The sequence below is a fragment of the Thioalkalivibrio sp. ALMg11 genome (genome assembly GCF_000377905.1).
GTDB lineage: Bacteria > Pseudomonadota > Gammaproteobacteria > Ectothiorhodospirales > Ectothiorhodospiraceae > Thioalkalivibrio.
In genome coordinates this window covers 115344-172843 of sequence record NZ_KB898874.1, presented here as the reverse complement: position 1 = coordinate 172843, position 57500 = coordinate 115344, and the positions used below count along the sequence as shown (strand labels likewise).

Sequence of the window (57500 nt, the reverse complement as noted above, 5' to 3'; positions counted from 1 at the left end):
TGGCCCTCCGATCTGCAGGCTCAGCACATATTGCCGAGCCAGGAGTTCAACCTCCTCGGTGAGCCACAGGGCGCGCGCCAGATCCGCGCCGGTGGCAATCATCCCGTGATTTGCGAGCAGGCAAGCCGTGCGGTCCTGCAAGGCCGCCACCGCGAGCTGCGAGAGGGTCTCCGTTCCAAACGTGGCGTACGGGGCGCAACGGATGGAGTTCCCGCCGGCGGCGGCGATCATGTAGTGCAGCGCGGGGATGTCGCGGCCCTGGATCGCCACGACACTGGCATGGACGGAATGGACATGGACGACGGCTCCCAGCTCCGGTCGCGCCTGCAGAATGGCGCGATGGAAGTGCCACTCGCTGGAAGGCTTGCGGCCCGACGCCCATTGTCCGCCCGCATCGACATATACCAGGTCGTCCGGCTGCAGCGCCTCGTACGCGATGCCCGAGGGCGTAATCAGCATGCCGTCGCCGCAGCGCACGCTGATATTGCCCGAGGTGCCCTGGTTGAGCCCGCGCCGATTGGTCTCCATGCCGGTGTAGATGATGGCCTCGCGGAGGGCCGTCTCGTCGGTGGGGTCATCGGAGTTTGCGATCATCTTTTTAGCGCGTAGTGGGGGTCGTTCGATTGTACCGGCTTTGTCCGTGGACCCCGCGCAGGGAATGTGGTCAATCGGAAAAACCCGCGTCCGTTAACGGTGATCATTTTCGCTCATGGAAATTGGGCCATTCGTCCGTCTATAGTGACCTTGAATATCCGATTCGCCCGATATCGGCGAATTCTTGTTTGTTACAGGGAGGAAGCACCATGAAGAACGTCGCACGCCTGATTACCGCCACCTCCGTGGCCGCCGCACTCACCCTCGGGCTGGGTGCCGGCAGTACCGTTCACGCCTTCGATGAACACGAGGCCACCATCGATTACCGCCAGGGTGTGATGCGCGCCATTGGTGGCAACGTGGGCGCGATTGCCGCCGTGGTCGTGGACGGCGCCGAGTTCGGCGACAACCTCGAGATGCATACCAGTCAGCTGGTGGCGCTCAGTCAGGACATCCCGGGCCTCTTCCCCGAGGGAAGCGACTTCCCGGACACCGATGCCAAGGAAGAGATCTGGGGCGACTGGGAGCGCTTCGAGGAGCTCTCCAATGACACCGTGGAGGCCGCCGAGGCCCTGCACGCAGCCGTGGAAGCCGGTGACGAAGGCGAATACGCCATTCGTTTTCGCAACCTCGGACAGTCCTGCCAGGCCTGCCACGACGACTTCCGCCGCGAGTGATCCATGGCGGCAGTTCGCAACAAGGGGCTGACAGCCTGTCTGTCAGCCCTTTTTCTGGTTGGATCGGCGGCCACGGTGCAGGCAGGGGTGCAGATTGGCGAGCACGACCCGTCCGCGGGTACCGACGAGCAGATCGCCTACGGTGAGTACGTCTTGCGAGCCGGTGGCTGCGTGACCTGCCACACGGCCGAAGACAAGGAATTCCTGGCCGGCGGGCGTGCGATCGAGAGCCCGTTTGGTGCGTTCTATGGTCCGAACATCACCCCGGATGCGGAACACGGCATCGGGGACTGGTCGGAAGAGGACTTCAAGCGCGCGCTGCTCGAAGGCCGCAGCCCGGACGGACGCCACTACTATCCGGCCTTTCCGTATACGTCGTACACAAAGATGCAGCCGCGAGACGTGGAAGCCCTGTGGGCCTTCCTGCAGTCCGAGGTGGAGCCCGTCGCTCGAGAAAACACCCCGCATGACCTGGTCTGGTATGCCCAGTTCCGCTCATCCCTGATGGGCTGGAAGTGGCTGCATTTCGAACCGGGCACCTTCGAGGCTGACCCCGACCAGTCGGACGAATGGAACCGTGGGGCCTACCTCGCCAACGCCCTTGGACACTGCATGGAGTGCCATACCCCGCGGACGCGGACCGGTGGTCTGGACCTCAAGCGCATTGGGGCCGGCGCCCGACTGCCCGACGGGGACGTTGCCTCCAATATCACCCCGGATCGCGAAACCGGCATCGGACGCTGGGGGGAGCGGCATATCGCGCGCTATCTGGAGATGGGCCTGACCCGCGACGGCGATTTTGCAGGCGGCGGCATGGCCGACGTGATCGACCACGGCACTGCCCACCTGACCGATGCCGATCGCCGCGCCATCGCGATCTATATCGGTTCTCTGGAGCCCATCGAACACGATCCCGAGTAATCGGCTCCGCAATACGCACCACGAAAAAGGGCCAGGTCGCAATGACCTGGCCCTTTTTCTGTATCTGGCTCCCCGGGACGGGCTCGAACCGCCGACCTAGTGATTAACAGTGACCTTCCGCGCTGCTTCAGGCCGTTTCTCCCGCTCTCGACCATTTCCCAAAAACTAACTCGCCACCAAACACTTACACTCTCTTTCCGTTGCCTTCCTGGTCAGCCTGTAGCACAATTAGGCACTACGGAAAGGCACTACAAAAGGCACTACGGCACCCAAGTTAGGCACTACGGGAGCCACTACGGGAGAGAGCCATGCTGACGGTTAAGCAGTTAAATGGAATCAAGCCAACGGGCCGGCCCTACCGCCTCTTTGACGGGGACCGCTCAGGCTTCGGGGTACAGGTGACGGCCAAGGGGCGCATTTCATTCTTCCAGCAGTACACCTCTCCCGAAGGTAAGCGCCGCTTCATTCACCTGGGGCACTACCCAAAACTCGCCTTAGAGAAGGCACGGCGTGAAGAGGCTTTCAAAGCCCGCGAGATTGTGAAGGAAGGGCGCGACCCTCAGCAGGTACGGGAAGAGCGCGAAAAGGAGAGGGACGAAGCCCGCAGGAAGAAAAAGGACGAGCCCACCGTAGCGGATGCCGTCCCTGACTATCTGCGCCTCTACCGGGGGAGACCCAGCGAGAAGGCAATAGCCCGATACTTCGAGAACGACGTAGTGCCTGCTATTGGTGGCCTGAACGTTAAGGACGTGAGGCGTCGGGACGTGCTGGATATGGTGGAGAAGAAAGCCACCAACACCCCAACGGCTGCGCGGCATCTTCTGGTGTACACCAAGGGCTTCTTTGATTGGTGTCTAGACCGGGAATACCTGGACCAGAGCCCGGCAGCTGGCATCAAGCCGAAGAACATCCGGGCAGAGGGCAAGAAGAACGTCCTAGCCAACGTGCAACGCGCTCGCGTCCTCTCTGACGCTGAAATGCGGGCCTTCTGGTACTCGGTAGAAGGCTGCGGGATGCGTAGGCTTACGGCTTTGGCCTTGAAGCTAACGCTTGTGACCGGGCAAAGGCCGGGGGAAGTGGCCGGGATGCGTTGGGACGAAGTGGAAGAGGGCGTCTGGACCATTCCGGCAAGCCGTAGAGGCAAGACAGACTCTAGCCACACTGTCCCGCTCTCTCCGCTGGCCCTCTCCCTTCTGGAAGAGGCACGGGAGGAGGCTGAAAGGCTACAGGCAAGGAGAGCCACAGAGGCCACGGGCTATGTGTTCGAGGCCGTACCGGGCAAGCCTCTAACGGTTAATGCTCTCAGTAAGGCCGTAGGCCGTTATACGGATGCGTTAGGGATGAAGGGAGAGGCATGGAGGCCGCACGACTTGCGCCGCACCATGCGGACGGGGCTCGCTATGCTCGGCTTCTTGGATGAAGTGAGCGAAGCCACCATAGGCCATGTGAAGCAAGGCATTCTCGCGGTGTACAACCAGCACGGCTACGACGCGGACAAGCGCAAGGCGCTGGACGCTTGGGCTGCGCACCTGGAAGGTGCTTGTAGCGTGAGAGTGGACGGGCGAGCCCTCAGCGCTACGGTGAGCGTATCTGAGGGATTTTCTCTTCCAATCCTTTGGGGGAGGGCCGCTGCGTGTCTCGAAAACGCAGAAAGCGTGCCTGATACCCGCAGGGCGCCATAAGACCTTTGGTGATGCTTATGGCTTTTCTATTCTTCTTCGGCTTGTTAGATTACGAAAAGAGCAATAGGCGTCGTTCTCGAAGAACGAGGCATCTTTTGACCTATCACTTAGGGGCACTAATGAAGCTTTTATCTGGCGCAGCATTCTATCTGGCTTTATTATTCTTTCTAGTTGGGTGTAACGCTACGAGCCCCAAGTCAAGCGCACCAACATATAGTTATTACGAGATTATTGATAAATCCGAATTTCTTTCAGGAAGTTCTTCGGATTACATGATGCACTGGGAGCGCATAAACGAATATTGTAATGCAACGGTGAGGCAGCAAGCGCAGAATCGAGGCTACCATATCAGCTCACGGGAGATGCGCGGAACATACAATAATTGCAAGGCTGTAAATAATTTTCGACTTATTCCAAGCTCTCAGGTAAGAGATATCGCGGATAGGAATAAAGAAAAGTATGGCGAAACGTTCGTAATTGAAAGAACGTGGCCTGCCGAATGAAAGCCTGAGAGGTTTTAAGGTAGGTTTTACGTCCCTTTGAGTGCCGAATTTGTCTCTTATTTATTTCTTATAATCAGCATCTTGCGAATCTATGGTGACACCTTCCTCTTCAATTCCGAGAAGATTAGCTAGCTTCACCTTCGCTGAATTCTCCACTTTAATCGAGTGGTCGATAACCTGATATTGCTTATCCGAGTAGCGTTCCGGCATGTTAGCCTTTGCCATAGCCAACAATAACTTGTCGCTGTACTCCTTCTGCTCCCCGATAATCTCTCCCTGATAGTACACAGGGCGAGAAATGCCTTCGAGTCCGCGCCGTCTAATCTCACGTTCGACTTCATACGAGGCTTTGTCCCGCGCCTGTGCAATGCGGGTTGCAAACTCTTCATCCCGTTGCATAGCGCGATAAATGGTGTCTCGGCTCAAACCCACTTCGGCAGCACAAGCACTCAAGTTACCTGTCTGCGATAGCAACTCAACAACCTTCTGTTTCTTCTCCGGGGTGAGCTTCCCTGACACCCTAGGCTTACTCGCCATTTTTCTCGTTCCGCGCTCGAAAAATTCGGCTTCTAACTGTGCCTATCGGCAAATCTAACAGCTTGGCAATTTGCCTATATTTTAGGCCCTGCTCTCGAAGCGCCAACACTGTAGCCCGCTCTTGTTTTGCTGTAGTAGTCATAGCGGTAGCTGATTATAGGCTTCAATTCCGTGCTGTGTAATTACAGCTTCCTTTTCTTGGTTTGTCATTTGGCTGCGTGGCTTTGTTGGAATCTTTGGGCCATGTGAAGGCGTTGTACTTTTCAGTCCACCACCACTCATTCCCCGGCCCATGAAGGCACCAGAGAACGTTGGGTTCTCTTTCATCGAAGCAACATACTCTTCAACCGGCTGGCCCTTAATAACAACCGCGCCATCTTCAACGCTCGCCATTTGCTCCAAGGCAGGGCGGAGCAATTCAGGCACGCCCCGATGCTGAGCGATGGCTGTGGCAATCTCCGCTGACTTTAGGTGTTGTTTGGATTCCTGGTCTAGCTTGCCCACTTTGTCTTGATATTGGGCCAACTCTTTCTGATATTCAGACACGGCAGCTTCACTATCGGCAAGGCTTTGCTCGCGCTCCCTAAGTTTGAGGCGCTTGGTTTTCGCCTCCTCATTTGAATTATGCAAAGCATCCCGGACCTTCTCTAGCTCAGCTTCGCGGTCTGCCAACATGTCCCGCAATTCTTCTAGGGAGGGCTGTTGTTCTTCTTCGTTGTTAAATTCTTCTTGTGCGTACTCTTCCATTTTCTCTCCTGTTACAGTGGCAACTCGTTGTAAACATCAATGCCGAATTCGTGGATAATGCGTTTCTTATCACATTGACTGAGTTTAGAGCGCCGCACGCCGGTGAGCTTCGGCGGCTCTTCCTTCTTCGCTCGGAATTTTTCTAGCTGTTCCTGCTTTTGTTTTTCATAAATAGAAAATGCTAGCTCTTCCTCTTTCCGTTGGATTTGCTCTTGTAATTCCTCGCGCTCGTTATTTTCATCAAGCATTTACTTCTCCTGTTGCTTCTCGGTAAATCGAAAGGGCCTCATCATACTTGTCTGTTTCTCCAAACCACTCAGACACATACCGGAAAACCAAACCTTTGTAGGCTTTCAGTGTGCGGGTGTTTAGGCCGATGGCGCGGGCCGTCGATAGCGTTTCTATGCAATCCGGCCATTCGGGCGTGCTGTACATCTCAAACAAAAGGACATCCGTTACATGCCAGCCGTAAGGATGATTTGGCTGAGGCAAAGAGCCTTCGGCCGCAAAATGTACAATCGCCTCGGGTGTGGTTTCCCACCGCTCCGCTAGCTCGTTGAGTGTCATATACCAACGTGTTGGCTTGTTGTTAGGTTCCAATTTTGTTCCTCCTATACTATTTATTTGGCTGTATATTAGGCTTGTTTTTAGTTTCAGAGTTCCGAAAAATATCCCGAATAATGCTCAAACGTCGCCTGTATTGGCGCACCTGAAATAGGCACCAACAATCCCCGCGTCTCGTAGAAGTCTGCATTGTTTATATGTGTCTGGGTGGACACTTCCCGAAAGACGTTATCTTCTATATGGGAGCGCATATCGGCGGGAGTGAACAAGTACGCTGTGTCTTGTTCGACTTTGTAATACTGCCACCAATCGGCCTTGGTGGAGAAAATGCAACCCGGCTTTTCTGTTGTTGTGTTGCTGAGGGTTTCGATGAACAGGTTTGAAGACGGGTTGTAATCCGTTTTTACGTCCATCAACCCAGCCTTGTTGTCCTTCTCAAAAACGATATCAACACCGTTCACTTGGAAGAACCGGTGCGAGCTAGTGTCCACCACCACACAGCCCCTAGCCTCTAGGAATTGCTTTGTTACGGCTTCGCCATACTTTCCTTTTTTATTCGCTTCGTGAAAACCCATAATCGGCCTTTGTTATTTTTAGTGTATAGCCGGTCTTTTCGTTTATTTGGCTTTCGAGCCATTCGGGCTCTAAGTCTTGCGGCGTGGCAAAGCCGTCGAAGAGGGGAACACTAATCGGGACACCCTCCGTTGCCGCCACAAGGCAGCGGTGCTCCTCCCGCATCAAGCGATTACCCAGAACCGAACACCCCAAGTCCTTGCGCAGCGCCTTAGCGTCCTGGCGGAGGCGGCGCACGAAAGCATGGTTGTAGAAAGCCCAAACAGACGCCCCCAAGGTGTCGCGCAGGGCAGGGCCGTAGGGCGTGGCTCCGTTCATCAAGGCAAGAAGAGCTTGTTTCACGGACTTGGGGGTACAACCAAGCTCACGGGCCAGAGATTCCCGGACTGCCTGGGGCGCTTCGGCGTATTCCGCGAAGGCGGGGTAGTGGCCTAGCTGGGCAGCGATAGAGAAAAAAGCATTTTGAAAGTCGTAATTGAATTGACCAGCGAGAAGGGCGCTGCGTAGCTCCTTCTTTTGATTCTGGATATTGAGGCCAACACCAAAGACGCGGCCATGTTGGCCCTGGCGGTACTTGGTGGGCAGGTGTCCCGGTTTTGTGGTATTGGCCGAAACCCGGTGAATTTTATTAGCTTGGCTGCGCCAGAAGGCGTTATTGGCTTCGAGAGATTTCCACCCGTCATAAATGAACAACGCAGGGGTGCTAATAGCCACAGCAGGGGGAAGCGAGAGCCCACCAACACGCTGCGGCTTCAATACGGCCCTTCGGTTGTTCTCCCAAAGCGGGGCGGGGGGATATTCCTCCCGAAGGCGCTCCGCGTTTTCCGTCTCACACCAAGGGAAAGCACCTGCATAGGAGCCACCACACGGCTCGAACAGGTTTAACCTGTCGTTGATTCGATAGAACGTGTCCTTTGAATGGCCTTCAGCCTTGAAAAAAGAGCGAGGGAAAGCGTAGCGCCCTGGAATGTCGTAGTGCAGGGGAGCACCAAACAAGATTTTGGATAGTAGGTGTTTCGCTTCCTGCTTAAATCCTGGCAGGCAGTCGGAAGCATATTCCGGGTCGTGTATGTAGTACATGTTTCCTCCTTTCGTTTCGGCTCCCTCCGGGGCCTGTGGCATCTTCACCAGCCTCCTTAGTAGGGACCGGACTGGCTTCCCGCCAGCCCAATCTCCGAACACACAGGACAAAGAAAGGAGGTATCTTGCGTCCTATATATAAGAACAAACTACTGGAACAAAGTTCCCAACATCAATGACTTAAAGAGCAGGAGATTGAATCAAGAAGAAAAACGTCGGAGTAGTGAAATAGAACAATGGTGCTAGCACTAACTCAGTGCCAGAGAAAACCACGGCCTTCTCCAGTGAAGAATTCTCCGAATTTCTCTCCCTTCCTTCCATAGTGACTAGATAGGAACGTAAGTGTTGGAAAATAAAGAGAAACACGAATTCTCTCGCTCTTTGTTTTTTTCCGGATACATCTCCTTTTTTCTTGGTCCTATTGGTGTCACCTAACTACTCTAGAGAGGTTTCCATGTTTACCGCGAAGCAATCCGCTTACATCTTCAGCCAAGCCATGAAGGGCCATTCTCGGGTGGTTGTCCCGGCTTCGGTGTCTGACTCTTTTTCCGCTCCTTGTGACGGACAATCCCCAAGCCCGAAACGTCCTGGACGGCCCCGGCCTGGGGTTTTTCCTGTAGGTGTATTCCAGCCAAGCTAGCGCAAAGAATTTCCAAGAAAAAGGGCTTTATTATATTTTTAATTAGCGAACGCGAATCATTCGCATTGTGCGTGTACGCTCGCGGAACCTAGGGCGGGATGCAAAAGATGCACGATGCAGAAGGGGAGGTTTGGTACTACATTCGGAAACACGCGTTAGGCAGAAAAGAGCTGGACAACCCGGACGGGACGCGAGCGTGTCTAGTTCGATGAGATAGGGAGAGACGATGAAAAAGCTACTTGCCGTGGTGCTGATGCCGTGGATGCTGGCCGCATGTGGTGACCCACCAGAACGGAATTACTTGGTGGAGAGAATGACGGAAAGCACCGTTTGCTCTACCAGCAATTTAATCGTGAAGAATCGGCTAGAGGCTGCGTACGGGGGTAGCTACCGCAGTGCGCACATTGACTGCTCGGCCCGTGCCCTGGGTGGGAACCGAGTCGAGATTTCGGGAGGTTATGAGCCCAGAGGGGCGGGAAATAATCCGGGGCTGTCCGCGCGTAACTACGTTGCTCGGGGTGTCGTGAACGGCTCAAGTCTTCGGCTGGAAGAGATTAGGGTGAGGGGTGTGGATGACGACTTTATGCCGATCCACCAATTTCCTTGAGCACGACTTGGTTATTCGGATTCCTCCTTCAGGCGTTGCCAAGCGGCTTCGAACCCATCCGTGTCGAATGTTAGGGTCTTGTACCCTTCGGAGCGGTCCGTAACCCGCACATTAATGGTCTCACCCTCGATGATTTCCTTCACTAGGCCTTTTGCATAAGGGTGCCCAAAACTGGCGAATATAGTAGGGCTGACTGTATACATATAAGAAGAATCGTCGTGTATGTCGCGATGTGGTAGGTCGTCAATTCGAAATTGGAGAAAATTGAAGTCTTCTAACGTAGAGTCAGGGATGGAGAGTCTGAGTATGCTGCCATAGAGGCCGTCGGGTCCGTGTACTTATTGAAAGCGTAGCTCGGCGCCGGCGTCTGAGTAATTACTCATCCGGCAGGTCTGTTCCTCAGTAAAGTCATCGACGGAACATGAGACCTCCCATGCGTTAGCGACCGGACTTAGTGTAATGAGAGTAACCGCCGTCAAGGCTGTCAGGCCGTACCTTGCTCGCATGGGTGTTTCCCGGTATGGAGTGGGTTTTAGGCTAAACGACTTTCCTATATGTCGGAAGGGGCTAACCACGGAATGAGAATCGTTCATGGGGGATGGTGGGGCCGTCTGAGAGTGCGCCTAAGGCGGTTTCTCGGGGAGAGATAGGGAAACGTACCAACAAGAACAGAAAGCCGCTGAGAATGGCTCTCAGTGGCTCATGCTAGAGGGGGAGGGTTGTCACGACCTGGAAGCGGCAAGGCTTGGCGTTACTGCGTAACGGGCTAGGGTGACCTCTTAGGCACTACGCTAGGCACTACAGAACGCTATAAACGAAAAAGGCCAACCCGAAGGCTGGCCTAAGTCGTTGATAATATGGCTCCCCGGGACGGGCTCGAACCGCCGACCTAGTGATTAACAGTCACCCGCTCTACCAACTGAGCTACCGGGGAATTGGGCGCAAATCCTAATGGGGCGGGGCGGGGGCGTCAAGGGAAATCTGGCCGCCCTTCGCGTTTTACCGCCGTTCGCGGCCTCAGCTGTGGTTGGCCACGAACTGGCGCAGGCGTTCCAGGGCCTTGTCGAGTTGATCGACGCTGGTGGCGAACGAGACGCGAACATGGCCCGGATCCCCGAAGGCGCTGCCCGGAACCAGGGCTACGCCCACCTCGTCCAGCAGCTGCTTGGTCAAGGCCACATCGGTATCGATGTCCGCGGCCTGCATCAGTCCGGTGACGCGCGGGAAGCAGTAGAAAGTACCGTCCGGCATCAGGCACTCGATGCCGTCGATGGCATTGAGGCCGTCCACCACACGACGCGCCCGCTCGGCAAAGGCGGAGCACATGGCGACCACGCAGCCCTGATCACCGTCGAGTGCGGCCTCGGCCCCGGCCTGGGCAATGGAAGTCGGGTTGGAGGTGCTTTGCGACTGGATTTTCTTCATCGCCGCGATCAGGTTCTGGGGTCCACCGGCGTAGCCGATGCGCCAGCCGGTCATCGCGTACGCCTTGGAAACGCCGTTCAGGACCACGGTGCGTTCCAGCAGGTCGGGGGCCACGTTAACGATGTTCACGAACGGCGTGGAGCCGAACAGGATGTGCTCGTACATGTCGTCGGTGGCGATGACCACGCGCGGATGGCGCCGCAGGACTTCGGCCAGTTCCGTCAGTTGCTCGGCCGAATAGGCGGCACCCGTGGGGTTCGACGGGCTGTTCAAGAACACGAGGCGGGTGTTCGGGGTGATCGCGGCTTCCAGCTGTTCGCCGGTGATGCGGAAGCCGGCTTCCTGCTCGGCGCTGACGACCACCGGGCGGGCGCCGGCGAGCAGGGCGATATCCGGGTAGGAGACCCAGTAGGGGGCCGGGATCACCACCTCATCGCCCGGGTTCAGCAGCGCCTGGCAGAGGTTGAAGATGCTCTGCTTGCCGCCGGAGGAGACCAGGATCTGGTCGGGGGTGAACGTCAGTCCGTTGTCACGATCGAATTTACGAATGATCGCGGCCTTGAGGCTGACCGTGCCGTCCACCGGAGTGTACTTGGTTTCTCCGCGGGCAAGCGCGTCGACCGCGGCCTGCTTGATATGCTCGGGGGTATCGAAATCCGGTTCTCCGGCCCCCAGCCCGACAATGTCCCGTCCCTCGGCTCGCAGCTGGGCGGCCAGGGCGCTGACGGCGAGAGTGGGGGAGGGCTGGATGCGCTGGACGCGGTCGGAGAGCTCGATTTCCAAGGTGGGGCCTCTGTGTGATCGGGGCGAAGGGCCGCGCGGGCGGTCGGGTGCGAAATGATACTGAAATCAGGCGCGGAGGATAAGGTGCAGCCAGGCGAAGGCGAACAATTCCAGGTGGTGTCCGAATACCAGGCGGCGGGCGACCAGCCCGCGGCGATCGCGGCATTGACCGAGGGCCTGGAGGCTGGCCTGGCGCATCAGGTGCTGCTCGGGGTCACCGGGTCGGGCAAGACCTTCACGATCGCCAACGTGATCGAGAACATCCAGCGACCCACCATCATCCTGGCGCCGAACAAGACCCTGGCCGCCCAATTGTACGGGGAATTCAAGGCGTTTTTCCCGAACAACACGGTGGAGTATTTCGTTTCCTACTACGATTACTACCAGCCGGAGGCCTACGTCCCGTCCTCGGATACCTACATCGAGAAGGACGCCTCGATCAACGATCACATCGAGCAGATGCGTCTGTCGGCCACCCGCGCGCTCCTGGAGCGCCGCGATGCGATCATTGTGGCCTCGGTTTCCGCGATTTACGGCCTGGGTGATCCGCGCAAGTATCTCTCCATGGTGCTGCATCTGGAGCGGGGCGAACGCATTGACCAGCGCGACCTGCTGCGCCGTCTGGCGGAGTTGCAGTACACCCGCAACGATGCCGAGCTGCGCCGTGCGACCTACCGCGTCCGCGGCGAAGTCATCGACATCCACCCGGCGGAGTCGGACATCGAGGCGGTGCGCATCGAGCTGTTCGACGACGAGGTGGAGCGCCTGTCGTACTTCGACCCCCTGACCGGCGAACAGCTGCGTACCGTCCCGCGCCTGACGATCTACCCGAAGACCCACTACGTGACGCCGCGCGAGACCCTGCTGGGGGCGGTGGACCACATCCGCGACGAACTGAAGGACCGCCTGGATTTTCTGCGCCAGGAAGACCGTCTGGTCGAGGCGCAGCGTCTGGAGCAACGCACGCTGTTCGATCTGGAGATGATCCTCGAGATCGGCTACTGCAACGGCATCGAGAACTACTCACGCTATCTTTCCGGCCGTGCCCCGGGCGAGCCGCCACCGACCTTTTTCGACTACCTGCCCAAGGATGCGCTGCTGGTAATCGACGAGTCGCATGTGTCGGTCCCGCAGGTGGGCGGGATGTACAAGGGCGACCGTTCGCGCAAGGAGACGCTGGTGGAATACGGCTTCCGCCTGCCATCGGCGCTGGACAACCGGCCGCTGCGCTTCGAGGAGTTCGAGGCCTTGCAGCCGCAGACGATCTACGTCTCCGCCACGCCGGGGCCCTACGAGCGCGAGCACGCCGACGCGATCGTGGACCAGGTGGTGCGCCCGACAGGGCTGCTGGACCCGGTCCTGGAGGTCCGCCCGGCCGGTACCCAGGTGGACGACGCACTCTCCGAGATTCGCGATCGGGTCGAACGCAACGAGCGTGTCCTGATCACCACGCTGACCAAGCGCATGGCCGAGGACCTGACGGATTACATGTCCGAGCACGGGGTGCGCGTGCGCTACCTGCACTCGGATATCGATACCGTCGAGCGCATGGAGATCATCCGCGACCTGCGCCTGGGCGAGTTCGACGTGCTGGTGGGGATCAACCTGCTGCGCGAGGGCCTGGACATGCCGGAGGTCTCGCTGGTGGCCATCCTCGATGCCGACAAGGAGGGCTTCCTGCGCTCCGAGCGATCGCTGATCCAGACCATCGGCCGCGCCGCGCGCAACGTGAACGGCAAGGCGATTCTGTATGCCGACAAGGTGACCGGATCGATGCGGCGCGCGATCGACGAGACCGAGCGCCGGAGGGCGAAGCAGATCGAGCACAACGAGGCCCATGGGATCACGCCCAAGGGCATTCGCAAGAACGTTGCGGACATCCTGGAAGCGCGCAATGCGATGCCCGGCGCCGGCGGGCGGCGAGGCCGGAAGATCGCGGAAGAGGGCGCGGAGTACGCGGGCGCGCCGGAAAACGCGACCAAGGAGATCGCGCGCCTGGAACAGGAGATGTTTGCCAAGGCCCGCGATCTCGAATTCGAGGAGGCCGCGCGGATTCGCAACCGCATCGAGAAGCTCAAGGCACTCGCCTTTCTCCCCGAAGCCTCGCTATCCTGAAAAGATGGCTCCCGCGGGAGCGCCGAATCGAGCCCCTGAGTGATGTCCAAGAACGACCCCTTGCCCCTGGGCCCGGTGATGCTCGATGTCGCCGGTACCGAACTGACTCCCGAAGACCGTGAACGTCTGCGTCATCCCGCTACCGGCGGCGTAATCCTGTTCGCCCGCAACGTCGGTGCGCCGGAGCAGGTGGGTGCGCTGGTCGCCGCCATTCGCGCGGAGCGCCCCGGCATCCTGATTGCGGTGGACCAGGAGGGCGGGCGGGTGCAACGGCTGCGAGAAGGTTTCACTGCCATCCCGCCGATGCGTCAGCTGGGCCACGTCCACGATTACAACCGCAACAAGGCCTGCGAACTCGCGCATGCGACCGGCGAACTGCTCGGGCGCGAGCTACGCTCGGTGGACATCGACTTCAGCTTTACACCGGTGCTGGATCGCGACCTCGACATCAGCGAGGTCATCGGCGATCGCGCCTTCCATTACGACCCGGACTTAATCGCGCGCCTGGCCGGCGAGTTGATTCGGGGCCTGTCCGCGGCCGGCATGGCGGCGGTGGGCAAGCATTTCCCGGGTCACGGGGCGGTTGCCGCGGATTCGCACGTGGCCTTGCCGGTCGACGACCGTCCACTCTCCGAGATCGAGCATCAGGACCTGGAGGCGTTTCGCCCGGTGCTTGGGGAGCTCGAGGCCATCATGCCGGCGCACGTCGTATACCCGCAGGTGGATGAGCGCCCCGCGGGATTCTCGCGCGTCTGGCTGCAGGACATCCTGCGCCGCGAACTGCGCTACCGCGGGGCGATCCTCAGCGACGACCTCGCCATGGCGGGGGCGGAGGGCATTGGCGGGCCCGCCGAGCGCGCGGCGGCCGCTCGTGCGGCCGGTTGCGACATGGTGCTGATTTGCAACCAGCCGGAACAGGCCGACATGATCCTTGCCGCTCAGGCGGATCAGCCGCTGTCACCCGAGTCGAAGCGCCGACTGGAACGCTTGCGGGCGCGCCCAGTGGAGTGCGATCCACAGCGTCTCGTCGCATTGCGCGCGCAGTTGGCGCACTGGATTCAGGCCAGCCAGATCGCCACTGCATAACCCCATGGAAAGGGCGCATTGGCACCCGCGTGCCGAGCCGCCTATAATGCGCCACCGGTTTGCAGTTGAGCAGCTAGTAATATTCACACTCACCACTGAAGTTGGAGATCCAAAATGGCCGACAAGCTCCTGATCGTCATGGTCAACACCGACCCGAGCAACGCTTCCGAGTTGGGTGCCCCGTTCTTCCAGGCCACCGTGGCGGCCGCCATGGAATACGACGTTGAAGTCATCATGACCGGCCGTGCCGGCGAGCTCGCCAAGAAAGGCGTTGCCGAAAACCTGTTTGTGCAGGAAGGCTCCAGCAAGAGCGTCTACGACTTCATGAAGGACGCCGTGGAAGCGGGCGTGGTGATGAAGGTCTGCACCCCGACCCTGGATCTGTGGGGCAACGACCTGATTCCGGAGATCGAAGAAACCGTGGGCGGCGCCTACGTGATCTCCGAAGCGATGGACGACGACACGGTCACCTTTACCTACTAAGGGTACCGACGTTCGTTTGCCAGCCGGCCGGCCCTTGTGCCGGCCGGTTGCGTTTCCGGGGTCCGAAAAGGCGAGGGTTGCCTTGCCGATTCGTGGATGCTCGGACATGATTTCCCGCACTGACACCCTCAGGACATGCCATGAGCCCGGAACAGGCCCGAGCCACATTGCGCGACGCCGACTGCCTCTTCAGCCGTGATGCCGTCGAGACGGCGATCGATCGCCTGGCCGAACGTACAGCCGCCGCGCTGAAAGAACGTAATCCGCTGGTCATGGGCGTGATGAACGGGGGTGTGGTGCTGATGGGCGGGTTGCTGACCCGCTGGTCGTTTCCCATGCAGGTGGATTACCTGCACGCGACGCGCTATCGCGGCGGCACCCGCGGCGGTGACCAGTTGCACTGGCTGGCACGCCCGCAGGCGTCGCTCAAGGATCGCACCGTCGTCATTGTTGATGACATCCTGGACGGCGGGATTACCCTGGAGGGAATCAAGACGTTCTGCGAAGAGCAGGGTGCGGCGCAGGTGATCTCCATCGTCCTGGTGGACAAGCACAACCCGGAGCGCGACCCGGCGATCACCGTCGACTACGCGGCGCTGGAGGCCCCAAACCGCTATCTGTTCGGGTACGGTATGGACTATCAGGATTATCTTCGAAACGCGCCCGGCATCTTCGCCGTGGCCGACCATTAAACCACCCACGCTCGAGGCGCTCATGTCCGCACCCCGTATCGCCGTCATCGGCGGAACCGGCCTGACCCGGCTGAAGGATCTGGAGATCACCCGGCGTCAGGTGATGCACACGCCGTATGGCGAACCCTCGGGGCCGCTGGTGTTCGGTCGCCTGACCGATACCGAGATCGTGTTTCTGCCACGGCACGGGGCCCGCCATACCATCCCGCCGCACGAAGTGAACTACCGCGCCAATATCTGGGCGCTGAAAAATGCCGGGATCGACAACGTGGTGGCCGTGGCCGCAGTCGGCGGGATAGGCGAAGAGATGAAGCCGGGCATGGTCGCGATCCCCGATCAGATCATCGATTACACCTGGTCACGGGCGAATACCTTCTTCGAGGGGAATGACCTGGAAGAGGTCACCCACATCGATATGACCTGGCCGTATAGCGACAGCGTCCGGCAGACCCTGATCCGTGCGATCGACGAGCTGGGTATCGAGGCCGTGGACCACGGGACCTACGGGGCCACACAGGGACCACGCCTGGAGACGGCCGCGGAGATCGATCGCCTGGAACGCGACGGTTGCGATCTGGTCGGCATGACCGGCATGCCCGAGGCGGCGCTCGCGCGCGAACTGGGGCTGAACTACGCCTGCTGTGCCGTAATCGCCAACTGGGCGGCCGGACGCGCCGAAGGCGAGATCACCATGGATGACATTGCCGCGAATCTGGATGTCGGCATGGCCCGGGTGAAACAGATCCTGACGCACGTGATCAGCAGGCTTTCCTGACCCGAAGCCGTTAACGATCGGGAATTTCCGGCCGGGGAGAGAACCCGCGCCGGGCTCCCGCAAGCGCGCAGTGTCCGGAGCCTCGCTCAGGCGGCCAACACAGTCTCTCATCAACGATTTAACATAATATGTATTATGCGTCGTTATGGATGGAGGCGACGAAGGGGCCTGAATGGTAGAAATGGCAATTGAGCCTGCGCGACCCGGGCCCGGATCGCGTGTGCGCGACAATCGCCTCAGGCGCGCACAGCCTTCTCGATGCCTTCGATCATCACCTCGACCAGGAAATCGATCTGTTCTTCGGTGATCACGTATGGCGGCATCAGGTAACTCACATTACCCAGTGGCCGCAGTAACGCACCGCGGGTCAGACCGTGGCGGTAGATATGCAGGCCGCGGCGCTCCTGCCATGGATACGGCGTGCGCCGAGTCTTGTCCTGCACCAGTTCCACCGCGGCGATCATGCCGTGCTGGCGCACGTCGGCCACGTGCGGATGGTCCTTCAATGGTTCGAGTCGTTTCTCGATATGGAGCGCAAGATCCCGGTTTCTCTCAAGAACCGGATCGGCCTCGAAGATGTCCAGTGTGGCCAGGGCTGCCCTGCACGCCAGCGGGTTTCCGGTATAAGAATGCGAGTGCAGGAACATGTTGAGCTTTTCGTAATCGTCGTAGAACGCCTGGTAGACCGTATCCGTGGTGAGCACCGCGGCCATCGGCAGATAGCCGCCGGTCAGCCCCTTGGACAGACACAGGAAATCGGGCGTGATCGGGCCCTGTTCGCAGGCGAACAACGTGCCCGTTCGGCCAAAGCCCACGGCGATCTCGTCGGCGATCAGGTGGACGCCGTGGCGGTCGCAGGCCTCGCGCAGCAGCCGCAGGTATTCCGGGTCGTACATGCGCATGTGGCCGGCGCACTGCACCAGGGGCTCGATGATGACGGCGGCGGTTTCATCGGCGTGTTCCACCAGGGCCTGTTCCATGTGGACGAACTGTCGGCGGGCCACGTCGGCGCAGCTCTCGCCGGCCTCGCGGTCGAAACAGTCCGGGGCCGGCACGGTAATCACGTCCAGCATCAGCGGTTCGTAGGTGGCGCTGTACAGCGGGACGTCGCTGACCGACAGCGCCCCCAGGGTCTCGCCGTGATAGCTGTTCGACAGCCGCATAAATCGAGTCTTCTGCGGGCGTTCCACGTTGCGCCAGTAATGAAAGCTCATCTTCAGGGCAACTTCGACCCCGGCGCTGCCGTTGTCCGCCAGGAAGACGCGATCCAGACCGTCGGGAGTGATGCGGATCAGGCGTTCACAGAGCTCGACCACCGGCTCGTGGGTGCAGCCCGCGAGGATGACGTGCTCCAACTGATCGAGCTGCTCCTTCACCGCATTGCCGATGCGGGGGTTGGCGTGACCAAACAGGTTCACCCACCACGAACTGATGGCGTCCAGATAGCGGTTGCCATCGAAATCGTACAGCCAGACGCCCTCCCCGCGCTGGATCGGGAGCAACGGGAGGGTCCCCTCCTCGCCGTAATCCTTCATCTGGGTACAGGGATGCCAGAGGGCACGGAGGTCGCGGTTCTTGAGGGTGTTGTTATCCATATGGCGCATTGTGCCAAACCCGCCCAGCAGAGGCGGACTCAATGAGCGGATTCCGCCCTCATCGTGGCCAGCTCGTTCTCGAAGAAGAAGCGATCTTCGCCAAAGGCGGGTTCGAGCTGATCGAGCCAGGTGGCCTGCTCGTCGTAGCGCGCGAAGAACGGCCGCTGGACCCAGTCTGGATTGCGCGCCTGGATGAAGCGCAGGACGAAGACCTTCTCGCCCTGGATCTCGGCCACGCCCTGGATCTCCACCTTGCCGGGCTCGGCGCTCATCGAGGGTCCGCGGGCGGTGCGCCCGAGCCCCGAGACCTGCTTCATGGCTTCGCGGTAGATCTCCCAGGCGCGGGCCAGCGGGACCTCGAAGTAGCGTCGCGCCCCGGTGTCACGCTCGACGAACATGTAATACGGGATGATCCCGAGGCGCACCTGTTCGCGCCACAGATCAGCCCAGGCCTCGGCGTCGTCGTTGATGTGCCGGAGCAGCGGCCCCTGGGCGCGGATTTCGGCGCCGGTGTCGCGCACACGGCGGATGGCCTCGTGGGCGATCGGGGTGCGCAGTTCATTCGGATGGTTGTAGTGCGCCATCAGGGCGACGTGCTTGCCCGCCTCGACCAGCCGCTCCAGCAGACGCAGCAGTTCGTCCGCATCCGAGTCGGTCACGAATCGGTAGGGCCAGAACGTCAGGGCCTTGGTGCCGATCCGTACGGTCTGTATGTGGGCCAGCTCCGGCTCCAGCAAAGCCTCAAGATAGGCCTTCAGGTGCTTGGTTTTCATCACCATCGGGTCGCCGCCCGTCATTAGCAGGTCGCTGATCTCCGGATGGCCGCGCAGGTAGTCGTGCAGCAACGCGGCATCGGTGCTGGCGATGCGCAGCTCCTTGTCACCGACGAACTGGGCCCAGCGGAAGCAGAAGGTGCAATAACTGTGGCAGGTCTGGCCCTGGCCGGGGAAGAACAGCACGGTTTCGCGATACTTGTGCTGGAGGCCGTTGATGACCTCGCCCGCTTCCTCGCTCGGGCGGTTGAGCTCCATCTGCCCGGCTGGATGCGGGTTGAGCTCCTCGCGCAGCTCGCGCGCGAGGGCCTGGATCTCGGCCCGCCCTGCCCCATGGCGATGCAGAACGGCCATACGCTCGAAGGCCTCGGGCGCCAGCATGTCCCGTTGCGGAAAGGTCAGCTGGAAGATTGGGTCGTCGGGAACCCGGCTCCAGTCGATCAGCTCCTCGATCACGTAGTCGTTGACCCGGAACGGAAGAACGCTGGCAACGACCTGCATCTCGAAGCGTATGGCCTCGGGCAGGTTGGCCAAGGCCGGGATGCGTTCGATCGAGCGTTCATTAAAGACGCGGAACTCGCGCGGCTCGACCGCACCAAGCTGGGGATCACGATAGAACTGGACAACGGAATTCATCCGCGACTCCTGTGCCGACAAAATAAAATTGGAGTGCCTCGCCGCAGCGCTGGGCGAGGATGCGCGTGCATCCCGGGACGTTCGGGGCGCTCAAGCTCAAGGGATACGGGATGACCATTCGCACACGAACGGCGTCCGCAAGAGCAGCGAGTAAGAGGCTGACCCGTGCCGCTGTCGATGGGCGGGGTAGCGGGACCTTCAGAAGCCGGCAAATTAACAACTTGCCGACATTTTCACAACCATTCCCCGGGGATGGCTGATGCGCCGGGTGCGCAGGCGGACCACTTCATCTGCCTTTTTCCGGGTGTTCTAAGCCCCGCCTGACTGGGTTACCCTTTGGCTCCGGCCAAGGAGGATCGCATGCACCCGGAGTTTCCACAGGAAGGGATCATCCATCTCAATCATGCCGCCGTGGGGCCCTGGCCCCGGCGCACCGAGGAGGCCGTCTGCCGCTTCGCCCGGGAGAATGTGGCCCATGGCTCGCGCGACTACCTTCAGTGGCTGCAGCAGATCGACGCGACGCGGGAACTCGCACGGGCGCTGATCGGGGCGCCGTCCGCAGAGGACATTGCCTTCGTGAAGAACACGTCCGAGGCGCTGTCGATGGTGGCCTTCGGCCTGGACTGGCAGCCGGGCGACAATGTGGTGTTCCCGGCGCACGAGTTCCCGTCCAATCGTGTCGTCTGGCTGGCCGCCGCGGAGCGCTTCGGCATCGAGGCGCGCGAGGTCGCCATTGGCGAGGAACCGGAACGCGAGTTGCTGGCCGCCTGTGATGCGCGGACCCGTCTGGTGGCCACCAGTGCGGTGCGCTATGACTCCGGGCTGCGGGTCGACATCCAGGCGCTGGGCGCGGAACTGCGCTCGCGGCGCATCCTGTTCTGTGTCGATGCGATCCAGCACTTGGGCGCCCTGCCCTTTGACGCGCCCGGCTGCCATGCGGACTTTGTGATGGCCGATGCCCACAAGTGGATGCTGGCGCCGGAAGGAATCGGGGTGTTCTACGTAAATCCGGAGATCCGCGAACGGCTGACGCTGCAGGAGTATGGCTGGAATATGCTGGCGCATGCCGGCGATTTCTCGAACCCGGGGATCGAGCCCGCCACGAGTGCACGGCGTTTTGAACCGGGCAGCCCGAACATGCTCGGGATTCACGCCCTGCACGCCAGCCTTTCCCTGCTGCTGGAGATCGGGCTGGACAGCATCGACCACGAGATCCGCGAGCACTGGCTGCATCTGGAAGACGGCCTGCGTGCGCTCGGCTGCCAAATCCTGACACCGCGCGGCCGGCGTGCCGGCATCCTGACGTTCCGACCGCCGGTGGATGATCTAGAAGCGCTTTACGCGAGGCTTCAGGGGCACGGCATCCTGTGTGCCATGCGTGGGGGCGGGATCCGTTTTGCGCCCCACTTCTACCTGACGCAGGCGCAGATCGACCAGGCGCTGGAATATCTGGGCGAGGCCATCCGAGAAGCCGGCGCGGCTACGGTACGCTGAGAGGTACGGCGGAGAACGGCCGGTGGTAACGCGTGTGGGAGCGCGCCCCAAGGGCGCGAGGCGTCGTCCGCAAGGACGTCTCTTCTAGAAGGTATGGGTCTTGCGGTCGGAGTTCAGCATGCCGCCCAGATGTTCCTCGATGCGGCGGTGGGTCACACCCTTGTCCGACTTGTTGAACTGCACGCCGATGCCCCGCAGCCGGTTGCCCTGGGCGCGCGGCGGGGTAATCCAGACCACCGTACAGGGGGTCGGGAGGCGATCCGAATCCTCCAGCAGCGACAGCAGCAGGAAAACCTGGTCTCCGAGCTTGTAGGCCTTGTCGGTCGGGATGAATAGACCGCCATTGGTCACGAACGGCATGTATGCCGCATACAGCGCGGGTTTTTCCTTGATTGCCAAGGTGAGCATGCCCTGCCCGGCCATAGACCCTCCGTGTGACCTGAAATCGTGCTGGGTCGAGCAGTATCGCCCATCGCACCGATACCGCGCCACCCCGACCGTCCTCGCGGTGAGTGACGCCTTACTTCTTGAGGAAGCTCAATGCGATGTCTTCCATGCGCAGCTGCGGGTTGAGCTGGCGCGAGGCCTGGCGTTGCCAGACGAGCGCTTGATTCGAAAGTTCGGCCAGCCGCCGCGGCCCCATGCGCCGGGCGAAGTCCTCGAGTAGATCGCGCGGGAACTGCCGGCCAAACGCATCCGGCTCGCCGTTGACGAGCAGGCGCTGGGCCGCAACCAGCAGGGCCTGGACTCTCGGGATCAGGGATTCCGGAAGGCTGCGTTGCATGGCACTGGCCATCGGTGTCACCCCGGGGCGACGCAGCAGCAGGGTTAGGGCCTCGCGGTCCTGTTCCCAGCGCGCCATACGGTCGGGGTCCGTCAGGATCTCGCGGGCGGCCAGCGGGCGCCCGAGACTGGCGGCATAGGCCTCGTCCACCGCCGCAGGATCATCGGCGGCCCTGCGCAGCCAGTCCGTTGCTTCGGCAGGCCCCGGCGTAGCGATCTCGACCATCTGGCAGCGGCTGCGGATGGTCGCTGGCAGGCGCGCCGGCTGCGCCGCCTCGAGAATCAGCATGGCCCTCGGCGGGGGTTCCTCCAGCGTCTTCAGCAGCGCATTCGCAGCATTCGTGTTCAGGGCATCGGCCGGGCGGATGATCACGCTGCGCAGTCCGCGCGAACCGGACAGCGAGAGAAACTCGATCGCCTCGCGGGCCGCCGCGATCAGGATCTCCTTGCCCGCCTCCTCCGGCTCCAGCGTCATCACCTCGGGGTGTACACCGCCAAGGAAGCTGCGACAGCCGTTGCATTCGCCACACGGCGGCTCGGTGCCAGTCGCGCGCTGGCACAACAGGGCCTGGACCAGCGCCCGCGTCAGCAGCGCCTTGCCAACGCCCGGAGCGCCGTGAACCAGCAGACCGCTGGGCAGGCGCCCTTCGCGCCCGCGCCGAACCAGCGTCTCCCACGGCCTTTGCAGCCAGGGCGGGAGCGTGTCGCCGGTGACTGGCGCAGCCATGGCCGCCTTAACCTTCCAGCGCCTGCAACGGCAGGCGCTCGCGAACGCCCGCGAGGATGCGCCCGGCTACCGTGTCCGGGTCCGCGGATGCATCCACGATCAGATAGCGTCCGGGCGCTCGCTCGGCGCGTTCCCGATACGCCTGGCGGGCGCGCTCGAAGAAGTCCAGCGCCTCGCGTTCGATGCGGTCTCGCCGGCCGCGCTGGACGGCTCGATCGAGCCCGGTCTCCGGGTCGATGTCCAGCAGGATCACCAGATCCGGGCGGAGATCGCCCTGCAGCCAGGTCTCCAGCTGCGCGACCCGCTGGCCGCCGAGTCCCCGCCCGGCCCCCTGGTAGGCAAACGAGGCATCGGTAAAGCGGTCGCTAAGCACCCAGTCGCCGGCCTGCAGAGCCGGCCGAATCACCTCGTGCAGGTGCTGGGCCCGCGCGGCGAACATCAGCAGCAGCTCGGACTCGGCGCACATGCCCGGCAGATCGGGGTCCAGAAGCAGGCCGCGCAGGCGTTCGCCGAGGGCGGTCCCGCCCGGCTCCCGGGTGTTGCGCACCGGGTGTCCGGCAGCGCGCAGCGCGGTGTCCAGGCGCTCGATCTGGGTGGTCTTGCCCGAGCCCTCGATGCCTTCGAGGACCAGGAAACGGCCGGGATGGGGCGAGCGTTCCATGTGCAGGGCGTCTCCAGTTACCGGTTGCGGATGCCGTAGCGGCTGCCATCCCCGCCCAGCTGGTAGCGGATCACGGCCTCGCGATGTTCACGATAGGTCTCGGAGAAATGATGACTACCGTCGCCGCGCGAGACGAAGAACAGGTCACGGGTAGTGGCCGGCTGCGCCGCCGCCTGCAAGGCCGCCCGCCCCGGCAAAGCGATGGGCGTTGGCGGCAGTCCGGCACGGGTATAGGTGTTGTAGGGATGATCGCGGTCCAGTTCGGCGCGCGTCAGGCGCTGCACGCCCGGTTCCTGCGCGTACAGCAGGGTGGGATCGGTCTGCAGGCGCATGCCGCGCTTGAGCCGATTCACGAACACCCCGGCCACCCTGTCACGTTCGTCCCCGCGCCCGGTCTCGCGTTCGATGATGGAGGCGAGGATCAGCAGCTCATAGGGGGAGTTCACCGGGTGGTCCTCGATGCGATCCTCCCAGGCGCGGTCCAGGTGCAGGCGCATCGCCTGGTGGGCGCGTTGCAGCACCGTCAGGGCCTCGGTTCCGGAGCCGAAGAAATAGGTGTCCGGCAGGAACCATCCCTCCGGGTGTTCCAGGTCCTCGAGCCCCAGTGCCTCCAGCAGGTTGTCGACCCCGACCGATTCGGAGGGCCCGATCAGTTCCGGGTGCTCGCGCAGGGCGGCCAGCGCCTGGCGGATGGTCCAGCCCTCCGGGAAAGTGAGGCGATGCTGCACCACCTCGCCGCGGGCCATCGCATGGATCAGTTCGCGCGGGGTCATTCCCGGCGTCACGGCGTATTCCCCCGCCTGGAGACGCGGTGCAATCCCCTGACGCCGTCCATAGGCCTCGAGCACCCAGGCAGAATCCACCCAGCCGCGTTCGGCAAAGGTCTTGCTCACCGAACGCAGCCCCTGCCCCGGTTCCAACTGAAAGCGTTCCGAGGCGTCCAGCGCCATCGGGGTATCCAGCTGCGCCTGGTAGTGTTCGCTCAGCCACCAGGCGGCGCCCAGGGCCAGAATGACCAAGAGGGCCAGGACAGCGAGGCTAATCCGCTTCATGCAATGCGATTCCCATTGGATACAGCGGATCATCCTGCCACGCAGGCCCCCGCTTGTCCCCTTCGGACAGCACGGCCGGGGTCATCCCGATACGCGCATTGCTGACATAGAGAGCATCGGCGCGCTCGATACGGACGGGCTCCGGATACGCCTCGATCACCTCGAACCCGAACCGTTCGGCATGCTCGAGGACCCAGGCGCGCCGGGTACCGGCAATCCCGGACTGATCCACCGGTGGCGTCAGCAAGGTGCGCCCTTCGCGCAGCCAGAGATTGCCCTGCGTGGCGCTGACCACGCGCCCCAGGGCATCGTGGAGGATCGCCTCGTCCCAGCCCGGTTGCCAGCTGCGCCGGGCCATCACGTGTTCCAGGCGACTGGTGTGCTTGAGTCCCGCCAGGGCCGGGTGTACGCCGATCGGCACCTCCGCCCAGCCCAGGATCAGGGGCTTGCGTTCGGTGGGGTCGGTGTCGTCCAGCGCCGGGCCGGCACTGACGATCCGAGTCAGTGCCGGCGCCTCGGGCGGCGCGTAGCCCCGTGGCCCCTCACCCCGGGTCACCGTCAGGCGCACCATGCAGACTGGCAGGGTCGCCACTCGCGCAATCTCGTCCAGCACCTCGATCTCGCCGAGTTCCGGAAACCCGAGATGCCCCAGCCCGCGCGTCAGGCGGGCCCAGTGGTAGGACCATAGCTGCGGTCGTCCCTCTCGCACCCGTAGCGTCTCGAACAGGCCGTCTCCCAGGAGCAACCCGCGATCCAAAGCCGATACCCGCCCCTCGCGCTCGCCATTCACCAGGATCATGGGCTCTTCTCCCCCGCCCCTTGCAGCGCCTCCAGCAGGCCGTGTGCCTTGTGCCGGGTCTCCTCCAGCTCGCGCTCGGGATCGGAGTCCGCGACGATGCCGGCTCCCGCCCGAAAGCGCAGTTCGTTCCCCCGAACGACGAGGGTGCGGATCAGGATGTTGGTATCCATGCGGCCGTGGCGGCTGACGTACCCGCAGCCTCCGGTATAGGCCCCACGCGGGGCCTGTTGTTCCAGTTCCTGGATGATCTGCATGCTGCGGATCTTCGGGCAGCCGGTAATGGTGCCGCCGGGAAAGACCGCGCGCAGGATGTCGGCCGTGGTGGTGCCCGGGCGCAGGCGCCCGACAATGCTGGAGACGATGTGATGCACCCGGCGATAGCTCTCGATGGTCATCAGCTCCGCCACGCGCACGCTACCGATCTCGGCCACCCGCCCCACATCATTGCGTTCCAGATCCACGAGCATGACATGCTCGGCGCGTTCCTTAATGTTGAACGTCAACTCACTAAAAAGACGCCGGTCTTCTTCCGCATCCGGATCCCGGCGACGGGTCCCCGCAATCGGCCGGGTCTCCACCATGGCGTTTTCCACCGACACCAGCCGCTCAGGGGAGGAACTGATCACGTGAGCGCCGGGGAGTTGCAGCCACGCTGCAAACGGCGCGGCATTGGCCTCGCGCAGGCGGGCGTACAGCCCCGCCGGATCCAGCGGCTGCGTGGCCGTGGCGCGCCATTCGCGGGACAGATTGACCTGAAAGGTGTCGCCGGCACGGATGTATTCGAGACCCTTCATCACTGCGTCGCGATAGCGCTGGGCGTCCTCCTCGTGAAGGGCCAGGGCGGGCAGCGGCTCGGATGCAGGACTCGGCTGGCCCCGGACTGTCGCGCAGTCCGACTCCACTCGCTCCAGGCGCGCGCAATCGCCTGCCTCGTCGACGAACCAGGTCGTCCCCTCGTGGTGATCGTGGATCAGTGCCGCCGGGAAATAGGTCACCAGGGCATCCGGCAGCCAGGGGTCGGATCGGCAGTGACCCAGGGCCGGCTCCATGCGCCAGGCAAGCTCGTACCCGGCATACAGGAACCATCCCCCGAGGAACGGGAGATGGGCATATGCGGCGTCTTCGGGGTCGAGTGGTGGTGTCCTCGAGAGATCCTGGTCCAGCACGCCGAGGACGTCTTCGCCGGCCGCACTGGAGAACGTGCGGCCGGGGAAGGCGAACAGGATGGAAAAACGAGCGGGAGCCTGCCCGATCAGGGCCGACTCCAGCAGGTGGGGATAGCGCTCGGGGAATCGCCGCGCCAGGGCCGCAAAGTCGACCCCGGCGGCCAGTTCATGGACCGCCATGGCGGCACCGCAGCGTCAGATGCTGCGGAACACCAGGGTCCCGTTGGTGCCCCCGAAACCGAAGGAGTTCGACAGGCCGACCTTGGTCTTCATCTCGCGTGCCTCATTGGCCACGTAGTTCAGGTCGCACCCTTCGCTCGGGTTTTCCAGGTTGATGGTCGGCGGTGACACCTGATCGCGCAGGGCCAGGGCAGTAAACACACCCTCGATCCCGCCGGCGGCCCCCAGCAGGTGACCGGTCATCGACTTGGTGGAGTTCACCATGAGCTTGTAGGCGTGATCGCCGAAGGCCTTTTTCAGGCCCTGGGTTTCGGCCAGGTCGCCCGCCGGGGTCGAGGTTCCGTGAGCATTGATGTACCCAACCTCTTCCGGGTTCACACCGGCATCTTTCAAGGCGCGATGCATGCACTTGGCGGCACCGGAACCATCCTGGATCGGCTGCGTCATGTGGTGCGCGTCCGCATTCCAGGCGAAGCCGGCCACTTCGCAGTAGATGTGTGCCCCGCGGGCCTTCGCGTGCTCGTACTCCTCGAGCATCATCACCCCGGCGCCGTCGCTCAACACGAAGCCATCGCGATCCTGGTCCCAGGGACGCGAGGCGCGTTCGGGATCATCATTGCGAGTGGACAGCGCCCGGGCGGCAGCGAAGCCACCAATGCCTAGCGGCGTGGTGGCCATCTCGGCCCCACCGGCGACCATGGCATCGGCATCGCCATAGGCGATCATGCGTGCGGCGTCGCCGATGTTATGGGTGCCAGTGGCGCAGGCCGAGACGATGGAGATATTCGGGCCCTGCAGATTGCGCATGATGGACAGATTCCCCGCCACCATGTTGATGATCGCACTGGGCACAAAGAACGGCGAGATCTTGCGCGCCCCGCCCTTCAGATACGCGCCATAGGAACGTTCGATATAGGGCAGCCCTCCGATCCCGGAGCCAATGGCGACCCCGATGCGCTCGGCGTTCTCCTCGGTCACTTCCAGCCCGGAGTCATCCAGGGCCTGGAGCCCCGCCGCGATCCCGTAAAGGACGAAGGTGTCCATCTTCTTCTGGTCTTTCGGCGGGACGTAGTCATTGGCCTCGAAGTCCCGGACCGCGCCGGAGATCTTCACCGGCATGTCCGAGGCATCGAAGACATCGATGGGGGAAATGCCGCTCTTGCCGGCCTTGATGTTGCTCCAGGCCTTGTCGATAGTGGATCCGACCGGGGAGACGATCCCCAGTCCGGTAATCACGACACGTCGCTTAGCCAATGTGTTCTCCTCGAAAGACTGAAATTACGCGTTCGGCGCAACGACGAAGGGCCGCCCTGCGCGCAGGAAGGCCCGTTCGCGTCGTCCTGATCGGCGCCCGGAGGCGTCGGATCAGTCCTTCATGTGCTCGTTGATGTAATCGATCGCCTGCTGCACGGTGGTGATCTTTTCCGCCTGCTCGTCGGGGATTTCGGTTTCGAATTCCTCTTCGAGCGCCATGACGAGTTCCACCGTGTCCAGCGAATCCGCACCCAGGTCGTCGACGAAGCCGGCCGCGTTGGTCACGTCCTCTTCCTTGACACCCAGCTGCTCGACAACGATTTTCTTGACGCGTTCTTCAATGCTACTCATGGTTCAGAAATCCCCTTCAGTGTGAGGCGGCTTCGTTGAAAGGTCCGCCATTCTAGAGAAAAGCCCCGCCGCGATCTAGCGATCCGCGCAGCGGGCTGTGCGGGCGGCTTGCTGCCGTCCCGCCGTGATCAGTGCATGAACATCCCGCCGTTCACGTGCAGGGTCTCGCCGGTAATATACCCGGCCTCCTCGGAAGCCAGGAAACCGACAGCGGCGGCGATCTCTTCCGGCGCCCCCAGACGCCCCAGCGGAATCTGTCCGAGCAGGGCCTGTTTGGTGTCATCGCCCAGTTCGCGGGTCATGTCGGTATCGATGAAACCCGGCGCGACCGTGTTCACGGTGATACTGCGGCTGCCGACCTCGCGCGCCAGCGAACGGGCAAATCCCGCAAGACCGGCTTTCGCGGCGGCGTAGTTGGTCTGCCCGGCGTTGCCGGTGGAGCCCACGACCGAGCCGATCAGGATGATGCGGCCGCGGCGCAGTTTCATCATGCCTTTCAGCAGGCGCTGCGTCAGGCGCACGGCAGCGGACAGGTTGGTGTCGATGATCGCGTCCCACTCCGCGTCCTTCATGCGCATGAACAGGTTGTCGCGGGTAATGCCGGCATTGTTGACCAGCACCTCGATCGGCCCTTCCTGCTCCTGAATCGCCTGCAGGCCGGCTGCGACGGATTCCGCGTCGGTAACATCCATCGCGATGCCGCGCCCGCCCCATTGCTTCAGGGTCTCGGTGATCCGCTCGGCGCCGGACTCACTGGTCGCGGTGCCCACCACCTGCAGGCCCTGTTCCGCCAGACGGCGGGCGATGGCGGCGCCAATTCCGCGGCTTGCACCGGTTACAAGGGCTACACGTTTGTTATCGGACATGGTTGTGCCTTTGCTTCAAATGAGAGGAAGTCGCAGTAGCGGGAGGTCGATCAGCCCGCGGCCAGACGTTCAAGCGTGGCCTTCAGGGTATCGCGGTCGGCGACATCAAACAGTTCCAGTTCGCGGTCGATGCGTTTGGCAAGACCAGTCAGGACTCGACCCGGCCCGCATTCAACCTGGGCCGCCACGCCCTGCCCACGCAAGCCGCGAATGGTCTCGACCCAGCGCACCGGACGATACAGCTGTGCGGCCAGATTGTCCTTGATGGCCTCGGCGGAATCGGTCGGCGCGGCGGTCACATTCTGCCAGACCGGGATGGTTGGGGATTGGAAGGTAGTACTGTCCAGGGCCGCCTGCAGGCGATCCGCGGCCGGGCGCATCAGCGCGCAATGCGACGGGACAGAGACCGGCAGCTTCAGGGCGCGCTTCGCGCCGGCATCCTTGGCTGCGCTTACGGCCCGATCCACCGCCGTGGCATTGCCCGCAATCACGACCTGCCCCGGCGCGTTCAGATTGACCGCCTCCAGGACCTCGCCTCCGGCATGCTCGAGGCAAAGCGCGTGTACCGCAGTGTCGTCGAGCCCAAGGATGGCCGCCATCCCGCCTTCACCCTCCGGTACCGCGGCCTGCATGGCGCGGGCGCGCTCGGCGACCAGGCGTACCGCTTCCGGGAAGCGCAGGACGCCGGCGGCGACCAGGGCGCTGTATTCGCCCAGGCTGTGGCCCGCGACGGCCCGCGGGCGGGCGTCAGTTTGCTCAGTCAGGAGGCGCCAGGCGGCGACCCCGGCGGCCAGCATCACCGGCTGTGTCCACTCGGTCTGGTTGAGTTGTTCCACGGGACCATGCTGGCAAAGACTCCAGAGATCCGCGTCAAGGCAGTCCGACGCCTCCTGAAAGGTGTCGCGGACAATGGCGTGGTCATCGCCCAGATCGGCCAGCATGCCGGTGGACTGGGACCCCTGCCCCGGAAATACGGCGGCCCAAGAAGTTGTCATTCGTTACTGATCTCGCGCGTGAAAGCGCGCGTAGTGTAGGCGGTCACGTAAACCTCGGCAAACGCCACCCATCCGCAGGGGCCGGGTGTCGTCCTTCGTCGCAGGTTGCCATGTCCCCCCGAAAGCCGCCGTGTGACTTGTGTTCCGCCGGTGCATCCGGATAATGTCGCACCTTGATTCAATACGAGAGGGACTGTATGGCGAAGGAAGACGAAATCGAGCTGGAGGGCACTGTAGTCGAAACGCTCCCCAACACCACCTTCCGGGTGGAGCTCGAAAACGGGCACACGATCACGGCGCACATCTCCGGCAAAATGCGCAAGCATTACATCCGGATCCTGCGCGGCGACAAGGTGATCGTGCAGATGACGCCCTATGACCTGACCAAGGGTCGTATCGTCTACCGCAACAAGTAAGCTCCCTCTCCAACGAAGAAGCCCCGGCCGGACCGGGGCTTCTTCGTTTGCGGGCCCTCCCGGGCCCTGTAACGTCGGATGGGCGGAGCCGCGTCAGGACGGCACCGCGGTTTCCTGGATATCCAGCTCCAGACCGGACTCGCCCAAGCGGACCACCACTTCGCCACCGTGGGCCAGTCGCCCGAACAGCAGTTCGTCGGCCAGCGGCTTCTTGATGTACTCCTGCAACGTACGCGCCATCGGGCGCGCGCCCATCTTGACGTCGTAGCCGTGCTCGGCCAGCCAGGCACGCGCCTCCGGCTCGACCGTCATATGCACCTTCTTCTCGTCGAGCTGGGCTTGCAGCTGGATCAGGAACTTGTCCACCACGTTGAGGATGGTGACCTCGTCCAGTGGCCCGAACTGGATGGTTGCATCCAGACGGTTGCGGAACTCCGGTGTGAAGGTGCGCTTGATCGCCTCCATCGCGTCGCTGGAATGATCCTGCTTGGTAAAGCCCATCGATGGACGGCTGGCCTGCTCGGCCCCCGCGTTGGTGGTCATCACCAGGATCACGTTGCGGAAGTCGACCTCGCGCCCGTTGGCATCGGTCAGTGTGCCGTGATCCATCACCTGTAGCAGCACATTGAACACATCCGGGTGGGCCTTCTCGATCTCGTCCAGCAGCAGCACCGAATGCGGATGCTTCAGGATGGCATCGGTCAGCAACCCCCCCTGCTCGTAGCCCACATAGCCGGGCGGTGCCCCGATCAGGCGCGACACGGTATGCCGCTCCATATACTCGGACATGTCGAAGCGGGCCAGATGGATGCCCATCTGCTGCGCCAGTTGGCGGGTAACCTCGGTCTTGCCGACACCGGTCGGCCCGGCAAACAGGAACGAGCCGATCGGCTTGTCCAGGTCGCCCAGCCCGGAGCGCGCCATCTTGATCGCGGTGGATAGCGTCCCGATGGCCTCGTCCTGTCCGAAGACGGTCATCTTCAGGTTGCGATCGAGGTGGCGCAGGGTCTCCTTGTCGGAACTGGAGACCACCTTCGGCGGGATGCGTGCGATCTTGGCCACGATCGTCTCGATGTCCTGTACGCCGATGGTCTTTTTGCGCTGGCTGATCGGCTGCAACTGCCGACTGGCCCCGGCCTCGTCGATCAGGTCGATGGCCTTGTCCGGCAAGAAGCGATCGGTGATGTAGCGATCAGCCAACTCCGCCGCCGCGCGCAGCGCCGGCTTGGTGAAGCGCACGTTGTGGTGCGTCTCGAAGCGGGACTTCAGGCCGCGCAGGATCTGCTCGGTCTCGTCCACCGTCGGCTCCGGCACTTCGATCTTCTGGAAGCGCCGTGCCAGGGCCCGGTCCTTCTCGAAGATGCCCCGGTATTCCTGGTAGGTGGTGGACCCAATGCACTTCAGTTCGCCCGAGGCGAGCATCGGCTTGATCAGGTTGGAGGCATCCATCACCCCGCCGGAGGCCGCGCCGGCCCCGATGATGGTGTGGATTTCGTCGATAAACAGCACCGCGCCCGGCTCTTTCTTGAGCTGGGCAAGCACGCCTTTCAGACGCTTTTCGAAGTCACCGCGGTACTTGGTACCGGCGACCAGCGCGCCCAAGTCCAGCGAATAGACCGTGGCAGAGTCGATCGCCTCGGGTACCTGTTCGTCCACAATGCGGCGCGCCAGACCCTCGGCGATCGCGGTCTTGCCCACGCCGGCCTCGCCCACCAGCAACGGGTTGTTCTTGCGCCGGCGGCAGAGGATCTGGATGGTGCGTTCGATCTCGTGATCGCGCCCGATCAGCGGGTCGATCTCGTCCTTGCGCGCCTTGTCGTTCAGGTTGGTGGCGTAGAGCTGCAGCGCGTTGGTCTTCTCCTCGCGCTCACCCTCCACCGACTCGGCCTGGGGCTCACCCGCGTTGGGCTGGGGCCCGAGTTCGTCTTCCCCGACCTTGGAGATGCCGTGGGAGATGAAATTCACGACATCCAGACGCGAGATGTTCTGCTGACCCAGCACGTACAGGGCCTGGCTGTCCTGCTCTCCGAACAGGGCCACCAGCACGTTGGCGCCGGAGACCTCCTTGCGGCCGCTGGACTGCACATGGAACACCGCCCGCTGCAGCACGCGCTGGAAGCCCAGGGTTGGCTGGGTCTCGCGCGAATCGCTCGGCGGGATGCGCGGCGTGTTTTCGTCGATATAGGCCGCAAGCTCGTCGCGGATGCGATCAAGATCGCCCCCGCAGGCCCGCAGCACCATGGCGGCGCTGGGATTCTGCGCCAGCGCCATCAGCAGATGCTCAACGGTCACAAACTCGTGACGCTTTTCGCGGGCCTCCTTGAAGACCATGTTCAGGCTGAATTCGAGTTCCTTGTCGAGCATGGGAGTCAGACCTCCTCCATCGAGCAAAGCAGTGGGTGCTGATGACTGCGGGCATAGTCGTTCACCTGCGCCACCTTGGTCTCGGCCACATCCCGGGTAAAGATGCCGCATACGCCTTTGCCACGCGTATGCACGTGCAACATGACCCGGGTGGCCTTCTCGCGATCCATGCTGAAGAAGGTCTCCAGTACTTCAATCACGAACTCCATCGGCGTGAAATCATCGTTGAGCAATACCACCTTGTACTGTCGCGGTGGTTTGAGCTCCGGCCTCGATTCTTCGACCGTTACCGAGTCGTCTCGATCGGGGGATTGGGGCTTGTCGTTACTCATCGGTCGAAATTACGCCTTCAGCGGTTACTCGTTTGTTAGTCGCCATCCTCGATTGGTTCCGGGTTCAGGCCAAGTGCCCTTACGGACACTCCGACCACCCGACCCTCACATGTGCTTGATCATCGCCTCGCCGAAGGCCGAGCAGGCGATCGGCTCGACGCCATCCATCTGACGCGCGAAGTCGTATGTGACCTCGCTGGCACTGATTGCACCACCCATGCCCTTGACCACCAGGTCTGCCGCTTCCGACCAGCCCAGGTGCCGCAGCATCATCTCGGCAGACAGGATCAGCGACCCGGGGTTCACCTTGTCCTGCCCGGCGTACTTCGGCGCCGTACCATGCGTGGCTTCGAACATCGCCGTGCTGTCGGACAGGTTCGCACCCGGGGCGATGCCGATGCCACCCACCTGGGCTGCCAGTGCATCGGAAATGTAGTCGCCGTTCAGGTTTAGCGTGGCGATCACCGCGTAGTCCTCCGGGCGCAGCAGGATCTGCTGCAGGAAGGCGTCGGCAATCACGTCCTTGATCACGATGTCGTTCCCGGTCTTCGGGTTCTTGAAGGTCTGCCACGGGCCGCCGTCCAGGTCCTTCGCGCCGAATTCCTCGCGCGCCAGCTCGTAGCCCCAGGCCTTGAAGGAGCCCTCGGTGAATTTCATGATGTTGCCCTTGTGCACCAGGGTCACCGACGGGCGGTCGTTGTCGATCGCGTATTCGATGGCCTTGCGCACCAGGCGCTTGGTGCCCTCGCTGGACACCGGCTTCACACCGATCCCGGCGGTCTCCGGGAAGCGGATCTGGGTGACACCCATCTCGTCCTGCAGGAAGTCGATGACCTTCTTGACCTCCGGGGTACCCGACTCGAACTCGATCCCGGCGTAGATGTCTTCGGAGTTCTCGCGGAAGATCACCATATCGGTCTTCTCCGGCTCCTTCAGCGGGCTCGGAGTGCCGTCGTAGTAGCGCACAGGGCGCAGGCAGACGTACAGATCCAGCTTCTGGCGCAGGGCCACGTTCAGGGAGCGGAAGCCGCCGCCCACCGGGGTCGTCAGCGGGCCCTTGATGGACACGCGGTAGTCCTTCACCGCCTCCAGGGTCTCGCCCGGCAACCCGGAGTCGTCGTCATAGACCTGCGTTGCCTTCTCGCCGGCGTAGATTTCCATCCACTCGATGGCCTTCTTCCCGCCGTAGGCCTTTTCCACCGCCGCATCGGTCACCCGACGCATCACCGGGGTGATGTCGACACCGATCCCGTCACCTTCGATGTAGGGGATCACCGGATGATCCGGCACCTGCAACTTCCCCTGGTCGTCGACGGTGATGCGTTCGCCCTTCTCCGGGACCTGAATGTGCTGATAGGCCATGCCAACTCCTTGTGCGGATCTCGTAGATGAATCAATCGTTAATCACGGTTGAACTGATTATACATGCCGGACCGGGTTTTCCGGTGACCGAACAAGTGCGCGATTGCGGGGTCGCGTATGGCGGCCCGACCGGCAGCCTGCGTTATCATCCGCGCCATGACCGACCGACTTCCCTGTCATATCACCGTGGCCGCCGTGATCGAGCGCGAGGGCCGTTTCCTGTTCGTCGAGGAGACCGACGCGGGCCGCCGGGTGCTGAACCAGCCCGCCGGCCACCTGGATGCCGGCGAGGACCTGACCGAGGCCGTGATTCGCGAGGTCCGCGAGGAGACCTGCCTGGAATTCGCACCCGAGGCGGCCCTGGGCTGCGACCTGCTGGAACTGGCCAGTGGCGCCGTGATCCTGCGCGTGACCTTCTGCGGTTCGGCGATCCCACTTCAATCCCCGGCCCAACGCGACCCTGCGATTCATGCCCTGCACTGGCTGACGCCGGAACAGGCCGAGGGTGAATGGCCGTTGCGCAGCCCGCTGGTGATGCGCAGCATCCGCCGCCACCAGGACGGCTTGCGGCTGCCGCTCGCCGCGGTCGGGGAACTGGTGAGGACACCGGCCGCATGACGCGAAGCGAGCGCGTCATCGTCGGGCTCTCCGGCGGGGTCGATTCCGCCGTCGCGGCCAGCCGCCTGCTGGAGGCCGGCTATCGCGTCGAAGGCCTGTTCATGAAGAACTGGGAAGATGACGACGACGCCGAGTACTGCGCCGCCGAGGCCGACTACGCAATGGCCCGCGAGGTGGCGGACTGCCTGGAAATCCCGCTGCACAAGGCGAACTTTGCCGAGGACTACCGCCAGCGTGTTTTCGCGCAGTTCCTGCATGAATACGAGGCCGGGCGCACCCCGAACCCCGACATCCTCTGCAACCGCGAGGTCAAGTTCCGCTCGTTCCTCGACCACGCCCGCGACCTCGGGGCCCGCTGGATTGCCACCGGTCACTACGCCCGGGTGCGCCATCACGCGGACTACAGCGAGCTGTGCCAGGCGGCGGATGCCAACAAGGACCAGACCTACTTCCTGCATACCTTGACCCAGGAACAACTGCGCCCCGCCCTGTTCCCGTTGGGCGACATCCCCAAGGATCAGGTACGCGAACGGGCCCGGGAACTGGGCCTGCCGAACCATGCGCGCAAGGATTCCACCGGGATCTGCTTCATTGGCGAGCGACGCTTCCGTGACTTTCTCGCCCAATACCTGAAAGCGCCCAAGGGGGAGATGCGTACACCGGAAGGCCAGGTGGTCGGCCGCCACCAGGGACTGATGTTCTACACCCTCGGTCAGCGCCAGGGCCTGGGGATCGGCGGGGTCGAGGGCTTTGCCGAGGCCCCGTGGTATGTCGTCGACAAGGACCTGGACAGCAACACCCTGGTGGTCGCCCAGGACCCGCAGCACCCGCTATTGATGAGCCCGTCGCTGACGACCGAGGTGGTGCACTGGATCCATGACATGCCGGCCTCCGGTGAGCCGCTGCAGGCCCGGTTACGCCATCGCCAGCCCTTGCAGGATTGCCGGGTGCAGGCGCTGGACACGACCGGCGCCACCGTCGTCTTCGATGCCCCGCAGCGCGCAGCGACCCCGGGGCAGTCCATCGCCTTCTACCGCGGCGATGTCTGCCTGGGCGGGGCCGTCATCGCCACGCGAACCACGAATGCGCCGTGAGTCTGCAGGGCCACTTCCGGTATAGTGGCCGCGCTGCCCGGCGACCCGACTCCGACCCACCCAAGGAACCGACTGGTTTGGACCGCTCCGATCACAACCGCACCCTGGCGCTCGCCGCCCTCTTCCAGTGCGCGAGCCTGGTCAAGGATCTGGCCTGGCGCGGGAACTGCGACGAGTACGAATTCGAGATTTTGGTCGGGAGCCTGTTCGCCTTCGACGCGGACACCCCGGAAGCGGTTTATCGCGAGGCCGTCAGCCTGCGCAGTGGCCTGGAGCGTATCGAGAGCCAGTTGCAAAACGGCAGCAAGCCGCCGGACATGGAGATCACCCGCTACGCGATCGGGCTGATCTTCCTCGAGCGCAAGCTGCAAAAGCGCGACGACATGCTGCAGAAGCTGACCGACGGCCTGCAGGGCGCCCAGCGCCAGATCGACTACTTCCACATCACGCACGAAAGCGTGGTTGCCCGGCTGGCCGAGATCTACAAGGAGACCATCTCCGAACTCGGCCCGCGCATCATCGTGCAGGGCGAACAGAACAACCTCTCCAATCCCGACACCGCCGCGCGCATCCGTGCGTTGCTGCTGGCCGGGATTCGCGCCGCGGTCCTCTGGCGCCAGGCCGGCGGATCGCGCTGGAAATTGCTTTTCGGCCGCAAGCGGCTGATTCGCGAAGCGCATGACATCCTCAATCGACTCAATACCTGAAAGCGGAAGACGCACATGAGCCACGCTGACCCCAAGAACACCCGCACCCTCTCCGCTGGCGGCCGCGAATGCCGCTACGTGCCGATCACCGACGACGCCCGGGCGGCCGACCTGCCCTTTGCGCTCAAGGTGTTGCTGGAGAACCTGTTGCGCTTCGAGGACGAGCGCACGGTGCGCCGCGCCGACATCGAGGCCCTCCTGGACTGGGATCCGAAGGCCGAGCCGACCCAGGAGATCGCGTTCCGTCCGGCGCGCGTGCTGCTGCAGGACTTCACCGGCGTACCGGCGGTCGTAGACCTCGCCGCGATGCGCGATGCGATGGAGGCGCTGGGGGGCGATCCGAAGAAGATCACCCCGCTACAGCCGGCCGAGCTGGTCATCGACCACTCGGTGCAGGTGGATGCCCACGGCAACGCCAACGCGATGAACCTGAACGCGGAGCTCGAATACTCGCGCAACCGCGAGCGCTACAGCTTCCTCAAGTGGGGCCAGCAGGCGTTCGATACCTTCAAGGTCGTGCCGCCGGATACCGGCATCGTTCATCAGGTGAACCTCGAGTACCTGGCGCGCACGGTGTTCGTGGATGATCAGGCCGAGGGCGGCTGCATGGCCTTCCCGGACACCCTGGTCGGCACCGACTCCCACACCACGATGATCAACGGCCTGGGTGTGCTCGGCTGGGGCGTGGGCGGCATCGAGGCCGAGGCCGCGATGCTCGGCCAGCCGATCTCCATGCTGATCCCGCAGGTCGTGGGCTTCCGCCTGACCGGCAAGCTGGCCGAGGGCGCGACCGCGACCGACCTGGTGCTGGTGATCGTCGAGAGCCTGCGCAAGAAGGGCGTGGTCGGCAAGTTCGTCGAATTCTTCGGCGACGGCCTGGGCGACCTGCCGCTAGCCGATCGCGCCACCATTGCCAACATGGCCCCGGAATATGGCGCGACCTGCGGCATCTTCCCGATCGACGACGAGACCCTGACTTACCTCCGCCTGACCGGGCGCGACGCCCAGCACATCGAGTTCATCGAGGCCTACGCGAAGGCCCAGGGCCTGTGGCGTGACGACAATGCCCCGATCGCGCGCTACAGCGACATGTTCGAACTGGATCTGTCCACCGTAGAGCCGAGCCTGGCCGGGCCCAAGCGCCCGCAGGACCGCATCCCGCTGAGCCAGGCCGGAGCGACCATCAGCCGTCACCTCGACACCATGCTGAAGGAGCGCGCCAGCGGCGCCGACGAACCGGACGACGCCGAGCGCTTCGCGGCCGAGGGCGGACATACCGCGGTGGGCGTGGAGCATCAGGCGGAGGAGCCTCACCACACCGCCATCGAGATGGACGGCGAGACCTTCACCCTGGATCACGGCGACATCGTGATCGCCGCGATCACCTCCTGCACCAACACCTCCAACCCGTCGGTGATGCTGGGTGCGGGCCTGGTGGCGCGCAAGGCGCGCGAGGCCGGGCTGCAGGTGAAGCCATGGGTGAAGACCTCGCTGGCCCCTGGCTCCCGCGTGGTGACCGATTACCTGGAGAAATCCGGCCTGCTGCCCGACCTGGAGGCCTTGGGCTTCCACGTGGTGGGCTATGGCTGCACCACCTGCATCGGCAACTCCGGCCCGCTGCCGGAGCCAATCTCCGAGGCGATCATCAAGGATGACCTGATCGTCAGCTCGGTGCTCTCCGGCAACCGCAACTTCGAGGGCCGGATCCACTCCGAGGTGCAGATGAACTTCCTCGCCTCGCCGCCGCTGGTGGTCGCCTACGCCCTGGCCGGGCGCAGCAACATCGACCTTTACAGCGACCCGATCGGCGAGAATGCACAGGGTCAGCCGGTCTATCTGAAGGATATCTGGCCGACCACGCAAGAAGTGCGCGAGGCGGTGGCCAGCCACGTCGGTGCCAGCAGCTTTACCAGCGCCTATGGTGATCTCTATTCCGGCGAGGAGCGTTGGCGCAACCTGGAGGCCCCGCAGGGCCAGCGCTTCGACTGGCAGGAGGATTCCACCTACGTGCGCAACCCGCCCTACTTCGAGGGCATGAGCATGACTCCTACGCCCTGGAACGACGTCCAGGGCGCGCGCGTCCTCGCGCTGCTGGGCGATTCGGTCACCACCGACCACATTTCCCCCGCCGGCTCCATCGCCAAGGACAGCCCGGCGGGTCGCTACCTGGAGTCCCAGGGCGTGAAGCCGGCCGACTTCAACTCCTACGGCTCCCGTCGCGGGAACCACGAGGTGATGATGCGCGGGACCTTCGCCAACGTGCGTCTGCGCAACCTGCTGGCACCGGGCACCCAGGGCGGGGTGACCCAGCACCTGCCGGATGGCGAGCAGATGTCCATCTACGACGCGGCAATGCAGTATCAGCAAGAGGACACCCCGCTGATCGTGATCGCCGGCCAGGAATACGGCACCGGCTCTTCGCGCGACTGGGCCGCCAAGGGCACCCTGCTGCTGGGCGTCAAGGCGGTCATCGTCGAGACCTTCGAGCGTATCCACCGCTCCAACCTCGTGGGGATGGGCGTGCTGCCGTTGCAGTTCCTGGATGGCGAGAACGCGGCCAGCCACGAACTGACCGGGCGCGAAACCTTCAGCATTACCGGGGTGGAAAACGGCGAGTCCCGCGAGGCCACGGTCACTGCCGTGGCCGATAGCGGCCAGCGCAAGACCTTCACGGTGCGCGTACGCCTGGATACCCCGCAGGAGGTGGACTACTTCCGCCACGGCGGCATCCTGCCCTACGTGTTGCGCCAGCTCGCGGCTTCCGCATAAGGTTTGGCCATGGGACGGCGGGTATCCACGGAGGTGATTCAGTCCGGTCAGACGCTGGCAACAGCGGTGCATGACCGATCCGGCCGTCTCCTGATCCCCGCCGGCATGGTGCTCCAGGACAAGCAGATCCGCGTGCTGCTGTCCTGGGGCATCAGCACGGTCGAGATCGTCGAGGACGAACATGCCGCGGCCAACGATTCCCGGGACGACGAGGCCCCGGATCTGCCCGCGGACGCCCGGCCCACGCCGGAGATGGAGACACAGGCCGATGCCATCCTGGCCGAGCGCTTCCGTCACTGTGACGCGACCGGCTATCCCATGGACGGGATCTACTCGATCGCGCGTACTCAGCTGCTGGACGAGCTCATGCGCCGCGGCCACAAGCCCCGGAGCGCATGATGACCGTCGCCGAGTTTCTCGAGCAGGATGACTCATTGTGCAGTTTTTCCGGGAGTTACAACACGATCTTCACGCGCCTTAGCGACCCGACCGCGAACGTGGCCGGGATTACCGAGGCAGTGGAACTGGACCCGACTATTGCGGCCAAGACGCTGCGCATGGCGAACTCTTCGTTGTACGGGTTCCCCGAGCCGATCGATACCCTGCACCGGGCAGTCTCCATCATCGGCCTGCAGCAGATGCGGCAGATCGTGCTCTCCACCATCGTGATCGAGCACTTCCGCGGGCTGCCGGTCATCGGCGTCGACATGGAATCGTTCTGGCGCCACAGCATTGCCGTCGGCGTGCTCAGCCGCTCGATCGCCCGCTTTCGGCGCGAAGCGAACATCGAGCGCCTGTACCTCTACGGGATCATGCACGACCTCGGTCGGCTGCTGCTGTTTCTCCGGCTGGGTAGCCGAACCGAGGAACTGATCAACATCCGCGAGCGCGAACAGTGCCTGTTGTACGAGGCGGAGCGCGAGCTGCTGGGTTTCGACCACGCCGCCATCGGTTCCGCCCTGCTCGAGGAATGGGGCATGGCCCCGGCCCAGGTGGAGGCCACGCGCTACCACCATGCCCCGGACGAGGCCCGTGCGTTTCCCGTGGAGACGGCCATCGTGCACGTCGCCGACAGCATCGCCAATTCGTTGCGGCTGGGATCCTCCGGAGAGCGTTTCGTGCCCCCGGTTGCCCCGGAGACCTTCGATCGCATTGGCCTGGAGATGGCAGTCTACGAAGACATCATCGGCCACGCCCGCAAGCATCTGGACCAGATGCAGACGATCCTCCTCGACTGAGCCTGTATGCAAGCAAAGGACGCTGTTGCATGAGCCCATCGTATCGCACGCCCGAGGAGGTCAATGCCCTCCATGAGCGCATCCGTTTCCTCGAGGAAGCGCTGGAAGCCAACGCCTACGCGATGGATGTGCTCGCCTCGACCACCGCGATCTTCGGCGACACCGACCGCAACCGCAGTCCCGAACTGATCATCCAGAACACCACCGAGTCCATCCGGCGGCTGCTGCCGACGCAGGACATGGCGGTGTACGTTCTGGACAATGACTGCTCGTTCAACCTGGACTATCAGGAACGCCCCGGGCAACTGGAGCCGGACCTGTCGGAGACCGTCGAACAGCTGATTCAGGACGGCCAGTTCTCCTGGGCCCTGCACCAGAACCATCCGGTCTGCCTGCCCTCCCCGGTCGAGGGCGAGAGTGTGATGCTGCACGTGATCTCCACGCGCACCCGGATTCGCGGGATGTTCGTCGCCCGCTTTCGTCAAGCGGAGCTGCAGCGTTACGAGATGATTCTGTCGACGCTGACCATGGTGCTGTTCAATACCGCCTATGCCCTGGAGAGCGCGGACCTGTTTCAGATGATGGACCGGCGCCAGAAGGCGCTGCAGCGCATCACCGAGCGCCAGTCACGCGAGCTGCTGCACCACATGTCCCACGACTCGCTGACCAACCTGCCCAACCGCATGCTGTTCAGCGACCGCCTGTCGCAGGCGATGGAGCGCCACGCGGGTGTCGCGACGGGTCATGTGGCCCTGATCCTGCTGGATCTGGATAACTTCAAGCGCACCAACGATTCTCTCGGTCACCGTGCCGGCGACGAGCTGATCCGCAAGGTCGCCCAGGACCTGTCCGCTCTGCTGGACCATGCCCGGGAACGCTCGGGACGCCACCTGCGAACCACCCTGTCGCGCCTTGGCGGCGACGAGTTCGGCATCCTCGTCGAGGACACCAATGGGCTGGAGGGCGTTGTCCGGCTGGTCACCGATGTGGTGCGCAAGACGGCGACCGAGCGGCAGATCTTCGATCAGCCCGTGGTCAGCAGTGTCTCCTGCGGGATTGCCGTCTATCCCTATGATGGCGAGGATGCGGACACCCTGCTCGGCAACGCCGATGCGGCGATGTACGAGGCCAAGCAACGCGGTCGTAACGGGTTCCGCTTTTACACCCAGGATCTGAACGCGCGCACCTTCCGCCACTTCGAGCTGGAAAACGAACTGGGACAGGCGATTGCCAGCGACCAGCTGAGGCTCCATTACCAGCCCAAGATCGACCTGGACAGCGGCCGAATCATCGGCGCGGAGGCGTTGATTCGCTGGCAGCATCCGACGCTCGGTCTGCTGCCTCCCAGTCACTTCATCGAACTGGCCGAGGACATGACCCTGATCGAGGAGATCGGGGAATGGGTGTTGCGCCAGGTCTGTCGGGACTTGCAGTCCCTGCGGCTGGCCGAAGACGAGCTGCCGCGCATTGCCATCAATGTCTCCGCGCGCCAGCTGCGGCAGCCGGATCTTGCGGGGAACTTCCACCGCATTATCCGCGAGACCGGTGTCCCGCCCCGCTGTATCGAGCTGGAGCTCACCGAGACCGCGATCATGGACGACCCCCAGGGGGCGGCGCGGGTCTTCCAGCGACTGCGTCACGCCGGCATGTCCCTGGCGGTGGATGATTTCGGGACCGGTCACGCGTCCCTCGTGCAGCTCAAGCAGATACCGGCCGACACCCTGAAGATCGACCGCTCCTTCGTGAAGGATCTCGACCAGGGCGAGGAACATTCGCAGATCGTCCGCGCGATCATTCTGATGGCCCATACCCTGGGGCTGGACGTGATTGCGGAGGGCGTGGAGACCGAACGCCAGGCGGAGATCCTGCTACAGCTGGATTGCCATACGGCCCAGGGCTTCTACTTCTCGCACCCGGTGGCGTTCGACGACCTTCGGGGCCTGCTCCGCGACCGGGTCCAGCTCCCCGCCGCGACCGCCTGACCCCGTTCGTCACCCCGGACGCACGGGGCCGGGCTGGCTCGGACTAGTCCGTCTGGGGCTCGGTCAGGGCGGCCGGGTTCAGCAAGGCCTGCAGGCGTTCACGCGGGATGTCCGTTTGCTCCGCCGCCACATCAACGATCGGCCGGCCGCTGGCGTACGCCTCCTTGGCAATCCGGGCGCCGGCCTCATAGCCGATCTCCGCGTTCAGCGCCGTCACCAGGATCGGGTTGCGGTCCAGGGCCGCGCGCAACACGTCCTCGTTCACCGTAAAGCCGGCGATGGCCCGATCGGCAAGGTGTTCGGCCGCGCGCGCCAGCAGGCCCATCTGGTTGAGGAGGTTGTCGGCGATTAGCGGCAGGCCGACGTTCAGCTGGAAATTGCCCCCCTGTCCCGCGGCCGCGACCGCGGCGTCCAGGCCGATCACCTGCTGCGCGGCCATGATCACCGCCTCGGGGATCACCGGGTTGACCTTGCCCGGCATGATCGAACTACCGGGTTGCAGGGCCGGCAACGCGATCTCGCCCAACCCGGCCAGCGGACCCGAGTTCATCCAGCGCAGGTCGTTGGCGATCTTGATCAGGCTGGTGGCCGTGGTGCGCAACTGGCCGGACAGCTCCACTGCGGTGTCCTGGCTGGCCAGGGCCGCAAAGCCGTTGGGTTCGCGCTCGAAGGCGATCCCGGTGCGTTCCGCCAGGCGGTGGGTGACCCGATCCCCGAATTGGGCCGGGGCATTGATGCCGGTGCCCACCGCCGTGCCACCAATCGCCAGTCGGTTGATCCGCGCGCGCGTGTCGCGAAGGCGCTCGACGTCCAGTTCCAGTTGCCGGCGCCAGCCGGACAGCTCCTGACTCATCCGCACCGGCATCGCGTCCATCAGATGGGTGCGGCCGGTCTTCACGATTGCGGTCAGTTCGCCCTCGCGCCGGGCGATGGTCGCAATGAGATGACGCAAGGCCGGCATCAGCTGCTTTTCCATCTGAACGGAGGCAGCCACATGCAGGGCGGTGGGGATCACGTCATTGGAGCTTTGGGAACGGTTTACGTGATCGTTCGGATGGACCGTCAAGGCATCACTCGAGGCCAGCCGCGCGATCACCTCGTTCATGTTCATGTTGCTGCTGGTCCCGGAACCCGTCTGATAAACATCCACCGGGAAGGCATCGGCATGCTCGCCGCTGGCGATGGTCTCGGCGGCCGCGACGATCGCCGCGGCCACCTCGTCCGGAAGCTGGTCGAGCGCCTGGTTGGCCTCGGCGCAGGCCGCCTTGGTCTGCGCCAGGGCGCGAATAAACGCCGGCGGCATCGGTCGCCCGCTGATGTGGAAGTTGTCCACAGCGCGCTGGGTCTGGGCGCCCCACAAGGCCCGTTCCGGGACCTCCACTGTCCCGAGACTGTCCTGTTCCTGACGCATTGCGGGCTTCGACATGCCTTCCTCCTGGTTTGCGCGGGGCGCGATGCTGTATTGCACTTGAGCACCTTAGTATACTGCGCCGCCTGTCCCGAACCCGACCCCGGAATCCCCATGTCACTGAGCCCGTTGTCCGCGATCAGCCCCGTCGATGGCCGCTATGCCCGGCATACCCGCGACCTGGCCCCCTACTTCTCCGAGCAAGGTCTCATGCAGGCCCGCGTGCGGGTGGAGATCGCCTGGCTCAAGGCCCTGGCCGCCGAGCCCGCGATCCCCGAGGTCCCGGCGTTGACCGATACGGCCGGCGCCTTCCTCGACGAGATCGCCTTCAGCTTCGACGAGGTCGCAGGCGCCCGGGTCAAGGAGATCGAGGCGACCACCAACCACGACGTGAAGGCGATCGAGTACTACATCAAGGAGCAGATGGCGGATCGCGCCGACCTGCAGAGCCAGATCGAGTTTGTCCACTTTGCCTGCACCTCCGAGGACATCAACAACCTGGCCTATGGCGTGATGGTGCGCGAGGCCCGCGACATGGTCATGCTGCCCGCGCTGGACACCTTGCTGAAACCGTTGCGCGAGCTGTCGGAGCGTTTCGCCGATCAGCCGATGCTCGCCCGTACCCACGGCCAGCCCGCCTCGCCCACCACCATGGGCAAGGAGCTCGCCAACGTAGTGGCGCGACTGGAGCGTCAGCGCGCCGAGATCGCCGGGGTCTCATGCCTCGGCAAGATCAATGGCGCGGTGGGTAACTTCAACGCCCATTCCGTGGCCTACCCCGAGGTCGACTGGCCCGCCCTGTCGCGGCGGATGATCGAGGGCCTGGGACTGCAACCGAACACCCATACGACCCAGATCGAGCCGCACGACTTCCTGGCGGAGTTGTTCCACGCCTTCATGCGCGCGAACACCATCCTTCTGGATGCCTCGCGCGACATCTGGGGCTACATCTCGCTGGGCTATTTCAAGCAGAAGGTAGTCGCCGGCGAAGTCGGCTCCTCGACCATGCCGCACAAGGTCAACCCGATCGACTTCGAGAACGCCGAAGGCAACCTGGGCCTGGCCAACGCCCTGTTCGATCACCTGGCGAGCAAGCTGCCGGTCTCGCGCTTCCAGCGCGACCTGACCGACTCCACCGTGCTGCGCAACATCGGCCTGGCGTTCGCCTGGTCGCTGATCGCCTACAAGGCGTTCGGCCGCGGTCTGGGCAAGCTGGAGATCGAACCCGGGCGCCTGGCGGAGGACCTGGACCAGAACTGGGAGGTCCTTGGCGAGGCCGTGCAGACCGTCATGCGCCGCTACGGTATCGAATCGCCCTACGAGAAACTCAAGGAACTGACCCGTGGGCAGCGTATTACCCCCGAGGCGCTGGCGGCGTTCATCGACGGCCTGGAGATCCCGGAAGAGGCCCGCGCCCGCCTGCGCGAGCTGACGCCGGGCAGCTACACCGGCATCGCCGACCGACTCGCGCGCGAACTCTGATCCCGCGCGCGGCATGGCGGCCCCGGACCCGAACCAACCGCTCGCGCTGCTCGGTGGCCTGACGCCCGCCGAGTTCCTGCGCGACTACTGGCAACAACGCCCGCTACTGGTGCGCGGCGCGATCCCCGGCTTCGAAAACCCGATCGAGCCCGACGACCTCGCCGGCCTGGCCACCGATCCGGACGCCGCGAGCCGTATCGTCAGCGGGCATGTCGACCGCCAGGACTGGGATGTTGAATACGGCCCCTTCGAAGCCGAGCGGCTGGGCCAGCTTCCCCAACGCGACTGGACCCTGCTGGTCACCGACGTGGAGCGCTTCTGGCCCGGTGGCCCGGATTTCCTCGCCCATTTCGATTTCATCCCGCGCTGGCGCCGGGACGACCTGATGATCTCCTATGCCCCGCCCGGCGGTTCCGTCGGGCCGCATGTGGATCAGTACGATGTGTTTTTGTTCCAGGCCGCGGGCCGGCGCCGCTGGCAGATCCAGGACCCGCCGGGATCGCTGGATTGCCATGATGATCTGCCACTGGCCATCCTGCGGGCGTTCGATCCCACCGAGACCTGGGAGCTGGGTCCCGGCGACCTGCTCTACCTGCCCCCCAACCTGCCGCATTACGGACTGTCGCTGGACGACCAGTGCATGACCTGGTCAGTGGGGTTTCGCGCCCCGACCATCCTCGATGTCCTGACCGGGTTTCTCGAGGAGCGCGCCAACGTGATCGGCGACCAGGCGCGCTTCGAGGATCCAGGTCGGCACCCGTCCGCGCACGCGGCGGAGCTTCCCGCCGCGGATCGCGAGGAGCTGCGCGAAGCCCTGCGCGCCCTGCTGGCGGCGGAGGATCACGACCTGGACGCCTATCTGGGGCGTTTCCTGACCCGCCCCGCCGGCAACGTCGAGCTCGCCCCGGGGGACCCGGGGCTGGCGGCCACTGCCGGCCCGGCAGATCGCTTTGCGATCCACCCCGGCGTCCGGCGTGCGTGGTTCCAGGGCCCCGATGGCCCGATCCTGTGCATCGCCGGAAACGACTATCCCGCACAGGCGGTTGCTGCGGATGTTCTCGAGGCCTTCTGTAGCGCGGAGACGCTCAGCATCGCGGAATGGGAGGAGGCAATCCCCATGATCCGGCAGATCCTCGAGGATGGGCTCGAGGCCGGCTGGCTGGCACCGGACGACCCGGGCGAATAGCAACGCTGGAACGACTCCGGGCGCTCAGGCCGCCCGGGGGAGACATGCCTGCGCGGCCCGCTCGATCAGTTCCGGCCCGGCATCTGCGTGATGGGCCCCCTCGGTCAGTATCCGTCGCCACTGGCGTGCGCCCGCCTCGCCGTGGAACAGGCCCAGGATATGCCGGGTCAGACGCGCCAGCGGCACGCCATCACGGCGCATCCCCTCCGCAATCCCCAGGATGCCCTCCAGGACCTCTTCGCGCGTCGGGTCGTCCGCGCCCTCGAAATACAGGCGGTCCACCACCGACAGGCTCCAGGGCTGGTGGTAGGCCAGCCGACCGAACATGACCCCGTCCACCTGCTGCAGGTGCGCGCGCGCGGCGCCGACGTCGTCCAGTCCGCCGTTCAGGACAATCGTCAGGTCGGGGAACTCGGCCTTCAGCCGATAGACCCGTTGATAGTCCAGCGGGGGAACGTCGCGATTGTCCTTTGGACTGAGCCCCTGGAGCCAGGCCTTGCGCGCGTGCACCACGAAGTGGCGGCACCCGGCGGTGGCCACGCGTTCGACAAAGGCCTGCAGATCGGCCTCCGAGTCCTGGTCGTCAATGCCGATGCGGTGCTTGACGGTGACTGGAACGTCAACGGACTGCTGCATGGCTGCGACGCACTCGGCCACCAGCCCCGGTTGTGCCATCAGGCAGGCGCCGAACGCGCCAGATTGAACGCGGTCGGAGGGGCAACCCACGTTAAGGTTGATCTCGTCATAGCCGCGATCAGCCGCAATGCGGGCGGCCTGCGCCAGCGTCGCCGGATCGGAGCCGCCCAGCTGCAGCGCGATCGAGTGTTCCACCGGGGAGAAGCCCAGCAGCCGGTCGCGATCCCCATGGATAACGGCGTTGGCATGCACCATCTCGGTGTACAACAATGCGCGTCGCGTCAGCAGCCGATGGAACCGGCGACACCAGGTGTCCGTCCAGTCCATCATCGGTGCAACCGCAAACCGCGGGTCGGGAGCGTGGCCCGCGTTATCCATCAGCGAAGTCTCCGTGCCGCGCAGGCGGCGCCCAAAAGCGAGAAAGGATTGCCATCATGTCGGAATCCGAAGTGCCTGAAACCTTTCGCGATAGTGTCTCACACATGGTCGACCGGGCCATGGCCTACCTCGATCTTCCCGAGGGGGCGCGGGAGGCCGTCAAGACCTGCAATTCGGTCATCCAGGTGAGCTTTCCGATTCGCTTTCGCGACCGCATTGAGGTGTTCAAGGGCTGGCGCGCGGTGCATTCCGCCCACCGCCTGCCGGCCAAGGGCGGCCTGCGATTCTCGCCGACCATGGACCAGGACCACGCCGAGGCCCTGGCGGCCCTGATGACCTACAAATGCGCCATCGTGGATATTCCCTTCGGCGGCTCCAAGGGCGGCCTGCGCATTGATCCGCAGAAGTACAGCGAATGGGAGATGGAGCGCATTACCCGCCGGTTTGCCCATGAACTGATCCAGCGTGACTACATCAGCCCCGCGCAGAACGTACCGGCGCCGGATGTGGGGACCTCTCAGCGCGAGATGGCCTGGATCATGGAGACCTATCGCGATCGCCATCCGGAAGACCTCGACCATGCCGCTTCGGTGACCGGCAAGCCGGTCGAGCTGGGCGGCATGGTCGGGCGCCTGGAGGCCACTGGTCGGGGGGTTCAGTATGCGTTGCAGGCCTTTTTCCGCGAAGGCTCGGCGGCCCGCGAGGCCGGGTTCAAGGGCGGCCTGGGTGACCAGCGCATCATCATCCAGGGCTTCGGCAACGTTGGCTATTACGCCGCGCGCTTCCTGCAGGAGGACGATCACGCCAAGATTGTCGGCGTCATCAAGAGCGATGGCGGGGTGTATTCCGAGGATGGGATCGACGTCGAGGCCCTGCACGACTATGTACGGCGCAGCGGCACCATGGAGGGTTTCGCGGGGGTCGAGTTCGTCCGCGATGGCAACCGCATCATGGAACGCGAGTGCGACATCCTGATTCCTGCCGCCCTGGAAGGGGCCATCCATCGGGACAATGTCGACCGCATCCAGGCCCGGCTGGTCGCCGAGGCCGCCAACGGTCCCTGCACCTGGGAGGCCGACCAGGCCCTGCGCGAACGCGGCGTCCCGATCCTGCCGGACGTGTACGTCAACGCCGGCGGCGTGATCGTCTCCTACTTCGAGTGGGTGCGGAACCTGTCGCACATGCGCTTCGGGCGCCTGGAGCGGCGCTACGACCAGGCCCAGGGCCAGCACATCGTCAGTGCCATCGAGATGATGACCAACGAGAGCATCCCCGAATGGATTCGCGATGCCGTCGTGCGCGGGGCCGAGGAGATCGATCTGGTCCGCTCGGGCCTGGACGACGCCATGCGCGAGGCCTTCCGCGAGATGCACGAGGTTCGCGAGACGGAAAGCAATGGCGAGGTACTCGACTATCGCACCGCCGCCTATCTGATCGCCCTGCGCAAGATCATTCGCGCCCGCAGCGACCTGAGCCTGATCTGATCCCCGCGGGCCCCCGCCCTACCGCGCTGGCCCGTAGCGCGACTCCAGCGCCGCGAACAGCGCCCTCAGGCCCATCGCCTCGCCGCCCTTGGGCCGCCCTGGGCGCGCGCGGTCGTTGAAGGCCATGATGTCGAAATGCATCCAGGTCGTGCCCTCGGGGACGAACTCCTTCAGGAACAGCGCGGCAGTAATCGCGCCGCCGTGGCCGCCGGTAGAGCTGTTCACGATATCGGCCACGTCACTGTCCAGCATGTAGCGATAGGGCGTATGCAGCGGCAAATGGCAGACCGGGTCGTCCCATTCGCGCGCTGGCTCCACCAGCGCCCGCGCCCAGCCCTCGTCCTGGGTGAAGCAGGCGCTGATCTCCGTCCCCACGGCGACGCGCGCCGCCCCGGTGAGCGTCGCAAAGTCCACCAGCAGGTCCGGATGGAACGAGCCCGCGCGATCCAGCAGATCGGCCAGCACCAGGCGCCCCTCGGCATCCGTGTTGTCGATCTCGATCCGCTTGCCGTTGCGCGCGGTCAGCACATCGCCCGGGCGGAAGGCCCCGGCGCCGATGGCATTCTCCGCGGCCCCGATCAGCACGGTCAGCCGCACCGGCAGCGCCTGCGCCATGATCAGGCGCGCAAGCCCCAGCACGATCGCCGCCCCGCCCATGTCCTTCTTCATCTGCCGCATGGAATTGCCGGGCTTCAGGTTCAGGCCACCGGAATCGAAGCATACGCCCTTGCCCACCAGCACCAGCGACGGCGCGTCGGGCGCCCCCCAGGTCAGCTCGATCACCCGGGCCCCGTGGTCGCTGGCGGCCCCCACGGCGTGGATACAGGGGAAGTCCTGTTCCAGCTTGTCGCTGTCGCTCACCAGATGCAGGCTGCTGCCGAATTCCTCGGCCAGCTCCCGTGCCTTCAACGCCAGGTTGGCCGGCATCATGTCGGCGGCCGGGGTGTTGATCAGGTCGCGGGTCAGCCCGATGGAATCGACAAACGCGAGGACCCGCGCCTGATCCGCGTCTTCCGGCCACACCAGCCGCGGCGCCCGCTCCTGCGCCTCGCGGTAACGCTCGAAGCGGTAACACCCCAGGCCCCAGCCAATGGCCGCCAGGTTTTGAATCTCGGGGCTCAGGGCGTCCGTTTCCAGGCGGTAGTCGCCCGTTCCCAGGGTCTCCGCCGCTGCGGCCAGCATCCAGATCGGGGTTTCCGCATCAAAGCCGGCCAGCACCGCCGCCAGTCCACCCTCGGCATCGGGAATGCGCAGGGTTGCGCCCGGCTCCGCCTCGAACCCGGAGGCCTCCACCCATTTGCGCCAGCTCTCCGGCGCACTCTCCAGGCGGACCGGGAGCGATTCGCGACTGACCGGGATCAGGGGAACGGCGGTGTCGGACGACGCAACAAAAACAGAATCCACGCGGCTTTCCTCGAAAACGATTCAAAGCCTTCATAATACCTGCCTTGTCGACCCTCCGGGGTCGTGTTCCCCCTCGCCTTACAGGATGTGACGATGACGCCAGCGCTGGAGATTCGCGGGCTCAAGAAGACCTACAAGAACGGATTCGAGGCCCTCAAGGGCATCGACCTCGAGGTGGCCCCGGGCAGCTTCTTCGCCCTGCTGGGCCCCAACGGGGCCGGCAAGTCGACGACCATCGGGATCATCACCTCGCTGATCAACAAGACCGCCGGCACGGTCAAGGTGTTCGGCCATGACCTCGATACCGACCTGCAGGCAGTCAAGCGCTCGATCGGGCTGGTCCCGCAGGAGTTCAACTTCAACAACTTCGAGCCGATTGGCGAGATCGTGGTCAATCAGGCCGGCTACTACGGCATTCCTCGTCGCGAGGCCTGGGAACGCTGCGAGCACTACCTGAAGGAGCTGGGGCTGTGGGAGAAGCGCAAGGACATGGCGCGCACCCTCTCCGGCGGCATGAAGCGGCGCCTGATGATTGCCCGTGCCCTGGTTCACGAACCGCGCCTGCTGATCCTCGACGAACCCACCGCCGGGGTCGACATCGAGCTGCGCCGGTCGATGTGGGACTTCCTTACCCGCATCAATACCGACGGGCGCAGCATCATCCTGACCACCCACTACCTGGAAGAGGCGGAGACGCTGTGCCGCAACATCGCGATCATCGATGACGGTGCGATCATCGAGAACACCACGATGAAGCAGCTACTGGCGAAGCTCGAGACCGAGACCATGGTGCTGGATCTCAGCGAGCCCCCGCCCGGTATCCCGGAGGATTCCCCGATCGCGCTGCGCCAGGTGGACGAGATGACGCTGGAGGCGGATATCCGCAGTGGCCAGCACCTGAACGACCTGTTCCGAGTGCTCGACCAGGCGGGCATCCGCGTCCAGAGCATGCGCAACAAGGCCAATCGGCTGGAGGAACTGTTCATCCGCATGACCCGCCCCGGCCAGAGCCCCAGCCATCTGACCCCTGGCGCCGGCGGGACCAGCGAGCAGCCGGAGAATCAGGCATGAGCGCTTCCCATCTTCGCGATTACTGGACCGCCTTTCGGACCATTGTCAGCAAGGAAGTACTGCGCTTTGCCCGCATCTGGGTACAGACGGTCCTGCCCCCGGTCATTACCACGGCACTGTACTTCATCATCTTCGGGGGGCTGATCGGCGAACGCATCGGGGACATGGAAGGTTACCGTTACATGGACTTCATCGTCCCCGGGCTGATCATGCTGGCGGTGATCACCAACAGCTACGCCAATGTGGTGTCATCGTTCTTCGGCTCCAAGTTCCAGCGCCACATCGAGGAACTGCTGGTCTCGCCCATCCCCAACAGCGTGATCATCCTCGGGTTCGTCTTTGGCGGCGTGGCGCGGGGCCTGGCGGTCGGCGTGGCCGTACTGCTGGTCTCGTTGTTCTTCAGCCCGCTCAGCATCCACAACCCTGGCGTGATGCTGATCATCGTGCTGATGACTTCCATCCTGTTTGCCCTCGCCGGGCTGATCAATGGCGTGTTCGCGCGCACCTTCGACGACATCGCCATCGTGCCGACCTTCATCCTGACGCCGCTGACCTATCTCGGCGGGGTGTTCTACTCGATCAGCCTGTTGCCGGAGTTCTGGCAGGGCGTGTCCATGCTAAACCCGATCCTCTACATGGTGGACGCCTTCCGTTACGGCAGCCTGGGCCATAGCGACTTCCCGATCGCCATGTCTTTTGCCATCATTGCCGGGTTCATTGCAGTCATGTACGGGATTGCGCTGGTCCTGCTCAACCGGGGCGTGGGGATCCGATCCTGAGACGCGCAGGCCGCGAAACACCGGGAGAGCGCCTTCCGACGGTGTTTATTGCCCGAAAAAACGTGTTATAAAGCGGAAACTTTGCGGGGCAACGGCCATATGGGTAACAACAGAAAGACATTCAATTTCTTTCTGGCGGGCACCGCCGGACTCACCATCCTGGTGGGTACCAGCCTCCTTCTCGCCTCCCAGCCCTCCGAGACGTCACAGCCGCTGCAAATCGGCGCCGGTAATCCCCTTCCTGCCTCCCAACTGTCGCTCGCCCGGGCGGAGCATCCGGCTGGCGGCGCGTCGATACGGGCGGCGCATAGTGCCGCATTCGAGTCTGGTGCCCAGACCGTGGCTTTTGCCCCTGACATGCCGGGCGAGCCAGCCCCGGATTACGACGACGCCACAATCGACCCGGACGCGGAGGCCCCGACTTCCTACGAGACCTTCGATCTCGACGGCGATTCCGATGCCGCCGCTGACTCTGACGTGGAGGCCGAAACCACGGACGCCGAGTGGTACACCCATACCCTGCAGAAAGGCGAGCGTCTGACGGGCCTTTGGGCACGCGAATGGGAACTCCCCCTGGCAACCCTCTACCGCCTGCTGGAAGATGACGACAATGCCTCGATCCTGAACCGTGTGCGCCCCGGTCAGGAGATCGAATGGCGGGTCGACGACGAGGGCTACCTGACTCGCCTGCGCCTGTGGACCGACCGGGCCAGCGGGCATGAGTGGGTCCGCGAGGCCGATGGCTGGGAGTTCGAACTCGGCGAAGTCGAGAACGGCCGCGAGGTCAGCCACCTGATCATTACGGCCGAGATCGACGGCAACATCGCCAACGCCTTGACCGAGCGCGCGGACATCTCCGCGCGTGCGGCCAACGCCCTGGCCGTGTTGCTGGATCGCTACCTGCCGGTACGCACCCACGCCCGAACCGGCGATCAGTTCACCCTGCTGGTAGAGCAGGAGACCCTGGTCGGCGACGACACCCCGCTCAACCTGCGTCTGCTGGCATTCGACTACGAAGGCGAGCGCATCGAGATCCGTGCGGCGCGCAACGTCAACGGGCGCTTCTACACCCCGGATGGCGAAAGCCTGCTGCCACCGTTCGATCGCCGTCCGTTCTCCGGCAACTATCGCATCAGCTCCAGCTTCAACCCGAGCCGCCGTCACCCGGTCACCGGGCGCGTGGCCCCGCACCAGGGGACGGACTTCGCCATGCCAATCGGCACGCCGATCCAGGCCCCGGCCGACGGTCGCGTGACCCGCGTCGAGAACCATCCGTATGCCGGGCGCTTCATCGTGATCGAGCACGGTCAAGGCTACTCCACCCGCTACCTGCATCTGGATCGCCAGCTGGTGCGCCCGGGTCAGACCGTCGAGCGTGGCGACCGCATCGCGTTGTCCGGCAATACCGGGCGCAGCACCGGGCCGCATCTTCACTACGAGATCCATGTGAACAGCCGGCCGCAGAATCCGATGCGCGTGGAGCTTCCGGAAAGCGACGCCCTGGAAGGCGACGAGCTCGACCGCTTCAAGTCCATCAGCCAGACCCTGCTGGCCCAGCTGGACAACGGGCTGCGCAACCAGCAGGTTGCGTTTACCCCGTTCGAAGAATTGACTCGCTAACCGCCCATTACGCCCCGTCTCGCGCAATCGCGCCTGGCGGGGCGTGACGTTCACGTCCGTGGCGACACCCTTGCCCTCCCCTCCATTGCTCGACTGGGCACGCCTCGAATGGCGTGACGGACAGCCCTTTGCCGCCGACTACGGGGATGGCTACTTCGGCTCCAGCGATCCGCATACCGAGGTGCGCGAGGTCTTCATCGAGGCCAACGATCTCGCCCGGCGCTTCCGCCAGTGTCAGCGCTTCGTGCTTGCCGAGACCGGCTTTGGGAGCGGTCTCAACCTTCTCCTGACGCTGCAGGAATGGCGCCGCCACGCACCCCCCGGCGCGTTTTTGTCCCTGCTAAGCCTTGAGGCCCACCCGCTCTCGCCCGCGGACCTCGAGGCAATGCACGAACGCCTGGGCCTCGACGATGCCGACGCCCGCCATCTGCGGGCCCAGTATCCACCACCGGTTCCCGGACTCCACCGCATCCAGTTCCCCGAGGCCGGCGCCGTATTGACCCTGGGCCTGGGTGACGCCGCTCCATTGCTTGCACAGATCCGGGGGACCGTGGATGCCTGGTTCTTCGACGGGTTCGCGCCGCGCAGCAATCCCGCCCTGTGGAACACCGGGGTGTTTCGGCAGGTGGCACGGCTCTCCGCGCCGGGTGCCACATTCGGCACCTACACCGCAGCGGCTCAGGTTCGACGCGACCTGGAGAGCACGGGGTTCGAGGTACGCCGGGTACCCGGTCATGGCCCGAAGCGCGAGCGTCTGGTGGGGGCCCTTCGGGACAGCCAATCGCCCGCGAAGTCACCGCCCGGCGATGTACCGCAACGTGTTGCCATCATCGGGGCCGGGATTGCCGGGCTCAGCACCGCCCATGCCCTGCAGGCGCGAGGAGTGGAGGTCACGGTCTTTGACCCGAACGGTGTTGGCGGTGGCGCCTCCGGCAATCCGGCGGGCGTCCTGTTGCCGAACTTGCATCCGCGCGACGGGGAGCTGAATACGCTGGCACTCGCGGGGATGCGCCGTACCGGTTTCCTTTCCGGACAGCTCGACGCGATCGGCGGATACGGCACCCGGTTGGCAACGGGCGTGGCCTTCCATGGCATCAGCGCCCACGGACGCAAGCGCGTGGAACGCCTGCAAAAAGTCGGGCCCGAACATGCGGCCCTGTTGTTCGACCCTGGCGGTCCCGGTTGCACCGCGGCCCCACACCTCTATTACCCAGACGGTCTGGCGATCGACATGCGGGCCTTTTGCCAGGCCCTGGCCGACGACCTGCCACCCCTGCGCAAGGCATCGGTACAGGCGCTGGAACCCTCGCCCAACGCCGGCCCCGTGCAGGTCGAGAGCGACACCGGGTCTGAACCCTTCGACGCGGTCGTGGTGGCCACAGCCGCCGGTAGCGGCACGACCTTGTGCCCGGAACAGGCGGGTATTTCCACCGTGACCGGTCAGATGACCCGGGTCCGGGCACCCTTCCCCGATTGGGGTGGCTTTGTGGCAACGGGTCAGGGCTACTGCATCCCGGGAGACCACGACACCGCTTGGATTGGCGCGACCTATCGCCGCACGGAGGGCCCCGGGACCGAAAATGAACAGGCCCCACAGGCCGAGGATGACCAGACCAATCTGCGGCATCTCGCCTGGGTGCCAGGGCTACAGGATGCACAGGCGGTCGAGATCCTCGCGCACTGGGCGGGGGAACGTGCCGTGGTCCGCGATCGCCTGCCGCTCGTCGGGCGCAGCCGGCTGGATGCGGGTGGACGGGTGCTGTTGAGCCTGGCGCATGGCTCGCGCGGCCTGCTCTATGCCCCGCTGGCCGGCGAATGGCTGGCGGATCACCTGCTGGGTCTGATCGAGCCGCTCGAGGCGCAAACCGCGACGCGGTTTGCTCCGGCGCGTCACTCCGATCCGGATTCCGGCGTCTCCGGCGTCTCCGGCGAGGCGTAGGCCACATCGTTGCGCCCGGCGGCCTTGACGCGGTACATCGCGTGGTCTGCGGCCATCATCAGATCCGCGAGGCGCTCGCCATCTCGCGGATAAAAGGCGACCCCGATACTGCAGGAGAGGGTCTGTTCGACCGGTTCCATATGGCCGGGATGCAGGTCGAAGGGCGGCCGGAACGCCGCCTGCAGGCGTTCGATCAGACCCCCGGCCTCCTCCCTCCGGTGCAGCGGCGCACTCAACACGATGAACTCGTCCCCACCCAGGCGGACCAGCAGGTCATCCGGGCGCAGACTGCCCGTCAGCCGCTGCGCCAGTTGGCGCAGGACCTCATCCCCGACGGCATGGCCGTACTGGTCGTTCACCGGCTTGAAACGGTCCAGGTCAATGAATAGCAGCGCCAGTTGACCCTCCTTGCGGTCCGCGCGGGCCGCAAGCCGCGGAAACGCCCGTTCCAGGGCCGCGCGATTCGCGGTTCCGGTCAGCGGGTCTTCCCAGGCCAGGGACTGCATGCGCTCTTCCAGCTGCTTGCGCTCGGTTACGTCCAGTGCGTGCCACACCACCGCCGACGAACCTTCGAACGGCGCGTCGATGGGGCGCACCCGCGCCTCGTACCAGCGGGTTTCCTCTGGCAATGAACTCCTCTCGCCTCCGTGGAAGACGCTCGCCTTCAGACGGTACTGAATCTCCTGCAACTCGCCTTCGCCCAATGCCCGCCGCACGACACCGGAAAAGCGCTGCGCGACCTCGTCCGGCAGCAGGTCCGCCAGTGTGTTCCCGGCCGCCGTGTGCTGGGGCGCCTGGGCGCGGCGCGCTTCGCCAAAGACCGCGCGAACGAGGCCGGCCTCGTCGATCACCAGGGCATCGCCGGGCATGGCCTCGAACAGCGCGTCCTGAAGATCACGGGCCTCGCTCAACGCGTTGAACAGCATTCGGTTCTCGTGCACATCGACAAAGCTCAACAGGAAGGCCCGCTGCCCTTCCCAGTCAATCGGAACCCAGCGCAGCAGATGAAAGCGCGGAGTTCCGTCCGCCATGTGTACGCGAATTTCCCGCCCGCGCGGCTCCTCTAGCGCCATGGAAAAATCGAGCTCAGGGGGAAGGCGCCGACGATCATCGGCCTGAATGACCCCGAGCGCCGACAGGGCCTGGCCAGGATCCGGCGACAGGCCGGTCATGCGGGTAAAGGCCGGGTTGGCCCAAAGGACTTGGCGCCCGGCGACCACCAGAGTCGCATCCGCCAGACGATTCACGAGTGCCTGATAGCGCGTGAGGGCCTCCCGCCGCTGCCGAATGCCCTCCCCCACGCGGAAGGTGTACCCACTGACCGCCAGCAGCCCGACCACGCCCATCACCCACCAGGCGGCCGGGCGCTCCGTGACGGATGGGTTGGGGACCGGCTGCGCAAGCATCTGCCATTG

At 63.8% G+C, this 57500-nt stretch carries 52 protein-coding genes and 1 tRNA gene (2 of these 53 cut by a window edge); 24 read left to right on the top strand and 29 right to left on the bottom strand.

The window, feature by feature from the left end:
* A protein-coding gene (locus D578_RS0108330; RefSeq protein WP_018949511.1) for an L-fuculose-phosphate aldolase crosses the window boundary here: on the bottom strand, nt 1-594 show its 5' portion. 78 nt of this gene lie to the left of the window's left edge; only the first 594 of its 672 coding nucleotides appear in the window; the start codon lies at nt 592-594; its stop codon lies off the left edge, out of view.
* A gap of 209 nt (nt 595-803) precedes the next feature.
* On the opposite strand from D578_RS0108330, the gene D578_RS0108325 reads away from it, so the two are divergent.
* From D578_RS0108325 to D578_RS14865, 3 genes are all read left to right on the top strand, one after another.
* Complete coding sequence (locus D578_RS0108325) at nt 804-1271, top strand: cytochrome c (protein ID WP_018176804.1); 468 nt, start codon at nt 804-806, stop codon at nt 1269-1271.
* Between the two features lie 3 nt (nt 1272-1274).
* The gene (locus D578_RS0108320; RefSeq protein WP_018949510.1) at nt 1275-2192 is read left to right on the top strand and encodes a cytochrome c; all 918 of its coding nucleotides are present in this window, start codon (nt 1275-1277) and stop codon (nt 2190-2192) included.
* 308 nt (nt 2193-2500) lie between these two features.
* Entirely contained in the window at nt 2501-3874 is a 1374-nt protein-coding gene (locus D578_RS14865; protein WP_018949509.1) for a tyrosine-type recombinase/integrase, read from the top strand.
* A gap of 563 nt (nt 3875-4437) precedes the next feature.
* Here D578_RS14865 and D578_RS14860 read toward each other — a convergent pair.
* The 9 genes from D578_RS14860 to D578_RS0108275 form a co-directional block, all read right to left on the bottom strand.
* Nucleotides 4438-4914: a helix-turn-helix domain-containing protein gene (locus D578_RS14860; RefSeq protein ID WP_018949508.1), complete on the bottom strand. Its 477-nt coding sequence runs from the start codon at nt 4912-4914 to the stop codon at nt 4438-4440.
* The gene (locus tag D578_RS15430) at nt 4904-5056 is read right to left on the bottom strand and encodes a sigma factor-like helix-turn-helix DNA-binding protein (protein ID WP_081617342.1); all 153 of its coding nucleotides are present in this window, start codon (nt 5054-5056) and stop codon (nt 4904-4906) included. Before D578_RS15430 ends, D578_RS14860 begins: the two co-directional genes overlap by 11 nt.
* Entirely contained in the window at nt 5053-5661 is a 609-nt protein-coding gene (locus D578_RS0108305) for a hypothetical protein (protein WP_018949507.1), read from the bottom strand. Before D578_RS0108305 ends, D578_RS15430 begins: the two co-directional genes overlap by 4 nt.
* Before the next feature lie 11 nt (nt 5662-5672).
* On the bottom strand, nt 5673-5909 hold the full coding sequence (locus tag D578_RS0108300) for a hypothetical protein (protein WP_018949506.1): 237 nt from the start codon (nt 5907-5909) through the stop codon (nt 5673-5675).
* Entirely contained in the window at nt 5902-6261 is a 360-nt protein-coding gene (locus D578_RS15885; RefSeq protein ID WP_155996773.1) for a hypothetical protein, read from the bottom strand. The genes D578_RS0108300 and D578_RS15885 overlap by 8 nt, the downstream gene beginning before the upstream one ends.
* A 53-nt stretch (nt 6262-6314) precedes the next feature.
* A complete protein-coding gene (locus tag D578_RS0108295) occupies nt 6315-6800 on the bottom strand; it encodes a hypothetical protein (protein ID WP_155996772.1) in 486 nt (161 codons plus the stop codon).
* Nucleotides 6778-7878, bottom strand: a complete 1101-nt coding sequence (locus D578_RS0108290) for a hypothetical protein (RefSeq protein ID WP_018949504.1) — start codon at nt 7876-7878, stop codon at nt 6778-6780. The genes D578_RS0108295 and D578_RS0108290 overlap by 23 nt, the downstream gene beginning before the upstream one ends.
* 2105 nt (nt 7879-9983) lie before the next feature.
* Nucleotides 9984-10059, bottom strand: a tRNA-Asn gene (locus D578_RS0108280).
* An 83-nt stretch (nt 10060-10142) separates the two neighbouring features.
* The gene (locus D578_RS0108275) at nt 10143-11333 is read right to left on the bottom strand and encodes a pyridoxal phosphate-dependent aminotransferase (RefSeq protein WP_018949502.1); all 1191 of its coding nucleotides are present in this window, start codon (nt 11331-11333) and stop codon (nt 10143-10145) included.
* Nucleotides 11334-11417: 84 nt separating this feature from the next.
* On the opposite strand from D578_RS0108275, the gene uvrB reads away from it, so the two are divergent.
* From uvrB to D578_RS0108250, 5 genes are all read left to right on the top strand, one after another.
* On the top strand, nt 11418-13448 hold the full coding sequence (gene uvrB / locus D578_RS0108270; RefSeq protein ID WP_018949501.1) for an excinuclease ABC subunit UvrB: 2031 nt from the start codon (nt 11418-11420) through the stop codon (nt 13446-13448).
* A gap of 42 nt (nt 13449-13490) precedes the next feature.
* Entirely contained in the window at nt 13491-14534 is a 1044-nt protein-coding gene (nagZ, locus tag D578_RS0108265) for a beta-N-acetylhexosaminidase (protein ID WP_018949500.1), read from the top strand.
* 114 nt (nt 14535-14648) lie between these two features.
* Nucleotides 14649-15017, top strand: coding sequence for a DsrE family protein (locus D578_RS0108260; RefSeq protein ID WP_018949499.1), 369 nt, complete (start codon nt 14649-14651; stop codon nt 15015-15017).
* Nucleotides 15018-15157: 140 nt separating this feature from the next.
* Nucleotides 15158-15709 (top strand): hypoxanthine-guanine phosphoribosyltransferase, encoded by a 552-nt coding sequence (locus D578_RS0108255; protein WP_018949498.1) that lies wholly within the window; start codon nt 15158-15160, stop codon nt 15707-15709.
* 22 nt (nt 15710-15731) lie between these two features.
* Nucleotides 15732-16484, top strand: coding sequence for an S-methyl-5'-thioinosine phosphorylase (locus D578_RS0108250; protein WP_018949497.1), 753 nt, complete (start codon nt 15732-15734; stop codon nt 16482-16484).
* Between the two features lie 236 nt (nt 16485-16720).
* On the opposite strand, the gene D578_RS0108245 is transcribed toward D578_RS0108250, so the two are convergent.
* Nucleotides 16721-18079: an adenosylmethionine--8-amino-7-oxononanoate transaminase gene (locus D578_RS0108245; protein ID WP_026289257.1), complete on the bottom strand. Its 1359-nt coding sequence runs from the start codon at nt 18077-18079 to the stop codon at nt 16721-16723.
* A 38-nt stretch (nt 18080-18117) separates the two neighbouring features.
* Nucleotides 18118-19488, bottom strand: a complete 1371-nt coding sequence (locus tag D578_RS0108240; protein WP_018949495.1) for a KamA family radical SAM protein — start codon at nt 19486-19488, stop codon at nt 18118-18120.
* A 360-nt stretch (nt 19489-19848) separates the two neighbouring features.
* On the opposite strand from D578_RS0108240, the gene D578_RS0108235 reads away from it, so the two are divergent.
* Nucleotides 19849-20982, top strand: coding sequence for an aminotransferase class V-fold PLP-dependent enzyme (locus tag D578_RS0108235; protein WP_018949494.1), 1134 nt, complete (start codon nt 19849-19851; stop codon nt 20980-20982).
* An 84-nt stretch (nt 20983-21066) separates the two neighbouring features.
* Here D578_RS0108235 and D578_RS0108230 read toward each other — a convergent pair whose 3' ends face one another.
* From D578_RS0108230 to fabD, 10 genes are all read right to left on the bottom strand, one after another.
* The gene (locus D578_RS0108230; protein WP_017941553.1) at nt 21067-21405 is read right to left on the bottom strand and encodes a PilZ domain-containing protein; all 339 of its coding nucleotides are present in this window, start codon (nt 21403-21405) and stop codon (nt 21067-21069) included.
* A 97-nt stretch (nt 21406-21502) separates the two neighbouring features.
* The gene (locus D578_RS0108225) at nt 21503-22492 is read right to left on the bottom strand and encodes a DNA polymerase III subunit delta' (protein ID WP_018949493.1); all 990 of its coding nucleotides are present in this window, start codon (nt 22490-22492) and stop codon (nt 21503-21505) included.
* 7 nt (nt 22493-22499) lie between these two features.
* Complete coding sequence (gene tmk / locus D578_RS0108220) at nt 22500-23153, bottom strand: dTMP kinase (RefSeq protein WP_018949492.1); 654 nt, start codon at nt 23151-23153, stop codon at nt 22500-22502.
* Nucleotides 23154-23170: 17 nt separating this feature from the next.
* Nucleotides 23171-24205, bottom strand: a complete 1035-nt coding sequence (mltG, locus tag D578_RS0108215) for an endolytic transglycosylase MltG (RefSeq protein WP_018949491.1) — start codon at nt 24203-24205, stop codon at nt 23171-23173.
* Entirely contained in the window at nt 24192-25004 is an 813-nt protein-coding gene (locus D578_RS0108210; protein WP_018949490.1) for an aminotransferase class IV, read from the bottom strand. Before D578_RS0108210 ends, mltG begins: the two co-directional genes overlap by 14 nt.
* Nucleotides 25001-26350 (bottom strand): aminodeoxychorismate synthase component I, encoded by a 1350-nt coding sequence (locus D578_RS0108205; RefSeq protein WP_018949489.1) that lies wholly within the window; start codon nt 26348-26350, stop codon nt 25001-25003. The genes D578_RS0108210 and D578_RS0108205 overlap by 4 nt, the downstream gene beginning before the upstream one ends.
* A 15-nt stretch (nt 26351-26365) precedes the next feature.
* Nucleotides 26366-27586: a beta-ketoacyl-ACP synthase II gene (gene fabF, locus D578_RS0108200; protein ID WP_018949488.1), complete on the bottom strand. Its 1221-nt coding sequence runs from the start codon at nt 27584-27586 to the stop codon at nt 26366-26368.
* A gap of 129 nt (nt 27587-27715) precedes the next feature.
* The gene (gene acpP, locus D578_RS0108195) at nt 27716-27955 is read right to left on the bottom strand and encodes an acyl carrier protein (RefSeq protein ID WP_018145676.1); all 240 of its coding nucleotides are present in this window, start codon (nt 27953-27955) and stop codon (nt 27716-27718) included.
* Nucleotides 27956-28083: 128 nt separating this feature from the next.
* Nucleotides 28084-28821 carry a 3-oxoacyl-ACP reductase FabG gene (gene fabG / locus D578_RS0108190; RefSeq protein ID WP_018949487.1) on the bottom strand — a complete coding sequence of 246 codons (738 nt, stop codon included), beginning with the start codon at nt 28819-28821 and terminating at the stop codon, nt 28084-28086.
* A gap of 50 nt (nt 28822-28871) precedes the next feature.
* Nucleotides 28872-29816, bottom strand: a complete 945-nt coding sequence (gene fabD / locus D578_RS0108185) for an ACP S-malonyltransferase (protein ID WP_081617341.1) — start codon at nt 29814-29816, stop codon at nt 28872-28874.
* A 197-nt stretch (nt 29817-30013) separates the two neighbouring features.
* On the opposite strand from fabD, the gene infA reads away from it, so the two are divergent.
* Nucleotides 30014-30232 (top strand): translation initiation factor IF-1, encoded by a 219-nt coding sequence (gene infA, locus D578_RS0108180; RefSeq protein WP_012982660.1) that lies wholly within the window; start codon nt 30014-30016, stop codon nt 30230-30232.
* Between the two features lie 93 nt (nt 30233-30325).
* On the opposite strand, the gene clpA is transcribed toward infA, so the two are convergent.
* The 3 genes from clpA to icd form a co-directional block, all read right to left on the bottom strand.
* On the bottom strand, nt 30326-32596 hold the full coding sequence (gene clpA / locus D578_RS0108175; protein ID WP_018949485.1) for an ATP-dependent Clp protease ATP-binding subunit ClpA: 2271 nt from the start codon (nt 32594-32596) through the stop codon (nt 30326-30328).
* A gap of 5 nt (nt 32597-32601) precedes the next feature.
* On the bottom strand, nt 32602-32928 hold the full coding sequence (gene clpS, locus D578_RS0108170) for an ATP-dependent Clp protease adapter ClpS (protein ID WP_018650138.1): 327 nt from the start codon (nt 32926-32928) through the stop codon (nt 32602-32604).
* 105 nt (nt 32929-33033) lie between these two features.
* Entirely contained in the window at nt 33034-34290 is a 1257-nt protein-coding gene (gene icd, locus D578_RS0108165; protein WP_018949484.1) for an NADP-dependent isocitrate dehydrogenase, read from the bottom strand.
* Nucleotides 34291-34446: 156 nt separating this feature from the next.
* Between icd and D578_RS0108160 the strand changes: the two genes are divergently transcribed.
* From D578_RS0108160 to D578_RS0108130, 7 genes are all read left to right on the top strand, one after another.
* Nucleotides 34447-34908: an NUDIX domain-containing protein gene (locus D578_RS0108160; protein ID WP_026289256.1), complete on the top strand. Its 462-nt coding sequence runs from the start codon at nt 34447-34449 to the stop codon at nt 34906-34908.
* A complete protein-coding gene (mnmA, locus tag D578_RS0108155; RefSeq protein WP_018949482.1) occupies nt 34905-36002 on the top strand; it encodes a tRNA 2-thiouridine(34) synthase MnmA in 1098 nt (365 codons plus the stop codon). The genes D578_RS0108160 and mnmA overlap by 4 nt, the downstream gene beginning before the upstream one ends.
* A 77-nt stretch (nt 36003-36079) precedes the next feature.
* Nucleotides 36080-36709 carry a high frequency lysogenization protein HflD gene (gene hflD, locus D578_RS0108150; protein ID WP_018949481.1) on the top strand — a complete coding sequence of 210 codons (630 nt, stop codon included), beginning with the start codon at nt 36080-36082 and terminating at the stop codon, nt 36707-36709.
* Between the two features lie 15 nt (nt 36710-36724).
* A complete protein-coding gene (gene acnA / locus D578_RS0108145) occupies nt 36725-39478 on the top strand; it encodes an aconitate hydratase AcnA (protein ID WP_018949480.1) in 2754 nt (917 codons plus the stop codon).
* A 66-nt stretch (nt 39479-39544) separates the two neighbouring features.
* Nucleotides 39545-39877, top strand: coding sequence for a hypothetical protein (locus D578_RS0108140; RefSeq protein ID WP_018949479.1), 333 nt, complete (start codon nt 39545-39547; stop codon nt 39875-39877).
* Complete coding sequence (locus D578_RS0108135) at nt 39877-40716, top strand: HDOD domain-containing protein (protein WP_018949478.1); 840 nt, start codon at nt 39877-39879, stop codon at nt 40714-40716. Before D578_RS0108140 ends, D578_RS0108135 begins: the two co-directional genes overlap by 1 nt.
* Before the next feature lie 29 nt (nt 40717-40745).
* Nucleotides 40746-42698, top strand: a complete 1953-nt coding sequence (locus tag D578_RS0108130) for a bifunctional diguanylate cyclase/phosphodiesterase (protein ID WP_018949477.1) — start codon at nt 40746-40748, stop codon at nt 42696-42698.
* A 43-nt stretch (nt 42699-42741) separates the two neighbouring features.
* Here D578_RS0108130 and D578_RS0108125 read toward each other — a convergent pair whose 3' ends face one another.
* Entirely contained in the window at nt 42742-44124 is a 1383-nt protein-coding gene (locus tag D578_RS0108125) for an aspartate ammonia-lyase (RefSeq protein ID WP_018949476.1), read from the bottom strand.
* A gap of 96 nt (nt 44125-44220) precedes the next feature.
* On the opposite strand from D578_RS0108125, the gene purB reads away from it, so the two are divergent.
* On the top strand, nt 44221-45588 hold the full coding sequence (gene purB / locus D578_RS0108120) for an adenylosuccinate lyase (RefSeq protein ID WP_018949475.1): 1368 nt from the start codon (nt 44221-44223) through the stop codon (nt 45586-45588).
* A gap of 13 nt (nt 45589-45601) precedes the next feature.
* Complete coding sequence (locus tag D578_RS0108115) at nt 45602-46774, top strand: cupin domain-containing protein (protein ID WP_018949474.1); 1173 nt, start codon at nt 45602-45604, stop codon at nt 46772-46774.
* Nucleotides 46775-46798: 24 nt separating this feature from the next.
* Here D578_RS0108115 and dusA read toward each other — a convergent pair whose 3' ends face one another.
* Nucleotides 46799-47788: a tRNA dihydrouridine(20/20a) synthase DusA gene (gene dusA, locus D578_RS0108110; RefSeq protein ID WP_018949473.1), complete on the bottom strand. Its 990-nt coding sequence runs from the start codon at nt 47786-47788 to the stop codon at nt 46799-46801.
* A 56-nt stretch (nt 47789-47844) separates the two neighbouring features.
* Here dusA and D578_RS0108105 point away from each other — a divergent pair, with 56 nt between their 5' ends.
* Entirely contained in the window at nt 47845-49272 is a 1428-nt protein-coding gene (locus tag D578_RS0108105) for a Glu/Leu/Phe/Val dehydrogenase (protein ID WP_018949472.1), read from the top strand.
* An 18-nt stretch (nt 49273-49290) separates the two neighbouring features.
* On the opposite strand, the gene D578_RS0108100 is transcribed toward D578_RS0108105, so the two are convergent.
* Nucleotides 49291-50676, bottom strand: coding sequence for a M17 family metallopeptidase (locus D578_RS0108100; RefSeq protein WP_018949471.1), 1386 nt, complete (start codon nt 50674-50676; stop codon nt 49291-49293).
* A 93-nt stretch (nt 50677-50769) separates the two neighbouring features.
* Here D578_RS0108100 and D578_RS0108095 point away from each other — a divergent pair, with 93 nt between their 5' ends.
* From D578_RS0108095 to mnmD, 4 genes are all read left to right on the top strand, one after another.
* Entirely contained in the window at nt 50770-51747 is a 978-nt protein-coding gene (locus D578_RS0108095; protein ID WP_018949470.1) for an ABC transporter ATP-binding protein, read from the top strand.
* The gene (locus tag D578_RS0108090; protein ID WP_018949469.1) at nt 51744-52526 is read left to right on the top strand and encodes an ABC transporter permease; all 783 of its coding nucleotides are present in this window, start codon (nt 51744-51746) and stop codon (nt 52524-52526) included. The genes D578_RS0108095 and D578_RS0108090 overlap by 4 nt, the downstream gene beginning before the upstream one ends.
* Before the next feature lie 99 nt (nt 52527-52625).
* The gene (locus tag D578_RS0108085) at nt 52626-54146 is read left to right on the top strand and encodes a peptidoglycan DD-metalloendopeptidase family protein (protein WP_026289255.1); all 1521 of its coding nucleotides are present in this window, start codon (nt 52626-52628) and stop codon (nt 54144-54146) included.
* Between the two features lie 85 nt (nt 54147-54231).
* A complete protein-coding gene (mnmD, locus tag D578_RS0108080; protein ID WP_018949467.1) occupies nt 54232-56085 on the top strand; it encodes a tRNA (5-methylaminomethyl-2-thiouridine)(34)-methyltransferase MnmD in 1854 nt (617 codons plus the stop codon).
* Here mnmD and D578_RS0108075 read toward each other — a convergent pair.
* Nucleotides 56037-57500, bottom strand: partial view of a diguanylate cyclase domain-containing protein gene (locus D578_RS0108075; protein ID WP_018949466.1) — the 3' portion only. 801 nt of this gene lie beyond the right edge of the window; only the last 1464 of its 2265 coding nucleotides appear in the window; its start codon lies beyond the right edge, outside the window; it ends in the stop codon at nt 56037-56039. The two genes, mnmD and D578_RS0108075, sit on opposite strands and share 49 nt — an antisense overlap.

Coding starts and splice junctions, on each gene's coding strand:
- D578_RS0108325 (WP_018176804.1), top strand. CDS start 804: ATGAAGAACGTCGCACGCCTGATTACCGCCACCTCCGTGGCCGCCGCA.
- D578_RS0108320 (WP_018949510.1), top strand. CDS start 1,275: ATGGCGGCAGTTCGCAACAAGGGGCTGACAGCCTGTCTGTCAGCCCTT.
- D578_RS14865 (WP_018949509.1), top strand. CDS start 2,501: ATGCTGACGGTTAAGCAGTTAAATGGAATCAAGCCAACGGGCCGGCCC.
- D578_RS14860 (WP_018949508.1), bottom strand. CDS start 4,914: ATGGCGAGTAAGCCTAGGGTGTCAGGGAAGCTCACCCCGGAGAAGAAA.
- D578_RS15430 (WP_081617342.1), bottom strand. CDS start 5,056: ATGACTACTACAGCAAAACAAGAGCGGGCTACAGTGTTGGCGCTTCGA.
- D578_RS0108305 (WP_018949507.1), bottom strand. CDS start 5,661: ATGGAAGAGTACGCACAAGAAGAATTTAACAACGAAGAAGAACAACAG.
- D578_RS0108300 (WP_018949506.1), bottom strand. CDS start 5,909: ATGCTTGATGAAAATAACGAGCGCGAGGAATTACAAGAGCAAATCCAA.
- D578_RS0108295 (WP_155996772.1), bottom strand. CDS start 6,800: ATGGGTTTTCACGAAGCGAATAAAAAAGGAAAGTATGGCGAAGCCGTA.
- D578_RS0108290 (WP_018949504.1), bottom strand. CDS start 7,878: ATGTACTACATACACGACCCGGAATATGCTTCCGACTGCCTGCCAGGA.
- nagZ (WP_018949500.1), top strand. CDS start 13,491: ATGTCCAAGAACGACCCCTTGCCCCTGGGCCCGGTGATGCTCGATGTC.
- D578_RS0108260 (WP_018949499.1), top strand. CDS start 14,649: ATGGCCGACAAGCTCCTGATCGTCATGGTCAACACCGACCCGAGCAAC.
- D578_RS0108255 (WP_018949498.1), top strand. CDS start 15,158: ATGAGCCCGGAACAGGCCCGAGCCACATTGCGCGACGCCGACTGCCTC.
- D578_RS0108250 (WP_018949497.1), top strand. CDS start 15,732: ATGTCCGCACCCCGTATCGCCGTCATCGGCGGAACCGGCCTGACCCGG.
- D578_RS0108245 (WP_026289257.1), bottom strand. CDS start 18,079: ATGGATAACAACACCCTCAAGAACCGCGACCTCCGTGCCCTCTGGCAT.
- D578_RS0108240 (WP_018949495.1), bottom strand. CDS start 19,488: ATGAATTCCGTTGTCCAGTTCTATCGTGATCCCCAGCTTGGTGCGGTC.
- D578_RS0108235 (WP_018949494.1), top strand. CDS start 19,849: ATGCACCCGGAGTTTCCACAGGAAGGGATCATCCATCTCAATCATGCC.
- D578_RS0108230 (WP_017941553.1), bottom strand. CDS start 21,405: ATGGCCGGGCAGGGCATGCTCACCTTGGCAATCAAGGAAAAACCCGCG.
- D578_RS0108225 (WP_018949493.1), bottom strand. CDS start 22,492: ATGGCTGCGCCAGTCACCGGCGACACGCTCCCGCCCTGGCTGCAAAGG.
- tmk (WP_018949492.1), bottom strand. CDS start 23,153: ATGGAACGCTCGCCCCATCCCGGCCGTTTCCTGGTCCTCGAAGGCATC.
- mltG (WP_018949491.1), bottom strand. CDS start 24,205: ATGAAGCGGATTAGCCTCGCTGTCCTGGCCCTCTTGGTCATTCTGGCC.
- D578_RS0108210 (WP_018949490.1), bottom strand. CDS start 25,004: ATGATCCTGGTGAATGGCGAGCGCGAGGGGCGGGTATCGGCTTTGGAT.
- D578_RS0108205 (WP_018949489.1), bottom strand. CDS start 26,350: ATGGCGGTCCATGAACTGGCCGCCGGGGTCGACTTTGCGGCCCTGGCG.
- acpP (WP_018145676.1), bottom strand. CDS start 27,955: ATGAGTAGCATTGAAGAACGCGTCAAGAAAATCGTTGTCGAGCAGCTG.
- fabG (WP_018949487.1), bottom strand. CDS start 28,821: ATGTCCGATAACAAACGTGTAGCCCTTGTAACCGGTGCAAGCCGCGGA.
- fabD (WP_081617341.1), bottom strand. CDS start 29,816: ATGACAACTTCTTGGGCCGCCGTATTTCCGGGGCAGGGGTCCCAGTCC.
- infA (WP_012982660.1), top strand. CDS start 30,014: ATGGCGAAGGAAGACGAAATCGAGCTGGAGGGCACTGTAGTCGAAACG.
- clpA (WP_018949485.1), bottom strand. CDS start 32,596: ATGCTCGACAAGGAACTCGAATTCAGCCTGAACATGGTCTTCAAGGAG.
- clpS (WP_018650138.1), bottom strand. CDS start 32,928: ATGAGTAACGACAAGCCCCAATCCCCCGATCGAGACGACTCGGTAACG.
- icd (WP_018949484.1), bottom strand. CDS start 34,290: ATGGCCTATCAGCACATTCAGGTCCCGGAGAAGGGCGAACGCATCACC.
- D578_RS0108160 (WP_026289256.1), top strand. CDS start 34,447: ATGACCGACCGACTTCCCTGTCATATCACCGTGGCCGCCGTGATCGAG.
- mnmA (WP_018949482.1), top strand. CDS start 34,905: ATGACGCGAAGCGAGCGCGTCATCGTCGGGCTCTCCGGCGGGGTCGAT.
- acnA (WP_018949480.1), top strand. CDS start 36,725: ATGAGCCACGCTGACCCCAAGAACACCCGCACCCTCTCCGCTGGCGGC.
- D578_RS0108135 (WP_018949478.1), top strand. CDS start 39,877: ATGACCGTCGCCGAGTTTCTCGAGCAGGATGACTCATTGTGCAGTTTT.
- D578_RS0108130 (WP_018949477.1), top strand. CDS start 40,746: ATGAGCCCATCGTATCGCACGCCCGAGGAGGTCAATGCCCTCCATGAG.
- D578_RS0108125 (WP_018949476.1), bottom strand. CDS start 44,124: ATGTCGAAGCCCGCAATGCGTCAGGAACAGGACAGTCTCGGGACAGTG.
- purB (WP_018949475.1), top strand. CDS start 44,221: ATGTCACTGAGCCCGTTGTCCGCGATCAGCCCCGTCGATGGCCGCTAT.
- D578_RS0108115 (WP_018949474.1), top strand. CDS start 45,602: ATGGCGGCCCCGGACCCGAACCAACCGCTCGCGCTGCTCGGTGGCCTG.
- dusA (WP_018949473.1), bottom strand. CDS start 47,788: ATGGATAACGCGGGCCACGCTCCCGACCCGCGGTTTGCGGTTGCACCG.
- D578_RS0108105 (WP_018949472.1), top strand. CDS start 47,845: ATGTCGGAATCCGAAGTGCCTGAAACCTTTCGCGATAGTGTCTCACAC.
- D578_RS0108095 (WP_018949470.1), top strand. CDS start 50,770: ATGACGCCAGCGCTGGAGATTCGCGGGCTCAAGAAGACCTACAAGAAC.
- D578_RS0108090 (WP_018949469.1), top strand. CDS start 51,744: ATGAGCGCTTCCCATCTTCGCGATTACTGGACCGCCTTTCGGACCATT.
- D578_RS0108085 (WP_026289255.1), top strand. CDS start 52,626: ATGGGTAACAACAGAAAGACATTCAATTTCTTTCTGGCGGGCACCGCC.